Source organism: Flavobacterium adiutor (genome assembly GCF_048282555.1).
Classification (GTDB): domain Bacteria; phylum Bacteroidota; class Bacteroidia; order Flavobacteriales; family Flavobacteriaceae; genus Flavobacterium.
Genome location: NZ_CP182487.1, coordinates 2364529 through 2422199, shown reverse-complemented (window position 1 = coordinate 2422199; position 57671 = coordinate 2364529). Strand labels below are relative to the sequence as shown.

The window sequence follows — 57671 nt, the reverse complement described above, 5'->3', positions numbered from 1 at the left end:
CAAAACCTTGTCATATGTCTAGGAGTAAATACTATTCCTAAGGCATTATTGTCGTAGCCATATCTTAAAAAGGCTTCGTAAAAAAGCCCAAGGAAATCAGTGTCAGTTTGTAAAACAGACCTAATATTTAGTCGTTTTAAAATTGAAATAATTCGCTGAATTTTAGAACTCAACCTAGAAAAATCCCCACCACTTAATTTTAAAGCTTCTTCAAGTTTTATTTTGGTATCAGGTCTTAAATCAACACTTTCTTCAATAGCATCTTTAATTAATTTATTTAATGAATCTAATTCTTTCCCAGTTGTAGTGTCAATTTCTCCTTGATACATTCCAAGTGCAATTGCTCCAATAACTTTTGGTCTCAAAGGAGCTTCTATTTTTGCATATCTTAAAATTTTTGATAATTCAATTGCAGCATCAATAAATTCTGCACTACTAGGAACAGAAACGTTTGTAGTTCCATCATTAGCTGAAATTGCAAGTTCAATTTCTTTTTTAGATGGAATTGTGGAAATCTCATAACCATTGGATTTTAATTCTTTCCATGTATTTCCTTGTAAATATTTTACTTTAACAAAGAAGCCATTGTCTTCTTCACCAGCAACACCTACAGCTATTTTAATATTAAATTTTCTTGTTGCATTTATTGTCTCGCAATATCCAATTGCTTGATTTATAGCTTCATCAATTTTTTTTGCTTCATTTTTTGCTTCAATAACCATTACTGGTTCACCTTTAAAACAAACTAAAAAATCGGGCTTTTCTAAGCCTAATCCTATACTTGGGAACGAATTGATAATTTCTTGTTCTTCAACAAAATCACCACCTTTAGAAATATGTGATACATTCCATCTTCTTTTTTCACTTTGTGTTCTGATAAAGTATCTTGTTCTACTTTCGGCTCTCTTTTTAGACATTCCTTTGTTTAATTGTTTTTATTTTGTCAAAAATACATTTTTCAATTGTATAAGAAAAAAACGTTTTGATTTAATTTTACGATTGCTTTTTACGTTCCGTTGTACAATGACGCACAATCGAGTCACGCAATGGAATTTCACCCTTACGTTCTCACGGAACCGTGCTTGAAAGTCTCCCTTCACACGGCTCTTCATAGTATTAAATCACACAAATGTACTTACATTTATGGATGTACCAATAACCAATGTACGAATAAATCAGGTTTTTCTTTGTACTTTGTTTTGAGGTATCTAACCGCTGCCTTTTTATACAATCCTTTTTCCCATTTTACCCATTTTAGTAGTCGCTCATTGAGTTGTCTCCATAGATTTTGAAGGTCGTTTTTCCTAAATTTGTGATAATAATTGATAATTCCTCTCAAGATTGGATTCATCATTTTGGCTATCTCCTCTAGGGTTGTTCGCCTTTTGTGGATTTTCAGTGTTCTGAATTTTTCCATCAAACTGTTCTTCGACTTTTGACTTACGTAAATGCTCGGAATGATTATTATCTTATCCTTACTTTTGACCGCACTCGGACGAATGGTAAAGCCTAAAAAGTCAAATCCTTTGGGGTATTTCTTTATAGAGATTCCCCTTAAATTTACTATTTTGCTTTTCTCTGGATGCAAAGTCAGCTTGCAACTCTGCATTCTTTTGGTGATTAAATGAAGCAGATACAAGGCTTGTTTCTCAGTCTTGGAATGTACTATAATGTCATCAGCATAGCGTTCAAATGGCTTTTCGGGATGGTATTTTTCCATCCATTTATCAAACACAACGTGTAGAAATAAATTTGCCAATAATGGACTAATTACTCCTCCTTGTGGTGTTCCTGATACTGTGGCTGAAAAACGTCCATCTTGTTGTACCACGCCTGCTTTGAGCCATCTTTGGATGTACATTACAACCCATTTGTCTTGGCAATAGTGTTGTACTGTTTTGATCAGTAGTTCGTGATCGATATGGTCAAAGAAGCCTTTAATGTCAAGGTCTATGGCAAAGTCATGGTTAAATGAATTTTCATTAGCTTGCTTGATGGCTTGATGTGCATTTCGATTTGGACGGTATCCGAACGAACTTTTGTGAAAAAGCGGTTCGACTATTCGCTCTAAATGGCGTTTGACTACTTGTTGTGCAATACGGTCTAAAAGTGTTGGAATGCCTAATTTTCGTATTCCTCCATCTTTCTTGGGTATGCTTACTTGTTTGACAGCATTAGGGTAATAACTACCAGAGGTGAGCCTGTTCCATAGTTTGTAGAGTTCAGTTTTCTTGTTCTCTTCCAAGTATTCCCAACTCATTTTGTCTATGCCACCGCTACCTTTGTTGGCTCTTACTTCTTTGTATGCTTGCCAAACCATTACTTTGGTTATTGGCTGTGATTTTGTTTCATAATAATCTATCATCCCTTTTAGTTGGTTGTAAATTGTTAGTAAAACTTACTATGCTTAGTCCTTTGCTCCATTTCCATTACAGAAACTTCATCACTACTACAACTAAGTCTGCCCCCTATATCTCAACCACACCCTTTGTTGTCTGTTTCCTCTTTCGATTTGGCAGAGCGATATAGAGTTCACTTGTTCCTTAAAACAGCCTATTTATGCGTCTTGCCAACTTAACCCCGGATGCCATGTGCTCAGTAATCAGGTTTCCAACACACTTGGTCATAGGTACAAACGTAACTACCTATTTTTGACATCGTCTTTTGCGCTAACGAGGCTTCATCATTGGTTCACTTGCGTTCAACTCACATAAACTTACCTTCGGCATTCTTTGATGTCGTTTTTCTTTGTCGCTCACCACATTACAGTTTCCTAATAATGCAGCACAAAGTGGTTTAGTAACTACTCCTGAAAGTCGTCACTGATAGACCTACTATCATCTGTTTTAAAGCATCAACAACTACGTTGTTGTTCAAGTCACACACGTTCTGGCACTACAGCGGGTTTGGGGTTAAATTAAGCCCTATTTTCGGATTTGCCAAATCTTCCAAATACAAGACCATTTTTCCATTAAGCCAATTGCCCAAATCCGTTGTAGTGGCTGTTATGCCTTCGGTTCTTTATGCGCAATATTTCGGTTTAGTTTCTGCACCGTTTTAAAGTTAGAAACACAATTTAAAATAAATTATTATGATTGAATTAACTCCAAAAATTAAAGAAGAAACAATTTCAATCGTTTCACTTTATGAGAATTTTGATTTTGAAAATGAACTTACGGCATTTTTAAAATCAAAAGATTATGATGTAACTTTAGATAGTTCAGAAATTGAAGCTCCTGAAAATCAAACACCAAGATTGATTATTTTAGTTAGGAAGCATATTTAAGCATTGCGTCTAAAAAGCCTTTTGAACCTGAAAAACAAAAACCATCATAATGACCTCTAACAGCTAAAGAAAAAGATTCAGGCAAATCTAATTCGGTTTTCTTTTTGAGTAATTCATTTCTTAATTCTGATTTTTCAGTTTTATCATTAGAATCGTAATACTTTTTAATTAAATCTTTCAGTTCCATAGTTTTTTATTCTTTAGTAGTCTGTATTGTTATCAAAAATAAAAACATCTTTATTTGTTAAATTTGTTACGGTTAATTTGCCATCATCCGCAAAGCCAAAAGTGAAGTATTCATCATAATTGTCTCCTTCTATTCTCTCATACTTAAAAAGTTCAACACCATTTTCTTTACCCAAGTATGTGTGCATTAGATATGGACTTCTACGATTTTCATTTTTAGATGTTGTAAATGCTAATATTAATGTGTTTCGATTTTCTCCTTGAAAACTTACGGTTGCAATAGTATTTATCCATTTTCCTTTCATCCCTTTGGGTTTTATGAATAATTTATCGTAATGAAATATTTCATCTTTTTTGTCAGTATGATACATTCCGTCTGTGGTTTGTTCATTTGTAGTTGTTTCGAACTCTTCTATTACTTGATTTCTGTTCGACATTACTGTGTCAGAAGCTTTTGAATATTGTTCCGAATTTGGGTCGTACTCGTATTTTGGTTCTGTTGTTGCGGTACTTGCTTCTTGTTTACCACAAGAATAAAAACATAAGAGTAACATTAATGATGCTGTTGCCTTTTTAATCATCTTTTAAATTTAAGTATTATGAAAAACGTTCTTTTTTTCTGCATAAGTTCTGTTGAACTGAGGCATAATCGAGTCACGCAATGGAATTTCACACTTACGTTCTCACGGAACCGTGCTTGAAAGTCTCCCTTCACACGGCTCTTCATAGTATTAAATCACACAAATGTACTTACATTTATGGATGTACCAATAACCAATGTACGAATAAATCGGGTTTTTCTTTGTACTTTGTTTTGAGGTATCTAACCGCTGCCTTTTTATACAATCCTTTTTCCCATTTTACCCATTTTAGTAGTCGCTCATTGAGTTGTCTCCATAGATTTTGAAGGTCGTTTTTCCTAAATTTGTGATAATAATTGATAATTCCTCTCAAGATTGGATTCATCATTTTGGCTATCTCATCTATGTTGTTCGCCTTTTGTGGATTTTCAGTGTTCTGAATTTTTCCATCAAACTGTTCTTCGACTTTTGACTCACGTAAATGCTCGGAATAATTATTATCTTATCCTTACTTTTGACCGCACTCGGACGAATGGTAAAGCCTAAAAAATCAAATTCTAATCTGGCTCGTTTGCAACCAGTACCTCTTTACTTATGGAAACTAAATAAAGCGTTTACAACGCGGTTGTTTAGATGAATCACCTACAAATTTACAATACACTTTTGTTATTAATAGCCGCGTTACAAACGCTACAATTTATCTTTTTAATTTATGTAGATACTCGTTGAAAACGAGCACTAGAGGGTTTTTGACCAGCGTGGTCCACCTGCTTGGTATCTTGGCGGTAGCCAAAACCCAATTCCCCGTGAAAGTTAATTTTACGGGTAAGGGAATTTATGCCCTAAGGTGAAGGAAAACACGACAAAACCATCTTTGAAACCACTTCAAAAAAAAAGGATACTAAATCCTCTTGAAATTCTCTATCAAAACTTTACGATAACTCCATAGGGATGGATGTTGAGCGGTTCCGTTCAACACGGGCTTCATTGTTCGTGCTACGCACGCAACGAATCCCTTGCTGTTAGTGGCTGTCGTTGTTAAATGCTTTTGTAAAAATATGTTTTTGACTCTTCAAAAGTTCGATGTTCTTTTTCGTAGATTAAAGTTAATTTTGTTTCGAATGCAGGAATTGCAATTTCCATTTCCCAATTTTTATTAATGCTTGGAAATTTTTCTTTTAGATGAATCATTAACTGAAACCAACCAAGAGTTTCTTCAGATATTCTGAAGCTTTTATCAATTTTGTAAAAGATGTCAACACAAATGCTGTCATTTGTATATAAGTCTATTTTGTAACCAAAAACAGCCTGTATATTCTCCCATTCGATGAATGTTTGTTTATCATCTAAATTTATTTTAAATCCAGTTTCTTCAAATTCAAAAATTCCATTATCGTTGTATATTTCATCAAAAGGTCTATTTTGTATTTTGTTTGGTTTTGTTTCTAAATTTTTCAAATATTTAGAATTAGGGAAAATGAGCTTTAAAAGATATAATATTGTTGCAAATCCAAAAAGCAATATACCTAACCATCCTTCGTTTTTATTGGCTCTAACAACTACAAAAACGGATAATCCAGTCATTAAAATTCCAAGTAATAAATATTTTAGAGTATATTTCACTTTCAGTTGATTCTTGATTCTGCGGTACGATTGCCACTAACTAATTTATATACGCATAAATTCAACTCATTTAATTCCAAATGGGTATGTTATGCGAATGTTTTGGTTCGTATTATTTTTCCAAATATATTTATTTTTTCTTACAACTCTATGAGATATAGAATTTTATAAGTCATGAAAATTCTCTTATGAAAAACTAAACCCTAGCCCAGATGGAAGCGGCATCCTTTTGTGTCTCGTTTCTTTAACGAGACACAAAAGATATAGCGGACAGCTGGAAATAGCTTCTGATTAAAAAAATCAACATTAACATTTCATTTAATTAGGGTTCAAAGATTTAATTACTATTTTTGGGACTCTTTCAAAAATATGAATCACGCTATGCGAAAAACACAGTTATTTTTACTTTTTTTTATCAGTATTCAAATTTCTTTTGCCCAGCAGCCTCAAAAACCTAATGCTGTCGAAATTTATAATCAAATTCAAAAATTAAACTTTCTGGGCTCTGTTTTATACATTGCAGCGCATCCGGATGACGAAAACACAAGGCTTATTTCGTATTTATCAAATGAAGTCAATGCGAGAACGGGGTATTTATCACTGACGCGCGGCGATGGAGGCCAGAATTTAATTGGTCCGCAGCTGCGTGAATTATTAGGCGTGATCAGAACCCAGGAACTGATTGAAGCCCGAAAAATAGACGGTGGGGAACAGTTTTTTTCGCGTGCAAATGATTTTGGGTTTTCAAAAAACCCTGATGAGACTTTAAAAATCTGGGATAAGGATAAAGTCCTTGCCGATGTTGTCTGGACAATCCGAAAATTTCAACCGGACGTGATTATCAATCGTTTTGATCACCGCTCACCCGGAACGACGCACGGCCATCACACCTCGTCTGCCATGCTGAGTGTTGAGAGCTTTAATTTGACGAACGATGCCAAAAAATATCCTGACCAATTAAAATTTGTAAGCCCGTGGCAGGTTAAACGCTTATTTTTTAATCCGTCATGGTGGTTTTTTGGAAGTCAGGAAAAATTTGATGCAGCTGATAAATCGAAATATACTTCTTTGCAGACAGGCGTTTATTATGCCGGAATTGGAAAATCGAATCAGGAAATTGCTGCTTTAAGCCGCAGCCGTCATCAGTCACAGGGATTTGGAAGCACCGGAGCAAGAGGGGAAGAAACTGAATATCTGGAACTTATAAAGGGCGAAAAAGCAAAAAACCTCAATGACTTATTCGACGGAATTGATACGTCATGGAATCGTGTAAAAAATGGAAAACCAATTGGCGATCTCATTACCCAGATTATTAAAAATTATAATTTCAGCAATCCATCTGCCAGTATTCCCGATTTGGTCAAGGCATATTCGATGATTCAGGAACTAGAAGATACCCATTGGAAAGATTTAAAATCAGATGCCATAAAAAATATCATTGCCTCTAGTGCCGGATTATATCTGGAAGCTGTTGCCGATGAGCAGGAAGCCACACCGGGAAGCACTGTCAAACTAAACATTGAAGCGATCAACAGATCTTCAGTTGAAATGCAATTGACAGGTTTAACTTCGTTACCGGACAACAAAACCACTGTTAAATTCAAGTTTTTCTTAAAAAACAATAACGACCAGAGATTTAAACTTGAAATTCAGCTTCCTGAAACTATCGAATACACACAGCCGTACTGGCTGAAAGAAAAAGCAAGTGTTGGGATGTACACGGTTTCGAATCAGGAAATCATCGGGATTCCGGATATCATCAGAGATGTAAAAGTTATTTTTAATATCAGAATTAACGGTATTGATATTCCGTTTGAACGAACTGTTGTTTATAAATATAATGACGGCGTAAAAGGCGAAATGTATAATTTTCTGGATATCGTACCGGAAGTTACGACTTCGATTCTGGAAAAAGTGCTGATATTTAAAGACACGAAAAGCAAAATGATTCCAGTAAAAGTCCGTGCGGGCAAAAACGGAATCAAGGGAGATTTACAACTGGAATTACCTAAAAGCTGGGTAGTTATTCCCAACAAAATTCCGTTTACACTGGAGAAAAAAGGAATGGAACAAACGTTTTATTTTGAAGTTATCCCTCCCTCCAACCCTGAAGAAGCTGTTGCAAAGAGCGTAGTTCTAATGGAAAACAAAAGTTTTGACAAAGACCAGACTATTCTTGATTTCAACCACATTACCAAGCAATTGGTGTTAAAATCAGCCGAATCAAAATGTATTCGAATTGATTTAAAAACAACCGGTGATGCAATTGGTTATATTATGGGTGCAGGTGATGAAGTTCCGGAAAGTCTGACTCAGATGGGTTATAAAGTAACTATTTTAAAACCAGAAGAAATTACACCTGAGAGACTGGAATCTTTTAATGTGATTATGACAGGAATACGTGCATATAATACCGTAAACGCTTTGGCAAACAAACAGCCCATCCTTTTTGATTTCGTAAAAAGCGGCAAAACGATGATTGTACAATACAATACAAATGGCAAATTAGTTACGGATAAAATAGCCCCTTACCCGCTTAAACTTTCTAATGACCGTGTGACGGAGGAGAATGCGAAAGTTACTTTTCTTGCTCCGGATCATCCTGTTTTAAACACACCCAACAAAATCACAACTAAAGATTTTGAGGAATGGACACAAGAACAGGGATTATATTACCCTAATCAGTTTGATGATGCTTTCACTCCGATTATCTCATCTCATGACAAAGGCGAGTCAGACAAAAAAGGAGCTTTGTTAGTCGCTCCCTATGGAAAAGGATATTATATTTACACCGGTCTGAGCTTTTTTAGAGAACTCCCGGAAGGTGTTTCGGGTGCTTACCGATTACTTTCGAATATTATTTCGCTAAAACAGCCTATCGAAGCTCCAAAACAGGAATTAAAAAACTAAATTAAAATGGAAGCGAAAAAAGAAAAAAAATGGAAAAAAAGCTATACCTATGTGTTAGTAGCTAATGCTGTTTACATTATTATTTTCTTCTTAATCATGCAATTATACTCATAACTTATGCAGCTATTTGACTGGATTGTACTTATTGTTACCCTTTTGTTTATTGTAGTATACGGATCATGGAAAACCAGGGGAAGCAAAAATGTCGAAGACTTTATTTTAGGGAATAATGAAACTCCATGGTACACCGTTGGGCTTTCTGTAATGGCAACGCAGGCCAGTGCCATAACCTTTTTATCTACACCAGGACAAGCGTATCACGATGGAATGGGGTTTGTACAGTTTTATTTTGGACTCCCAATTGCCATGATTGTGATATGTGTGACCTTTATTCCTTTATACCATAAAAACAAAGTATTTACAGCTTATGAATTTCTGGAAAAACGATTTGATGTAAAAACACGCTCACTGGCGGCTATTTTATTCCTTGTACAGAGAGGATTAGGAACCGGTCTGACTATTTATGCCCCGGCAATTATATTATCCACTCTGTTAGGCTGGAATTTAACTTTGATGAACATCTTTATTGGTGTTCTGGTTATATTCTATACATTCTCTGGAGGAACAAAAGCAGTTAACGTAACGCAGAAGCAGCAAATGTTCGTGATTATGTCCGGGATGTTTATCACATTCTTTCTGATTCTGCATTATTTGCCACAGGATATGACCTTTTCAAGTGCCATGCATATAGCCGGTGCTAATGATAAAATGAATATTGTGGATTTTTCTTTTGATCCGGAAGAAAGATATACTTTCTGGAGCGGAATCACAGGTGGTTTTTTCCTTATGCTTGCCTACTTCGGAACAGATCAGTCACAAGTAGGACGTTATCTGTCGGGTAAATCCGTTAAGGAAAGTCAGATGGGATTAATTATGAACGGACTATTAAAAGTTCCAATGCAGTTTTTTATATTGCTCACAGGAGTTATGGTTTTTGTATTTTTCCAGTTCAATCCTGTTCCTTTAAATTTTAATCCAAATAATAAAATTATTATTGAAAAATCTGCTTTTAAAGAGGAATACCATGCTCTGGAAGTTAAGTTAAACAAGCTTTCTGAAGATAAAAAAGTAATCAACCTTTTGTATATCGAACAATTGAATCAGGATTATGACAATCCTATTCTTCGAAAAGAATTAGTCACATTGTCTAATAAAGAAAAAGATTTGCGTGACCGCGCGAAAGAAATCATTTCTAAAGCCGACAGCAATAGTGAAACAAATGATAAAGATTATGTGTTTTTCCATTTCATTTTACATTATTTGCCAAAAGGACTTATTGGATTATTACTGGCAGTAATCATTTCGGCTGCTATGTCATCAACTGCTTCCGGATTAAACGCATTAGCATCAACAACTGCGATTGATATTTATAAGCGAAATCTGAAAGAAGAGAAATCTGAAAAACATTACCTCAATGCTACCAAATTCTTCACCCTTTTTTGGGGAATTGTTGCCATACTTTTTGCCTGTGTAGGAACATTGTTTGAAAATTTAATTCAGTTGGTAAATATCATTGGATCCATTTTTTACGGAACTGTCCTGGGTATCTTTCTTGTTGGTTTTTATATGCGCCGTGTTCAGGCAAAGTCGATGTTCAGCAGTGCAATTATCAGCCAGTTAACAATTTTCATCATTTATTATTTTATGATTTATATTTACCCGAGTGGTCAGGAAAAATTAGGCTATTTATGGCTAAATTTTATTGGTGCAATCCTGACTATCTTATTATCACTGTTCATACAAATTGTTTTCTACAGAAATAATAATACGGAATTAAATGAATCTTAATTCGAAATTAAAACTTCGTATACCCTTTTTTTATGCTAAACTTCAACTTCACCCCTTTTCCGGTCATAGAAACCGAGCGTTTAATTTTAAAACGAATTACAGATGATGACGTAAATGAAGTTTTTGAATTGCGATCAAATCCGGAAACCATGAAATATATTCCAAGACCTTTAGTTAAATCGACAGAAGATGCTCTCGGACATATCGCAATGATTGAAGAAAAAATCGTGGCAAATGAAGGGATCAATTGGGGAATTACTTTAAAAAACAACCCTAAAACTTTAGGAATTATAGGATTCTACAGATTGCAGCCTGAAAATTACCGAGCAGAAATTGGCTATATGTTACTTCCTGAATTTCATGGAAAAGGAATTATTACTGAGGCAGTAAAACGATTAATTTCTTATGGCTTTGATGATTTAAAACTCCACTCAATTGAAGCCGTAATTGATCCTGAAAATTTTGCTTCTGAAAAAGTTTTACAAAAATGCAATTTTGTCAAAGAAGCCCATTTAAAAGAAGCCCAGTTTTATGAAGGTAAGTTTTTAGATAAAGTGATTTACTCGTTATTAAACAGCTAATTTTCTACATGAAAATTTTATAAGTTATTATTTTAAGTACATGACAAAAAGCAAAACATATTGTTTTCCAAAGATTTAAATCCTGTCAAAAGAAATTTTGACAAATAATCTAATCCATACTTGAAAATACTTACTGCTCTTCTGCCATGTTTTTTTATTATTATTTTCTGGATGCATTCATCCAAATAGTCGCCAATTTTATAACACCATACAAAAGCAATCATTGTTAGAGAAAATAGTTTTTCTAATCTTTTTAAATCCGTCACATGTGTGTCTTCTATGTTAAAACCACTACTTTTTAAACCTCTAAAAAGAGTTTCAATTTGCCATCTTCGTTTATAATAAACCATTGCTTGTTCTGGTTTATCGAATGATACAATAATTAAAAATTCTATTTTTCCATCCCTAGCAATGGTCTTGCTCCCAGAAAGATAGCATTTTTGACCATGTAACTCCACAATTCTCGGATAGTGGTAAAACTCGCCTATTTTTAAATTATTGAATAACCAAAAAGCCTTAATCTCTTCCTGTTTTTGATAAGAATAAATTTTGAAATTATTTCTGATTCTAATATAATACCTAATATTGTTTTGGTTTAGAAACTCTAACCATTTATCCCCAACAAACTCTCTATCAGCTAAGAGACAATCTATACTTTGCCTCCCGAACCATTCTATGTAGGTTTTGATTAAATCAATCCTCTCTTGTATATCTGAATTTCCTCGTTTATCCAACATTTTGAACATCAATGGAAATGCAACATTTTTATAACTGACTCCTAACATTAGAATGTTGATATTTTTAGTTCCGAACTTCCAATTGGTTCTATCTAAGACCAATACCAAATCGCATCTTACCGGTAATATATTGAATATCAAAGAAGAAACTATTTTCATAGGAAAGTCAAATTCCTTCATGAATCTTTGAACCCTCCTATAAGAGCTATTTTTATTGGCGGTTGTATCAAATCCCGATGCTAACCTATCATAATTAACTGTTTTTATTTTGCATAAAGCCGTTATAAATAAACAAATGAGCTTGACCCTTGCTAAATTGAGTTTCCCTTTGAAATGACCTTGTAAAACTGAAATAAGCTCTGTATCTTTACCCTCAAGACTGGTATTCTTCATTATAAAAATTATGTCGTAATAATTCTATAATGTACGAAATATCAGTCTTTTTTGCAAATTAATTAACCTGTATATTATTGATTTTTAGCAAAATATAATTTTGTCATGTACTAAAGTTATTATTTGTAAATACGTTATTTGGGAGTCATTTGATAACAAAAAGCCTATGAAATTTATGAGTTACACTCCGGAAATACGTTATCTTTTTAAAGAAAAATACAATGTTTTTTATGCGGAAAGGTACATAAGTTTTGATCGTTATGAACTCCAAAAATAGGGATATTAGGATAGTAACATGTGCGAAAAAGGGGTAGAATATAGAAATTAGGAGCCCCCTATTGGATATGGCAAAAAACGCAGTGAAAAAATTTTATTGGATATTTTTTTAAGGGGTGACTGGCATCAGGAATTTTACAAAGGCCGCTGTAATGATGACACAACAGAAGCTACGAAAATATAAAAAACTGAAATAAAAGTGGCGAATGGATTCCTTATTGAGGTGGTCTTATGATTTTTTACCAACTAAATTAATTTTCAGGAAATTTAGAAAGTGACTTAATATATAAATTTTCTACTTTTTTTCTCGCCCAATCTGTTTTTCTTAAAAATGTCAGACTGGATTTTACACTAGGATTTTCATTAAAACATTTGATCGGAATTAATTCGCCTAAAGTATCAAAACCGTAATAATTTACAAGCGTTTCAACAATTTTCTGAAGTGTTATTCCGTGAAGCGGGTCTTTAGATTTGATTTCCATGTTTATATTTTTAAATAAATAACAAAAGACCGCGCTTAAAAAGTACGGCCTTTGTGCAAAATTAACGAATTGATTCAAAACAATTCATTTAATTCTTAGAATAAGAACTTAAATCCAAAAGAAAGTGGTGATGTCAGGTTTGGATTACTTCCTGCCAGAGCCGTGTTGTAAAACGGATCAACATTTGCAACGTGCGCTAGTCCAAAATTAGTAACTGTGGTTTTGTCTCCATTTTTAGGCTCAAGAGTTGTGGTTGTAAAATTGGCTAAGTCATAAGAAAATTCAACTGAGAAGTTTTTAGTTATAAAATAATCAAAACCTCCTGATACAGATAACCCAAACTGATTTACTTTTAACTCACTTTCCTTTTCTTTTCCGGTAATTACCGGCAAAGCAGCCTGTCCAAAGAAATACAGTGAACCGGCTACATTCCAATATTTTCTTACCAAAGGCTGAACAACAATTAGATCCGTTTTGGCAGCTGTACCTGCATCTGATTCGGATTTAATATTGATGTATCCAACTCCTGCTCCCACAGCCACAGATGGAGTTACAAATGTACCAACAATTGGCAATACAGATAAACTTGTGTTTTTTTCATCAGCCATTTTGGTCTGCTGATAGCCAAACTGTGAAGTTGCGAACCATGTTCCTTTTAGTCCCTGATTTCCCTCCTGAGCTTTAGCGGTTAAACCAATTAACACTATACTCACTAATGTTACAATTTTTTTCATGTTATTATGTTTATTAATTACATGACAAACTTATGGGGAACCTTTTGGGACAGGAATGATTAAAATCATAGATTAAAAAAAACTTTAATTATATTTAAGCGCGTCAAAGTTTACAATTTTACTTATTTTTGCATCATGTTAAAATCAGTCAATATACTTAATAAAAGAGCCAGGTTTGATTATGAAATAATCGATACCTACACTGCCGGAATCGTTTTAGCAGGAACTGAAATCAAATCAATCCGATTAGGAAAGGCTAATATTACCGAAAGCTTCTGTGAGTTCAGTAATAATGAACTTTTCGCTATTAACACATACATTGAAGAATATTCATTTGGAAATCAGTTTAACCATAAATCAAGAAGCGAAAGAAAACTGCTTCTGAATCGGAAAGAATTAAAAAACCTTCAGAAAAGTGTGCAGGCAAAAGGATTAACTATTGTGCCTCTTAAACTGTTCACGAATGAAAAAGGACTTGCAAAACTTCAAATTGGGCTTTGTAAGGGAAAGAAAAATTATGACAAACGTGAATCCTTAAAAGAACAGGATACAAAACGTGACTTAGACCGCATAAAGAAAGCGTTTAATTAATACCCTTTTTGTAAATTATCGTTTCTTAATACAAACCATTCTAAGAAAGTAATATTCATTTATTGCTTTTTTTATTTTAAATTTCATGACAAATTACGTCAGGAAAATTCTTTTTGAAATGAAATCGCTTCTTAAAAATGCGCGCGAACAAAAGGGACTAAAAACCCGTGAAGTTGCACAAATAGTAAGCATTGATCAGGCTTTAATCAGTAAATTTGAAAGCGGTCTTCGAAAACCAACAAAAGACCAGATTATAAAATTATCGACACTTTTAGAAATTGATCATGAAACTTTGATGATTGCATAGTTAAAAGAAAAAAAATTATACGAAATTGGAGATGATGAGTCTGCTTTAAGAGCACTTGCTGCAGCCGAACAAGAGCTTCATCTATCAAAAATCGGTATCAAAAATAAAAGTATCAGGTGCTTTAGAAAAAATGCTGCAGGAAATTGAATTTCTGAAAGCAAAACTAGATTCGTCTGCCCAAGGCAATTTTGATGAAATTTTACAAAAATCCGAATTAGAATATACCTTTTGAAAGCAACCGAATAGATGGGAATACCATGACCCTTAAAGAAAAAGAAATGGTGATTAACGAAGTTTTGACAATTTGGGGTAAAAGTACGAGGGAACACCTGTAAATTGTAAATTACACAAATCCTAAAAGAAGTATTAGAAAATATCTAAAAAATGAATAAACGAGATTAATTTTCAAGGTTCAAAAATGCTTTTCCAAGATTTTCAATGATATCCGATGCTATAAAAGACTGATAACCAGTTTGAGGCAAAGCCATATCAGCTGTTAATCCATGAAGAAACACTGCTAATTGTGCTGCCTGAACAGGTACATAATCTTGTGCCAGTAAACTGGTTATGATTCCGGTAAGCACATCACCGCTTCCAGCAGTTGCCAATGCTGCATTTCCGGTTGTGTTTTGATAAACTTTCGTCTGGCTGATAATGTAAGTTGGAGCTCCTTTCATTACAATGATCACTTTATAATGCTCTGAAAAAGTGATTGCTTTTCGAAACTTTTCAGATTCAGAATTCCATTTGCCAATCAAACGTTCGAGTTCTTTTGGGTGTGGAGTCAAAATGGTGTTTTCAGGGATTAATTCGAGCCATGCCTCGTTTTCTGCAAGTATATTTAAAGCGTCTGCATCCAGCACTAAAGAAGTTTTATTCGTTCGTAAAAATTCAAATAAAGCTTTTTGTGTTGCTAACTCCTTCCCTATTCCCGGACCGATACCAATTGCTTTTGGAAGCAAAGGCAACTGAATATTAGTTATAAAGTTTACATTTTCATCCGTGACAACCATGACCTCAGGAATTGAAATCTGAAGAATCTGATAACCGCATTTGGGAGTAAAAGTCGTTACAAGACCACAACCCGATTTGATACAGGCTTTTGAAGCCAGAACTGCGGCTCCTACTTTGCCATAACTTCCGGCAATGATTACCGCATGTCCCTGCAATCCTTTGTGTGTGAATGGATTTGAAGGCTTGTAAAATTCTAAAACTTTCTCTTTTGTCATTAAATATGGAGACTTCATGGTAATTCTGTTATATATTAAAATTACATTAAAAAAATCGAATCACGGATATTCTTTGTACCAATTTGCCCTAGCCCTGGTAGCAGCGACATCCTTTTTAAAAAATAAAAAGATATAGCGAATAACAGGAAACAGCTCCAAATTATTGCGAAATTTACAATTTAAGCCATTCATATTCGACATTTTTTGAATAGATTTGCAAAACAATTTTTATATCTCTATACAATGAAAAATACTGCGCTTACGCACATACATGAAGGTTTAGGAGCAAAAATGCTTCCTTTTGCAGGTTACAATATGCCAATTACTTACGAAGGTGTAAATGCTGAACACGAAACAGTTCGTAACGGTGTGGGGGTTTTTGACGTTTCACATATGGGAGAATTTTTATTGACAGGACCTAATGCTTTAGCTTTGATTCAGAAAGTGACTTCAAATGACGCATCAACTTTGACCATTGGAAGAGCGCAATATTCTTGCCTTCCAAATAATGAAGGCGGAATTGTGGATGATCTGATTGTATATAAGATGAAGGAAGAACAATATTTGTTAGTCGTTAATGCTTCGAATATTGAAAAAGACTGGAACTGGATTTCGTCTCACAACGACTTGGGGGTTGATATGAAAAATCTCTCAGATGATTATTCATTATTAGCCATTCAGGGGCCAAAAGCAGTTGAAGCAATGCAGTCCCTGACTTCTGTTGATTTATCTGCGATTACCTATTACCATTTTGAAGTAGGCGATTTTGCAGGAATTGAAAATGTAATCATTTCTGCTACAGGATACACCGGTTCTGGCGGATTTGAAATTTACTGCAAAAACAGCGAAGTAGAACAAATCTGGAATAAAGTTTTTGAAGCCGGGGCTCCATACGGAATTAAACCAATTGGTTTGGCAGCTCGTGATACTTTGCGTCTGGAAATGGGATTCTGCTTATATGGAAATGATATCAATGACACTACTTCTCCACTGGAAGCTGGTTTAGGATGGATTACTAAATTTTCTAAAGATTTTACAAATTCTGAAGCCCTTAAAAAACAAAAAGAAGCGGGAGTTACCAAAAAATTAGTCGCATTTGAAATGCAGGAACGAGCGGTACCAAGACACGATTATGAGATTGTAGATGGTTCCGGATCTGTAATCGGAGTTGTGACTTCGGGAACTATGTCTCCTTCTATGGGTAAAGGTATTGGTCTGGGATATGTTACAGTTGCCAACAGCGCAGTCGATAGCGATATTTTTATCAGAATCAGAAAAAATGATGTTGCAGCCAAGGTGGTAAAATTACCTTTTTACAAAAAATAAAAATTTCAGTTAAATACTGTCAAAAAATGCATTGCTTAATTGTGATGCATTTTTTTTTGAATAACCGTTTTGATATAAGAATATTTGGGAAAAGTATAACAATTAATGAGAAATTAAGTGTAAATTTAATTTTGGAATTATTCAAAATATGAAAAAGATAATATCGGTATTTCTTCTTATTACAAACACTCTATTTTCTCAAAATAGTGACAAGACATGCGAAATACTTACCAAAATAAATCACCTTATTCAAAACGAACACATTAGACCAAAACCATTGGATGATAGTTTATCAATTTATGTTTTTGATAATTTAATGGATGAACTCGATCCGTCCAGAAATATCTTTTTCAAATCAGAATATGATGAAATGTCTAAACAATATCGACTCAATATAGACGATTTTATATTACAGGGCGATTGCAGTTTCCTGTCTGATATTACGAACAAATACAGAAATGGACTTCTGCGCACTAAAGCTGTTTTAGAAAAAATTCAGACCGGAACAATTGATTACAATAAAAAGGACACTATCCGTTTTTATAAAAAAGCATTTAAATTTTATCTCAAAAAAGAAGATTTAGAGAAAATATGGCTCAAAAAACTCCGTTATCAAATTCTGGATGATATCGTTGAAAAAAGTGATAATCTGGATTCTCTTAAATTAAATTTCAAATCAATTGAATTACAATCGAGAACTAGTATTTTATCAAACGAAATCTGCAGGATAAATACACTGTTAGAAGGAAAAGATACACAAAAGGAAAACCTTTACAACTTTTTTTGTACCTACTTTGATCCACACACAACGTATTTTAGCGATGATTCTAAGTCCAGTTTTGTAGCATCTTTATCGAAAGAACATTTTTCATTAGGAATGAGTTTAAAGTTAAATGAGAAAAATGAAATCATTATTGATGAATTAGACCCAAATGGTCCTGCATTTCAAACGGGACAGATAAAAAAAGGAGACCAGATTGTTTCAGTTTCAAATCAAAAAGAGACTTTACAAGTTTCATGTGCATCATTAGAATCTGTTTCAAGTATGATATTATCTGAGTCTAATAGGAAGATTACACTTACTTTAAAACGAAACTCCGGTAAAGATTTTGAAGTTTATATCGAAAAGCAAATAATGAAAGATGAAGAAAACTCTGTTTATAGTTTCATCATTGGCAAAGAAAGCAAAATTGGATATATCAAGATTCCCAGCTTCTATGCTGATCTGGATCAAAATAACCGTAAAGGCTGTGCTGATGATGTAGCGCGGGAGATTATCAAACTTGAGAGAGACAACATAAAAGGTCTTGTAATTGACCTCATTAATAATGGCGGTGGTTCTATGGAGGAAGCCGTTAGGCTATCCGGCATGTTTATCGATTACGGACCACTTTCTGTTGTTATAGATAATAAACAAAACAGAACTGTAATAAACGATCCGTACAAAGGTCTGATCTATAAAGGACCTATAGTAATTTTAATAAACAGTAATACTGCTTCTGCCAGTGAATTTTTTGCTTCCATTTTACAGGACTACAACCGTGCTTTATTGTTAGGCAGTAATACATTAGGAAAAGCTACCATGCAAACAATTATTCCTCTTGATGAAAATACCACCACCGATTTTTTAAAAATAAGTATTAATAAATTTTACAGGATAACGGGTAAAAGTCATCAAAATACAGGAGTTAAACCAGATGTTATTCTTCCCGAATTTTATGAAAATGTCTTTCAAAAAGAAAGCAATTTTCCAACTGCCCTTCAAAACGACAGTATTGCCATTTCATTAAAATACAAGCCTTATGTAAAAAGAAATCTAATTGATAAAATTGCCAAAAACAGTTTGGCAAGATTAGCTGACAATTTCTATTTCAAACAAATCAGAGAAATAAATTCCAAAATTGACGAAATGATAAATACACCAAAGACTGAAGTACCAATGACACTGAGTTCAATTTTTGAGCAAAAAATTATTAGAGAAAAATTATGGAAGGAAATTAATGCATTTAGTGACACAGATAATCCGTTAGATGTATATAATTCAACTATAAATCAATTCTTGCTTGGTGTGTATCCCGCTGAAAAAACAATAAATCAGTATAAAATTGATAATCTTAAAACCAATCCTTACCTAAACGAAGCCGTAAATATTATTAATGAATTTAATACTTCGAAATAAATTTCAGATTCTCTAAATTACAAATTGCTATTATTTGAAGCTTATTTAAAAACAAAAACATTGAGAAGCAATACATATGTCTATTGATTCATATTTCAGTTTTAATCATACAATAAGATTCAGTTGCTTAACATAGATTTTTTTATTTTAAAAAACTATAAAGTATAATTTTAAAATAAAGTATAATTTTAAAAAGAATATAATTTGATTTTGGAAAAATAAGTAATAACCGTATTTTTGCATCACAAAACTAAAAATTAGAAATGGGAAGAGCGTTTGAATTTAGAAAAGGAAGAAAAATGAAACGTTGGTCAGCGATGGCCAAAACATTTACCAGAATTGGTAAAGATATCGTTATGGCTGTTAAAGAAGGCGGACCAAACCCAGACGCCAATTCTAGATTAAGAGCAGTTATACAAAATGCTAAAGCTGCCAACATGCCTAAGGAAAATGTGGAGCGTGCTATCAAAAATGCAAGTAATAAAGATACTGCCAACTACAAAGAAATTTTGTTCGAAGGATATGCTCCTCACGGAATAGCCATTTTGATTGAGACAGCTTCTGACAACAATAACAGAACAGTAGCCAATATACGCAGTTATTTCAATAAATGCAACGGTACTATGGGTACTCAGGGTTCTGTTGAGTTCATGTTTGACCACACTTGTAATTTCAGAATTGCTAATAACGGTCTTGATGCCGAAGAATTAGAATTAGAACTAATTGATTTTGGTGCCGAAGAAGTTTTTGAAGACGAAGACGGAATTCTAATATATGCTCCTTTTGGAAGTTTCGGAGCTCTGCAAAAAGAATTAGAAAACAGAGGGCTGGAAATCTTATCTTCAGGTTTTGAACGTATTCCTCAAATCACAAAAGAATTAACAGAAGCACAAATAGCTGACGTTGAGAAACTGATTGAAAAAATAGAAGAAGATGATGATGTAATGAACGTCTATCACACCATGAAGGAACAGTAATTCTTCAAAACTAAAAGCTCTGGTTTTCCAGGGCTTTTAGTTTATAATGATTTTAAACAAATTAGGAATTTAATAAAATAGCCAGTCATCCCTTATATTTGCAGTTCCAAATTTAAAATAACCTTATGAAAAATTCCAAGTACACTAAAATTGCCGTGATAATTATGGTAATATTGTTTGTAATTGTAAGTATGTTAGGATGTACCGTGCAACATAATCATTCACACCACAATTCGAAAAAAATGCCTCCTGGTCAGGCCAAAAAAATATCAGGAGAAAAAAGTGCTAAATCACATGCACATGGTCATCGTTAAAAAATATTTTTCATTCAAAGCCTTTTATAATTCAAAAGGCTTTTTGCATTTTTAGTTTCTAAAGATTTTAAATTTAATCGTTATTTACATTAGGATAATTTTAATCAAAAATTAAGACGAATGCTCAAAATAATTACAAATCTTCATCTGTAAATCGCAAATCCTGACTACCTTTGCACTGTCAAAAAATAACAGATATGAACTTACAGCATATTCAACAAATTAAGCATACTGACAGTGGTAATTTCTTTTTATTGGCGGGACCCTGCGCAATTGAAGGAGAGGAAATGGCACTTAGAATTGCTGAAAAATTAGTTGGTATTACCGAAAAACTTGAGATCCCTTATGTATTTAAAGGATCATTTAAAAAAGCCAACCGTTCCAGAATTGATAGTTTTTCCGGAATTGGTGATGAAAAAGCACTAAAAATTTTACGAAAAGTTTCTGAAACTTTCCATGTTCCAACAGTAACAGATATTCATACGAATGAAGATGCTGATATAGCAGCACAATATGTAGATATCTTACAAATTCCTGCTTTCTTAGTACGTCAGACTGATTTAGTTGTAGCCGCTGCCAACACAGGAAAAACAGTAAACCTGAAAAAAGGACAATTTATGAGTCCGGAAAGCATGAAACATGCAGTTCAAAAAGTGTTAGATTGCAATAACGAAAATGTTATGGTGACTGACCGCGGTACAATGTTTGGTTATCAGGACATGATTGTTGATTATCGTGGAATCCCAACGATGCAGCAATATGCCACAACAGTTTTGGATGTAACACACTCATTGCAACAACCTAACCAGACTGCCGGTGTTACAGGCGGAAGACCTGATATGATTGAAACCGTTGCCAAAGCAGGTATTGCTGTAGGCGTTGACGGAATTTTTATCGAGACACATTTTGATCCCGCAAATGCTAAAAGTGATGGTGCTAATATGCTTCACTTAGATTATTTTGAAGGGCTAATGACCAAATTGGTAGCTATCAGAAAAACAGTTAATTCATTTTAATACTTCTATAATTCATTGAAAAATAAGTTTTTATTCTTGCCTTTTTTCTTAATGTGTTTCGCTGTTAATACATTTGCCCAGGAAGAAATTGCAATACAAGACAAATACACAGCACACAATAAAGGAAAGTTTTTTATTTCATGGGGAGGTAACCGAGAAAGCTACTCAAAATCTGATGTAACCTTCAGAGGAAAAGATTACGAGTTCACTGTCCACGATATGGAAGCGCATGACAAACCTAAAGGATGGCATATTGATTATATTAATCCGGCAAATATGACAATTCCGCAGACGAATTTTAGGCTTGGTTATTTCATAAACGATCATTATAGTATTGCAATTGGCGTTGACCACATGAAATATGTTATGACGCAAAACCAGATTGCGAATGTTACTGGTAATATAGGACTACCTTTAACAGATCAAGGTTCCGTTCATAACGGAAATTACAACAATGACCCTGTCGATTTTACAGATCAAACGTTTTTAACTTACGAACATACTGATGGTTTAAATTATGTAAACACAGAAGTTTCAAGACATGATGATATTTCAAAATGGTTTAGACTTCCAAATATTGATAAGGTTCAGATTAATTTAACTGAAGGTTTGGGAGGTGGAGTTTTGTATCCTAAAACAAACACCAAACTTTTAGGAAAAGAACGTCACGATGATTTTCACATTTCGGGTTATGGAGTTTCTGCAAAAGCAGGAATTAATATTACCTTTTATAAACACTTCTATATTCAGGGAGAACTAAAAGGGGGTTACATCAATATGCAGGATATCAAAACAACTGCAAGTAATGATGACAGTGCTTTTCAGGACTTTTTCTTCTTTCAGCGAATTATTGCTTTTGGGGGAATTTTTAGAATTTAAAATTACAATACAACATAATCAAAGCAGGTTTCATATTTAATTTGAAACCTGCTTTTTGTTTTACTCTGAATAAATATTAAGCAGATTCGTTACAGTATTCCAGTTTCTAATTGTTGCCGTGACATTAAGTTTTTTCTCAATATATTTTTGATCAAATCTGGTTTTTCCGGCACCAATAGCATATTTTATAAAAATTCTGTTACCGTCAATACTTGCTTCGTCTGGTTTAAATTGGCTTATCTTTAAATCATTTATGTTTTCTTTTTTCAAAACAATTGAAACAAAAGCAACGTAAAGTTTTTTACTGTCAACTTCTTTTTCTTTTAGAAAAGGATTGTTTTTAAAACACAATTCCAAATCTTCTTTTGCAATTACCACAATAGGAACTTCGTGTCCAAAAACTTTAAAAATTTCCTGCTTAATCATAAATCCTACTTTTGAAGCACTTTCTTCATCGGTATCCACAAAAACATTCCCAGACTGCAGATAGGTTCTTACATTCGTAAAACCAATATTTTCCAGCATCGTTTTTAATGCTTCCATTTTCATCATATTGTGGCCGGAAACATTAATTCCTCGTAAAAGCGCTAAGTGTGTTATCATTTCAAAATATTTTACTCCCCAAAGATATTATTTTCTAAACTTTAATTTTCAAATTATCTCATTTTCAAATTTCCCAATTAAAATCTATCTTCGCTATTCTAAAAGATAAAATTCTAAAATCTAAGAAGTCTAAAAAACTAATGTCAAATAATCTCCTAGAAACTCCTATCGAATACTTAAAAGGCGTTGGTCCGAGTCGTGGTCAATTGCTTCGTAAGGAATTAGGAATTCATAAATACAGAGATTTAGTTAATTTTTTTCCGAACAGGTATATTGACAGAACGCGTTATTATAAAATAAACGAACTTCAAAATACGGGTTCTGAAGTTCAGATTATTGGAAAAATAATTCACATTAAAACCGTTGAATTTGCCAAAAACAAAAAACGTCTTGTGGCTACTTTTGTTGATGATACAGGCCAAATGGACTTAAACTGGTTTCAGGGACATAAATGGATTAGGGAGAGCCTGAAACTTAATGAAGTTTGTGTAATTTTCGGAAAATGTTCCTTGTATGGGAATCAATTCAGTATGGCGCATCCCGAAATTGAGCTTTTAAAAGAACACGAAAAAAGTCTTCGATCAGCCATGCAGCCGGTTTATCCTTCAACAGAAACACTCACAAACAGAGGAATTTCAAACCGGACAATAAATAAATTGATGGAACAGCTTTTCATCGAAACACAAGGTTTGTTTACTGAAACTTTTCCTTCTTACTTAATTGAGGAAATGAAGTTAATTTCAAAAAAAGCAGCTTTATTTAACATCCATTTCCCGAAGAGTGCCGAAGTTTTGGCGAAAGCTCAATTTCGATTAAAATTTGAGGAATTATTTTTTATTCAGCTGCAATTAATTACAAAAAATCTCATTCGAAAACATAAAATAAAAGGACATCCTTTTGCAAAAGTAGGCGAATTCTTCAATGGATTTTATCAAAATCATTTACCTTTTGATTTGACGAATGCTCAAAAAAGAGTAATCAAAGAAATCAGAACCGACATGGGAAGCAATGCTCAAATGAATAGGTTATTGCAGGGAGATGTAGGCTCCGGAAAAACGATTGTAGCATTTATGAGTATGCTTTTAGCAATTGATAATGGATTTCAGGCCTGTTTGATGGCTCCAACCGAGATTTTGGCGAATCAGCATTTTATTGGTTTATCTGAATTAGCAAAAACATTAAACATCAATATTAAAATATTAACTGGTTCTACCAAAACTGCAGCGAGAAAAATTATTCACGAAGAACTGGAAAATGGTTCTTTACATATTTTAATTGGCACACATGCTTTATTAGAAGATAAAGTAAAGTTTAAAAATTTAGGATTAGCTGTGATTGATGAGCAACATCGTTTTGGTGTGGAGCAAAGATCAAAATTATGGAAGAAAAATGATATTCCGCCACATATTTTGGTCATGACTGCTACGCCTATCCCAAGAACACTAGCGATGAGTTTATATGGCGATTTAGATATTTCGGTAATTGATGAATTGCCTCCTGGCAGAAAACCTATCCAGACGGTTCATCGATACGATAGCAACCGCCTCAAAGTCTGGAAGTTTCTGCGTGATGAAATTGCTAAAGGGAGACAGATTTATATCGTTTATCCATTAATTCAGGAATCAGAAAAAATGGACTTCAAGGATTTAATGGATGGCTATGAAAGTATTTCACGTGATTTTCCGCTGCCCCAATATTCTATTTCAATTTTACACGGAAAGATGAAACCTGCGGATAAAGATGCTGAAATGAAGCGGTTTTCAGAAGGAAAAACGAATATTATGGTGGCCACAACGGTTATAGAGGTTGGTGTAAATGTTCCAAATGCCAGCGTCATGATTATCGAAAGTGCGGAACGTTTTGGTCTGTCTCAGCTCCATCAATTACGAGGGCGTGTTGGTCGTGGTGCTGAGCAGAGTTATTGTATTTTAATGACAAGCCATAAACTGAGTTCAGACAGCAAAACCCGAATGGAAACAATGGTTCACACGAATGACGGTTTTGAAATTGCTGAAGTTGATCTAAAACTTCGCGGTCCCGGAGATTTAATGGGAACACAACAAAGCGGTGTGTTAAATCTTCAAATTGCGGATATTGTACGTGACCGTGATATCTTGAGTTTAGCCCGAAACTATGCAATAAAAATTTTAAAGGACGATGGAGCCTTACAAAAACCTGAACATGCAATATTAAAATCCATTTTTATAGAATTAACCAAGAAAAAAAACATCTGGAATTACATTAGTTAATCATTATAAAAATCAAGTCATTTTAAATTAGTTACATTACTGATTTTTATATCCAATTTGTACTTTCTATTCTTACCTTTGCAAAAAAATTATTTATGTCAAATATATATTTAGGATATCATTTTACTGTAGAACCCAAAGAACTGGGATCTGAAATATTAATTGCTGAATTGGGAGAAAAAGCTTTTGAGAGTTTTACCGAAACTGAAAACGGGATTTCGGCTTTCGTAAAAAAAGATTTGTGGGATGAAAATATTTTAGATGACATTTATATTTTACAATCGGAAGAGTTTACCATCGAATATACGATTGAAGAAATTGATCAGGTAAACTGGAATGAAGAATGGGAAAAGAATTTTGAACCCATTGATGTAGATGGTAAATGCCATGTTCGCGCTCCTTTTCACCCAAAAACTGATGCAGAATTTGATATCGTAATCGAACCAAAAATGAGTTTTGGAACAGGTCATCACGAAACAACCCACATGATGATTCAGCATTTATTAGAGATAGATGTTCAGGGTTTAAAAACACTGGATATGGGATGCGGAACGGCTATATTAGCCATTTTAGCTGAAATGAAAGGTGCCCAACCTATAGATGCAATCGATATTGATAACTGGTGCTATTTGAATTCTATTGAAAATGCTGAACGTAATAATTGCAAACATATTACCGTTTATGAAGGAGATGCTGTCTTATTGACTGACAGAAAATATGATTTGATTATTGCAAACATCAATCGTAATATTTTGTTAAATGACATGCAGTCTTATGTAGATTGTCTTAATCCAAAAGGGATTATACTTTTCAGTGGCTTTTACGAAGAAGACATTCCGTTTATTGATGCTTCCTGCACTGAGAAAGGATTAACTTATGTTAAAAAATTTCAAAGAAACAACTGGGTTTCATTAAAATACGTAAATTAGTTAATAATAATTACCACAGTACAAAATTTAAAATTATGAGTACTAAAGAAAAAGTAAGAGAAAAAGTTCACGAAAAAGAAGCAATAGGCTTCAATAATGAAATTGTCGTTTACAACGATGATGTAAACACTTTTGATCATGTAATTGATACGCTAATGCGTGTTTGCAGCCATACAGCAGAACAGGCAGAACAATGTTCCCTAATTGTACATTATAATGGAAAATGCACAGTAAAGACTGGCCCAATAGATAAATTAAAACCACAATGCACTCAACTCCTGGAAGCAGGACTTAGCGCCGAAATTGTTTAAATTCAAATAAGCTCTAAAAACATTCTATTTCATTCTAATTTTTGAATAAAATAGAATGTTTTTTGTTTGTGAAAGTTGAAGGCACAATATTTGTTTATCCTACCAGCATAATCTAAAATCTTTTTACATTTGTATTAACACTAATACCAAAAATCGATGAAAAAAATAACTTTACTTATTATTTTATTAATCACATTAACTTCCTGTGTAAGTACAAAATCAACATTAAAAAATGTAGATGATAATGCTCCTGACTTAGTTTTAAGCAAAAATAATACGTTTGTTATTAAAGAGTTCAGCAAAGACAAAAAGTATGGTTATAATCCAGATTATCCTATCAATATTTTCTTCAGAAATACCAAAGACGAATCACTAAATGAAACCCGTTTTTTAAACGCTTTAGCGGGGCCAAATGGTGAAAAAATTACTTATACAAGATTAGAGACTTGTTGTCCGTTTCCAACTAAACGAAGCGACATGGGTGCAGGATTTTTAAATGTATATGAATTAAAATGGGATGGCCAGAAAAAACCGGTTACACTTTATCTAAATATTTATGAAAAAGGCATTCTGATGGTTCCAATGGGACTAAGCTTAAAGAAAGAAAACAATTAATACAGATTAAAAAAGGAAGGCATTTCAATTTGAAACGCCTTCCTTTTTATACAACTTTTTTTTATAAATAGGTTAAGAAATTCTTTCATTCATAATACCTTCAACAACCTCAGGATTTAACAAAGTTGAAGTATCTCCAAAATTAGAAAAATCCCCTTCAGCTATTTTACGTAAAATTCTACGCATAATTTTACCTGATCGTGTTTTTGGCAATCCTGACACAAACTGAATTTTATCTAATTTAGCAATTGGTCCAATGTGATCAGCAATATACTGATTGATTTCTTTTGCTAAATTTTCTTTATTTCTAACTTCACCAGTTTCTTTTAAAATTACGTAACCATATAAAGCATTCCCTTTTATATCATGCGGGAAGCCTACAATAGCTGATTCAGCAACAGCAGGATGCTCATTAATTGCATCTTCAATAGGAGCAGTTCCTAAATTATGCCCAGAAACAATTACAACATCATCTACCCTTCCTGTAATTCTATAATATCCAACTTCATCTCTTAATGCACCATCCCCTGTAAAATATTTACCTGGAAAAGCAGAGAAATATGTTTTTTTATAACGCTCATGATCTCCCCAGATAGTTCTGGCAATTCCAGGCCATGGAAATTTAATACATAAACTACCCACTACCTGATTACCTTCAATTTCATTACGCTTATCATCCATAAGAACTGGCTGAATACCTGGTAAAGGCAATGTTGCATATGTAGGTTTTGTTGGTGTTACAAAGGCAATTGGAGAAATCATAATGCCGCCTGTTTCAGTTTGCCACCATGTATCTACAACCGGACATCTCTTATCTCCAACGTGATCATTAAACCAGTGCCACGCTTCTTCGTTGATTGGCTCTCCAACAGAACCAATAACCTTAAGTGATTTTAAAGGATACTTTTGAATATAGTCAAGACTTTCTTTGGCTAAAGAACGAATTGCTGTTGGAGCAGTATAAAATTGTGTTATTTTATGTTTTTCAATAATTTCCCAGAAGCGGCTAAAATCAGGATACGATGGAACTCCTTCAAAAATTACAGTTGTTCCACCATTCAGTAATGGTCCGTATAAAATATACGAATGCCCTGTAATCCATCCGATATCTGCTGTACACCAGAAAATATCATTCTCTTCATGACTGAATACATTTTTAAAAGTATAAGCAGTATAAACCATATATCCTGCCGTAGTATGTACCATTCCTTTTGGTTTTCCTGTAGAACCTGAAGTATATAAAATAAATAGAGGATCTTCTGCGTCCATTATTTCAGCTACATTGTAATCAAGAGCTGCATCTAACAAAGGCTGTAACCAAACATCACGACCTTCCTGCATTTTTATTTCAGTCTCTGTTCTTTTTACAACTAAAACTTTAGAAACTGATGGGCAACTTTCCAACGCTTCATCCACTATTCCTTTAAGATCAATCGTTTTATTCCCTCTGTAGCCACCATCAGAAGTAATCACCATTTTGCATTCACTATCATTAATTCTTGCAGAAACTGCCGAAGCTGAAAATCCAGCAAAAATAACCGAGTGTATTGCTCCAATTCTGGCGCATGCTAAAACTGCTACAGCGAGTTCCGGAATCATTGGTAAATAAATGCAAACCCTGTCTCCTTTGGTCACGCCCTGCTCACGCAAAACATTTGCCATTTTTGAAACTCTTTCATATAGTTCATTATAGGTAATGTGTATTGCTTCCTCCGAAGGATTGTTCGGTTCGAATATTATAGCCGTTTTTTCCCCTCTTTTACTCAAATGTCTGTCGATACAATTCTTTGTAATATTAACTTTGGCTTCTGTAAACCATTTTACTTCTGCTTCAGCCATGTTAAAATCAACAACTTTTTCCCATTGCTGGTACCAGGTAAAGTTCTCTTCAGCAATTTTACCCCAAAACTTTCTTGGTTCTCTTATTGACTTATTGTAATGTTTAAAATATTGTTCTAAATTTTCAATTTTATAATAACTCATAGTTGTTGTAATTTTTTTATAAATGTATTAAATAACAATGTATTCTTAAAATTATTTAATTCATAAATTTTATCAAAAAAAAACAAATCATAAAAAAAACACATCGATTAAATGAATTTAATATAAAAACCTGGCTTTTAATCAAAAAAAGATATTACAAAAAAAGGCATAATATTATAAATATCATGCCTTTAATTCTAACAATTTCAATAACAATTAATTTTCTGCTTACCTCTTTCCATGTTTGAAAATAGCAGCAACATTATTAATCATAACAGAAAATTCTACAAGTATATATACTAAAACATACTCAATACTATTAGGGATTACTTCACTTAACCCATTATTAATTAGAGTTAAGTGAATGTAACATGCGCCATATCTGTTATTATCTTAATAAGTGCTTACTAATTCAAAATATTATATAAAACCAAGATACAGTGCAAAATCCCAACACACAAACGTGGTGTGCAATATCTATATTATCCTATTTTTTTCATTGCTGTCATTGACTCTCTTAGCCATGCCCCTACTTCTTCGATAGGGTGTTGGCGAATTTCTTTATTTACAGCAATCAAAACAGCATTATCTACTCCGTTTGAAGTTGAAAATGGTTTTCCAATAATGTTTGTTTCTACTTTTTTCATGAACTCGGTTAATAATGGCTTACAAGCATGATCGAATAAATAACATCCATACTCTGCTGTATCAGAAATAACGCGATTCATTTCGAATAATTTCTTTCTTGCAATTGTATTAGCAATTAATGGCAACTCATGTAATGACTCATAATAAGCAGACTCTTCAATAATACCTGCTTCTGTCATAGTTTCAAAAGCTAATTCAACACCGGCTTTTACCATGGCAATCATTAATACTCCATTATCAAAATACTCCTGCTCAGAGATTGGAGCTTCTTGTGGAGCTGTTTTTTCAAAGTTAGTTTCTCCTGTTGCAGCTCTCCATTTCAATAAATTAACATCGTCATTAGCCCAGTCAATCATCATTGTTCTTGAGAATTCTCCGGAAATAATATCATCCTGATGTTTTTGGAATAACGGACGCATGATATCTTTCAATTCTTCAGCTAATTCATAAGCCTCAATTTTTGAAGGATTATTTAAACGATCCATCATATTTGTAATTCCTCCATGTTTCAATGCCTCAGTGATAGTTTCCCATCCGTATTGGATCAATTTAGAAGCATAAGCAGGATCAATTCCTTTTTCAACCATTTTATCAAAACATAAAATAGATCCAGTCTGCAATAATCCGCAAAGAATTGTTTGCTCTCCCATTAAATCTGATTTTACTTCAGCTACAAAAGATGATCTTAAAACTCCTGCCCTGTGTCCTCCTGTTGCAACAGCATAAGCTTTTGCCTGATCTAAACCTAACCCATTTGGGTCATTTTCAGGGTGAACAGCAATAAGAGTTGGCACACCAAAGCCTCTTTTATATTCTTCACGTACTTCAGAACCTGGACATTTAGGCGCACACATAATTACAGTGATGTCTTTACGAATCTGCATTCCCTCTTCAACGATATTAAATCCATGAGAATATGCTAAAGTAGATCCTTGTTTCATTAATGGCATAATGGCAGTTACCACAGCAGTATGCTGTTTATCCGGAGTTAAGTTACAAACTAAATCAGCAGTTGGAATTAATTCTTCATAAGTACCTACTTTAAATCCATTTTCAGTAGCATTTTTAAAAGAAGCTCTTTTTTCAGCAATTGCATCTGCACGTAAAGCATAAGAAATATCAAGACCTGAATCTCTCATGTTTAAACCTTGATTCAAACCTTGTGCTCCGCAACCTACGATTACGACTTTTTTTCCTGCTAATGCATCTATCCCATTTGCAAATTCAGATTGCTCCATAAATTCGCAAACCCCTAATTGTTCTAATTGTAATCTAAGTGGTAATGTGTTGAAATAATTGGCCATTTTTTTTTAATATTTAATATGTATGATGTTTAAATTTGAATGCTTTTTAACTATTTTAATTCATTTAATAATAATGATGAGATCTCCATTTTTTCTTTTGAAACAGAAATTCTTCCAGAACGAACAAACTGCATAATTCCGTAAGGTTTAAATTTTGCATATAACTCTTCTATTTCAGAACGTCTGCCTGACTTAGAAATCACAAAAAAATCACGCGAAACAGTCACTATTGTAGATTGACTTTCTTTAATAATATTCTGAATTTGTTTCTCATCAAATAATAAACTTGAAGCAATTTTAAATAAAGCATTTTCCAAATAAATTGTTTCTTCATCTGTATGATAGAATGCTTTTATAACTTCAATTTGTTTTTCGATTTGTCCAACAATGTTTTTAACCCATTTCTCTGTAGTTTCAACTACAATAATAAATCTAGAAACATTTTCTATTTCTGATTCTGAAACGTTTAAACTTAATATATTGATGTGTCGTTTTAAGAATATTCCTGATATCCTGTTAAGCAAACCCACATTGTTCTCTGAATATACCGATATGGTAAATGTTTTTTCTTCCATGTTCTTTAACTTAATCTGATCTCTGAAACACAAGCTCCCGTTGGAATCATCGGAAACACATTATTTTCTTTTTCTACCATAACTTCAAGGAAATAGGATTCTTTTGAAGCAAGCATTTCTGCAACAGCTTCATCCAGTTCTTCTCTCTTAGTTACTTTTCTTGATTTAATGTAATACCCTTCTGCAATAGCACAGAAGTTTGGATTAATCATTACTGTAGAAGCATATCTATAGTCAAAAAACAATTCCTGCCACTGACGCACCATACCAAGGAATTCATTATTAAGTACCACAATTTTCACCGGAACTTTTGTCTGGTGAATTGTTCCTAGCTCCTGAATATTCATTTGAAAGCCTCCATCACCAATTACAGCAACAACCTCACGGTCTGGTCTTCCCATTTTAGCACCAATAGCAGCTGGTAAAGCAAATCCCATTGTTCCTAATCCGCCAGAAGTAACATTACTCTTAGTTGTATTGAATTTAGTATAACGGCAGGCAAACATTTGATGTTGGCCAACGTCAGAAACCATTATCGCATCTCCTTTTGAATGTTTATTGATCATTTCAATAGTTTCTCCCATTGAAATTCCTTTTCCGTTCGTTGGAGCCAGCTCTTCATTAATTACTGCTTCACATTCAATTTTATATTTTTCTTTGAATTCATTATGCCATTCTGTATGCGATTTTTTATCAATTAACGGAATTAACGCCGTTAATGCTTCTTTCACATCAGCTAAAACTGCAACTTCGGTTTTTACATTTTTATCTATTTCTGCCGGATCAATTTCAAAGTGAATTACTTTTGCCTGTTTTGCATACGTAGCTAATTTTCCGGTAACACGATCATCAAAACGCATCCCTAATGCAATTAAAACATCACATTCGTTAGTTAAAAGATTTGGGCCGTAATTACCATGCATACCTACCATTCCTACGTTTAAAGGATGATCAGTTGGTAATGCTGAAAGGCCTAAAATAGTCCATGCAGCAGGAATTCCGGATTTCTCAATTAGTCTTTTTAATTGTTCCTCTGCTTCACTTAATATAATACCCTGACCAAAAACAATAAATGGTTTTTTGGCATTATTAATTAAGTCTGCAGCCTCTTGAACTTTTTTAAGATCTAATACAGGTTTTGGATGATAACTTCTAATTCCTGTGCATTTTTCATAACTAAAGTCCATCTCATCAAACTGAGCATTCTTTGTAATATCAATCAAAACCGGACCTGGACGACCCGATCTGGCGATATAAAAAGCTTTTGCTAAAATTTCGGGAATTTCATGAGCTTCGGTAATCTGATAATTCCATTTCGTTACCGGAGTTGAAATTCCAATAATATCTGTTTCCTGAAATGCATCTGACCCAAGTAAATGTTTTCCAACCTGACCTGTAATACAAACCATTGGTGTAGAATCGATTTGGGCATCTGCAATACCAGTAACTAAATTTGTAGCACCAGGACCTGAAGTTGCAATAGCTACACCTACTTTACCAGTAGCTCTTGCGAAACCCTGCGCTGCATGAGCAGCACCTTGCTCGTGACGTACTAAAACATGGTGTAATTGATCCTGAAATTTATATAATTCGTCATAAACCGGCATTATGGCACCTCCCGGATATCCATAAACCAAATCTACTCCTTCTGCTAATAAACATCTAATAACGGCTTCTGCCCCTGATATTTTCATTTTATCTTATATTTTTCGCGAATAAATCTTTTAATTTAAGACTTACAAGCTGGTTGTTTTTATTAAATTATTTGTCGGTAACACATCCCTCAGAGGCACTGGAGACCGAACGCATATATTTAAGTAAAACTCCTTGTACAATTCCGTTTTCTGGTCTCTTCCAATTAGCTTTTCTTTTTGCTAATTCTTCATCAGAAACTTTCATATTGATAGTGTTATTTACAGCATCGATTGTAATAACATCTCCATTTTCAATTAAAGCAATTCCTCCACCCTCATAAGCTTCAGGAGTTACGTGTCCTACTACGAAACCATGTGATCCTCCAGAAAAACGACCATCAGTAATCAGAGCAACCGTACTTCCTAAACCAGCACCCATAATAGCAGATGTTGGTTTTAGCATTTCAGACATTCCAGGGCCTCCTTTTGGACCACAGTAACGAATAATTACCACGTTTCCAGGTTTAACTTCTCCAGCCTGAATTCCTCTGATTACGTCTTTTTCACCCTCAAAAACTACAGCCGTACCTTCAAAAAATTCTCCTTCTTTACCACTGATTTTTGCAACACAACCTTCTGTAGCAATATTTCCGTATAAAATTTGAATGTTACCAGTAGCTTTTAATGCATTTTTAATATCAAAAACCACTTGTTGTCCATCATGTAAATCAGGAACTGAAGCCAGGTTTTCAGCAATAGTTTTTCCGGTTACTGTTAAACAATCACCGTGTAAAAATCCTTCTCTTAACAAATATTTCATTACAGCAGGAACACCACCTACATTATGTAAGTCTTCCATTAAATATTTACCACTTGGTTTCAAGTCAGCTAATAATGGGGTTTTGTCACTGATATCCTGAAAATCCTTTAATGTTAATTCGATACCTACAGAGTGTGCCATTGCAATTAAGTGCATAACTGCATTTGTAGAACCTCCTAAGACAGCCACCATTGTAATTGCATTTTCAAATGCTTTACGAGTCATGATATCTCTAGGCTTAATATCTTTTTCTAGCAAAATCCTGATTGCTTTACCTGCATCAACACATTCTTGTTTTTTTTCCGGGCTTAAAGCGGGATTAGAAGAACTGTAAGGCAAACTCATTCCTAATGCTTCAATTGCTGACGACATCGTGTTGGCAGTGTACATTCCACCGCAGGCACCAGCGCCAGGACAGGCATTTTGAATAACTCCTTTGAAATCTTCAGGAGTAATTGTATTCTTTATTTTTTTACCTAAAGCCTCAAAAGCAGAAACAATATTCAAATCTTCACCTTTCCATTTTCCCGGGTGAATAGATCCTCCATAAACCATAATAGAGGGACGATTTACCCTGCCCATAGCCATTAAAGCACCTGGCATATTTTTGTCACATCCCGGAACAGCAATCATACCATCGTACCATTGCGCACCCATTACAGTTTCAATAGAATCTGCAATAACATCACGTGAAACCAAAGAAAAACGCATACCGTCATTACCATTAGAAATACCATCACTAACACCGATAGTATTAAAAATCAAACCGACCAAATCAGCATCCCAGACCCCTTTCTTAATATCTTTAGCCAGGTCATTTAAGTGCATGTTACACGGATTTCCGTCATAACCCATACTCACAATTCCTACCTGCGCTTTTTTAAGATCCTCTTCTGTCAAACCAATTCCATAGAACATTGCCTGTGAAGCTGGTTGAGTTTCATCTTGCGTGATTGTTTTGCTGTACTTGTTTAATTCCATTATGTATTATTTGTAATTTTCTAAATTCTATTCCTAAAAAAAACCTCCCAACTATGTGGGAGGTTCTAATATATTTTTTTCAATTATATCTATACCTTACCCTATGCAGATGTGCTATACACATTGACAATAATGACAGAAGTAATAATAATTGAGATTTGCATCATTTATATTTTTGATGTTACAAAAGTACTAAAACTGATGCTACCAAAAAAACAAAAACTCAACATTTTAAACCCTTCTTGTTAATTATTGCTCTATTTAACAAAAAAATTTAAACAATCGTAGATTGTCCCAGATGAACGTTGTCATTATTAAAATACAGCAAATCATCTTTACTATAAATAAAGTTAGAAACAAACTCTCCAACCTCATTAGTGCCAAATTTCGAATCAGCCTTTAAATCTATTGTAACCACCTTAAATTCAATTGCTTTTTCTACTGCCTTATAAATAACCTTTGCTTCCTTAGACAACCCAAAATGTTCCAACAACATTGCTGCTGATAAAATTGAAGCTATTGGATTAGCAATATTTTTACCTTTTGCCTGAGGATAAGAACCATGAATTGGTTCAAAAAGTGCATTTTTTTCTCCTAATGATGCAGAGGCCAACAAACCGATTGATCCTGTAATCACACTAGCTTCATCAGATAAAATATCTCCAAATAAATTTTCTGTCAAAATCACATCAAATTGTTTTGGATTCAAGATTAGCTGCATTGCTGCGTTATCTACAAATAAAAAGTCTAATGCTACATCTTTATATTCCTCACTCACCTTCAGAACAACTTTTCTCCACAATCTTGAAGTTTCCAGAACATTTGTCTTATCAACCATTGTTACTTTTCTACGTCTATTTTGAGCCGATTTAAAAGCCAAATGTGCAATTCTTGTTATTTCTTCTTCTGAATACTCACATAAATCTGAAGCATGTGTTCCTTCTTCATTAAGTGTTTTTGAACCAAAATAAGCCCCACCTGTTAATTCTCTGAAAATAGTAAAATCAGCCCCTTCAATGATCTCTCTTTTTAGAGGAGAAGATTCAATCAGGGCTTTATAAGGTTTAATTGGACGTATATTAGCAAATAAGCCTAGTGCTTTACGAAGTTTTAATAATCCTTGCTCAGGACGAACTTTTGCATTTGGATTATTATCATATTTAGGATCTCCAATTGCTCCAAACAGAACAGCATCAGTGTTCAAACAAAGATTTAGTGTTTGTTCTGGGAGTGGATTTCCTGTCTTATCAATAGCAATTGCTCCCATTAGAGCTTCTTCAAAAACAAATTCGTGATTATACACTTCCCCAATTGCATACAATGCTTTTTTGGCTTGCGCAATTACTTCCGGTCCAATTCCGTCACCTGGTAAAACTGCTATTTTCAAATTCATAATGCCTCGTCCTTTATGTATTTAAAATCTGATTTTTTACTATAATTAACTTCTTATTAAATCTCCCTCAATTTTAGATGCTTCGATAATCTGATGAATATCTTCGTCTAAAACTTCTTTTTTAATATCTGCAAATTTCAAAAATTCAATATAAACAGTATCTAATTGCGTTTTTGTCAATTCATAACCAACTTTCTTAGCACGGTATGCCAAAGCTGCCCTGCCGCTTCTTGCTGTTAATATAATTGAAGATTCATTAACACCAACATCAAGCGGATCCATGATTTCATAAGTTGCTCTGTTTTTGATTACACCATCCTGGTGAATACCAGAACTATGCGCAAAAGCATTTGCCCCTACGATAGCTTTATTTGGCTGAACAATCATTCCCATACTTTCGGAAACCAAACGACTCATTTCATTCAATTCCCTTGTATTAATATTTGTATCCAGGTTAAGATAAGGATGTTGTTTAAAAATCATCACCACTTCTTCAAGTGCTGTATTCCCAGCTCTTTCACCAATACCATTAATAGTACATTCAATTTGTCTTGCACCGTTTATAGCTCCTGCAATTGAATTTGCGGTTGCCATACCTAAATCATTATGACAGTGGCATGAAAGAATTACATTTTCGATACCTTTTACGTTTTCTTTTAAGTATTTTATTTTTGCACCATATTCTTCCGGTAAACAATATCCGGTTGTATCCGGAATATTTAATACAGTGGCCCCTGATTTTATGACCTCTTCACAAACTTTTGCAAGAAAAGCATTATCAGTTCTACCGGCATCTTCTGCATAAAACTCTACATCTTCAACATATGATTTTGCATGAGAAACTGCAGCTTTTGCTCTGGCGATAATATCTTCAGGTGTGGTATTTAATTTATGGAGTATATGAGATTCTGAAGTTCCGATTCCAGTATGAATCCTAGGTCTTTTAGCATGCTTTAAGGCAGCAGCGGCAACATCAATATCGTTTTTTACAGCTCTTGTAAGTCCGCAGACCGTTGCATTTTCTACAATTTTACAAATCTCAGAGACCGATAAAAAATCGCCCGGACTTGACACAGGAAAACCTGCTTCGATGATATCAACTCCCATTTTGTCTAGTCGTTCTGCAATAACCAATTTTTGATTGGTATCTAACTTACATCCTGGAACCTGCTCTCCATCACGCAAAGTGGTGTCAAAAATTTGAACTTTCTCTCTATTCATATTCATTTATTTAATGTAATTTCACATCTTGAAACAAATATATATTGTACTTCTTAAGTACGAAATTCATTTTAGTGGAATTATACTGTTTATAAAACATTTTAAAAGTATCTAAAACATTAAAAATCAATAAATTACATTATTATATTTTACAATGGCTAACCATCAAAAAGATTTCTTATTTGTACTGATTAAGTCACTTTCTAAATCTGAAAAAAGACAGTTTAAAATTTTTGCAAGCCGTTTAGAAACTAGCTCGAATACTAAATTCATTGAATTATTTAACATTTTGGATAAGTCTGAAACTTATGATGAAAAGCTTATTTTAAAAAGCGGAATCATCAAAAAAGTACAACTATCTAACTTAAAATCATATCTATACAAACAGATTCTGGTTAGTATCCGCCTAAATATTCCCAGCCAGAATATTCGATATCAACTGCGCGAGCAAATAGATTTTGCGGTTATTTTATACAACAAGGGTTTATACAAACAAAGCTTAAAAATTCTGGATAAAACCAAAATGATAGCCCTTGAAAATGATGAGAAGTACATGGCATATGAAATTGTTGAATTCGAAAAGCTAATCGAATCGCAATATATCACACGGAGTATTCAGGGCCGAGCAGATGAATTGGTTATACAGGCAAAAGAGCTGAATTATAGAAACACAATTTCAAGCAAGTTATCCAATTTGTCATTACAGTTGTACGGAATCATGCTAAAAACCGGTTACGTAAAAAACGATGAGGAATACAAATATATTGATGACTATTTCAACAAACATATTTCAAAATTAGACGAAAGCAAATTTGGCTTCCGCGAAAAATATTGGTTTTATAATGCCAATTTGTGGCGCAGTTTTCTTGTTCAGGATTTTCTTGCGAGCTATAAATATGCCTATAAATGGGTAACATTGTTTTATGACAATCCGAATATGATTTACCAGAATCCTGTTTTTTTTCTAAAAGGAAATCACTATTTTTTAGAATCGCTTTATATGCTGAAATACAAATCGAATTTCAAAAAATACCTAACCCTTTTAGAAGAAACAATTCAGGATTCGAGATTTCCTGTTAATGATAACATTGCATCGCTATCCTTTTTATATATTTATAACAATAAACTTAACTATCATATTTTGGAGGGAACTTTCGCAGAAAGTGAATATTTGATTCCTGAGATTTTAGAAAAAATTAAAATTCACAGTGAACATCTTGATGAGCATCACGAAATGTTGTTTTTTTACAAAATTGCCTCTATCTATTTTGGAAACGAAAAATACAATGAATCCATTTATTATCTGGACAAAATAATCAACAATAAAAATCTCTCGATGCGCGAAGATTTAATGTGCTTTGCCAGGCTCTTGTCATTAATTGCACATTATGAATTAGGAAAAGATTATTATCTGGAAAACCACCTTAAGAGCACCTACAAATTTTTAATAAAGATGAATGATTTACATGAGGTACAGAAGGAAATCATTAAGTTTATGAGAAACTTAAATAATTTTTATCCTGCTGATATTAAAAAGGAATTCATTAAAATGAGGGAGCGCTTTATCGAATTAGAAAAAAACACCTACGAAAAAAGAGCCTTCCTTTATTTAGATATTATTTCGTGGCTTGAAAGTAAAATTGAAAACCGTAAAATTGCTGATATAATTAAGGAAAAAGCTAAGCTAAATAGCCGCTAATTCAATCGATAACAACATATTAAAAATCTTAACTTAAGTCCAACAAAGTAATAACAAAACCTTAACAGCAAAAGAAAGATATATATCGGACATTTGTAATGTAATAAACTGGTTATTTATTATTTTGGTTTTGGTTAGTTAAATGATGCCGGCATCTTCGAGATTGCCGGCATTTTTTATGTAAATTAAAATAAAAAAACACAGATATGATTTTTTTAGCAATAAATTTGGCGTTTTAATTTTAAATATTGATTAATTCTTAAGTCTTTCGTGAAGCACTTTAAAATAGATAAGAGCCTTCAACAATCTGCTCCCATGCCACGAAAACATTTCGCCATCAACAAAAATAGTTTTGGCATGATGGGTGAAACGTCCTATTTCAAAAGCATCTTCTTCTTTAAAAGGATAGGGTTCAGAGGAAAGAAATACAATATCCGGATCACCTTCCAATCGCATTTTTTTAAGTTCTACTTCAGGATATCGTCCTTTATCTTCGTAGATATTCTTAAAATGATTTAACTTTAATAACTCATTAATGTAAGTATCATTTCCTGCCGCCATATATGGATTTTTCCAGATAAAATAGGCTGCCTTTTTAATTTCAATATCCTGAACATATTTTTTAAAATCGCTTAAAGCGAAAGTTAACTTATCATTCCATTTCTGAGCTTCAGTGCGGCAATTAAAAAGCTGTCCAAAATCTGAAATCATTTGAAAATTATCCTCAACAGAAACAATATTCGTTACCCAAACCGGACAGATTTCACTCAACTGTTCGACAATTTCAGTAGTATTTTCTTCTTTATTACAGATAATAATATCAGGCTGCAGTAATTTTATCTTTTCAAAATGAATCTTTTTGGTTCCGCCTACAACTTTCTTTATAGATTTTAAATGATACGGATGCACGCAAAACTTCGTAATTCCGATGATTTTATCTTCCAAACCTAAATCATATAACAATTCGGTTTGGGAAGGCACTAATGAGATAATACGCCTTGGAGCTATTTCAAAAGAGTGCAAAGTACCTATTTGATCTATTAATCGTTTCATGTTGTTTTGGTTCTGTTTTTAACCGTAAAGTTCGCAAAGATTTACGCTATGTACGCAAGGCTTATTTACTTTGCGGTCTTTGCGAAAAAATCTTTGCGAACTTTGCGTTTATTTATCGTAGCTTAAAACTTTAAACTAAGAATTTCTTCCATTTCCTGCTGTACTTTCAAAGCCTCTTCCCTCGCCTTTTCAGCAAAATCAGTTCCGTTTGATGCATAAATAATTGCTCTGGCAGAATTTACAAGCAAGCCCACTTTATCATTCATTCCGTATTTACACACTTCAGACAAACTTCCGCCCTGAGCTCCAATTCCGGGAACCAGTAAAAAACTATCCGGAACTATTTTCCTAATTTCAGTAAAATACTCCGCTTTAGTAGCACCTACAACATACATTAAATTATGACTATTTTTCCATTTCTTAGAGGTTTCTAAAACTTGTTTGTATAATTGTTTCCCGTTTGTGTTTAAAGTCTGAAAATCAAATGCTCCTTCGTTTGATGTCAAAGCTAGCATTATAGTATGTTTATTTTCAAAAGCCAGAAAAGGTTCAATAGAGTCTTTTCCCATATAAGGAGCTACCGTTACACTGTCAAAATTCAAATCTTCAAAAAAAGCTTTTGCATACATGCTTGAAGTATTTCCGATATCACCACGTTTAGCATCAGCAATCGTAAAAATTTCCGGAAATTTTTCATTTATATAATTAATTGTTTTCTGTAGGGAAATCCAGCCTTTTATCCCATACGCTTCGAAAAAAGCAGTATTAGGTTTATACCCCACTGTCAAATCATGGGTAGCATCAATTATGGCCTTATTGAACTCAAAAATAGGGTCTTCGGTTTCTAATAAATGTTGAGGAATTTTGTTTAAATCAGGATCCAGCCCAACGCATAAAAATGATTTTTTTTGAAGTATTTGTTGGTGCAGTTGTTGTGTAGTCATTCGTAATTTTTTTAGTTTTTTCAATTCAAAAAACGATCTTTTAGAAAGTATGCAAAAATAAAAAAAGCCACTCAATTAAGAATGGCTTTTTTTATTTATATCAATCAGAATTAGAAATTACCTAAATAAACGATTTCTGTTCTTCTGTTTGCTGATCTTCCGGCAGCCGTTTTATTAGATTTAACTGGTTTTGAAGCTCCAAAACCTTGTGAAGATAAATTAGCAGGATTTACTCCTTTTTCAATTAAAGCATCCATAATAACTTTTGCTCTTTCTTCAGATAATTTTTGATTTGCCTTAGCATTGCCTACATTATCAGTATGACCATAAATGGCAAATTTTGCATTTGGATAGTTTTTCAAAATTTCTTTAATTGCATCAAGTCTTCCTGAAGTTTCTACTTTCTTAGCATCACTTAAGGTAGCTTTGCCTGATGTAAAGAAGATCGATTTTGCCTCAACCTGTAATTGAGCCAAAGTAGCTTTACTAACTTCAGGACACCCTTTATTTTCTGCTGGACCTGCTACTAGTGGACAATCATCAACGTTATCAGCAACTCCATCTTTATCAGTATCTAAAACCGGACATCCTTTGTTTTCTACTAAACCTGCAACATTAGGACAGGCGTCATCTTTATCCAAAACTCCATCTCCGTCTGTATCAGGCCATGGGCAACCTTTATTTTCAACTGGGCCTGCAACTGTTGGGCATCCATCAACATTATCTAATAATGTATCTCCGTCGCTATCTTTCCATGGGCAGCCTTTGTTTTCAACAGGACCGGCAACATCCGGACAAGCATCATCTTTATCCAAAACTTTGTCACCATCAGTGTCTGGCCAAGGACAACCATTATTTTCAATTGACCCCGCTACTTTTTTACAAGAATCTTGTTTATCAATTACCCCATCCTGATCTCGGTCTTTAAATTTCTTTTGGTAAACAGGAATTTTAAGTCCAACGTAAAAATCAGCAGCTTTTGATTCTTTAGAAACTAAATTAGAAATAATTGATCCTGAGCCAACAAAGAAAGTACCTACACGTAATCCTGTACCCACTTGAGTTCCGCTATATTCCATCCAGCTTACAGGAACGTAAAAACTAAACCATCTGCTTTCGTAACGAGGCGTTAAACTTACTCTGTCAGCAATATTAGTCGCATTTAACTTAGTACTTGAAACCATACTAATATCTCCGTTAAGGTTCAAATAGAATTTATTATGTATATTCCAGTCAACATCTGCGTGAAGTGCTGTAGGCAAGTTTGTTTTTACTCCTTTTGAAGTTGCTGTTTTTGTATAGCGATCATTTAATAAATCGTATAAATTATCAGTCTCATCAATCATTTCCTGAGTAAGAGTACCTGTTATATCGTAAATATCCTGTTTTGATTTTTTATAATTTATTGAACCAATATCGGTAACAGATAATCCAAAACGTAACTTATACTTATTCAGATCCCTGAAATTATTATCAGCCGGTTTAGCCTTGCTGAGATCATATTTAGCATAATCCGGTCTCCACTCGTAAACCAAACCAAAATCAAAACCTACTCCGCTTGAATTAATGTCAAACTCATAATCTTCATTAGCCTCCCAATCCTGGCTTCCACCTATAGTTAATTGACCATTTGTAGCTAATGTACTATTTAAGGGATTAATTGGATTTTCAATTAGTCTTGCGTTAGCATTTTTTCCTTGTATGTAAGCATTTCCAACACCTTGCAGGTATTTAGCCGTCAAACCTCCTTTTAAGAAATGTTGCGCATTCTGATATAAAACTGCCGCATAAGAAAGTCCCAGCTCTCCCCATGCATGTACGGCTCCGTTTGGACTACCGGCATTAAGGTTAAAGTTGCTTGCCTGATCCAATCCATCCTTTACCTGGTCAACAAGACTACCATTAACATCTCTAAGATTTGTAATTGATCTTGCCCTGGTAAAAAGAGCTAATGTATGCTTAGGCGCAATATTAAACATAAAAGATGGCCCCATAATATCCAGATTAACAATGGCATTATTTGCATTTGAAGGCGTCATTTTTGACTGACTATCGAAGTCATAACCATCTTTAAAAACATCAAAAAGCTTCACACCATATAAATCATTACTAACAGCACTACTGACAGAAAACAAGTTTACATCAGTTTTAAAACGAGAATCTGCTATTGATGCAGGATTAAAAAGTACGCTTTGCACTCCCGCATAATTATCATTAAAATAACCTAAGTATGACTGTGCTGTAGCAACAGCTGATGTCAAGAAAATAAATAAAATTAGTAATTGTTTTTTCATTAAATCGGGGTTTTAAGTTTAATTGCCGGCAAAACTACAATAATAGATTTAAAAACAGGTTACCAAATCATTGAATCATGTAACACCCTGTATTAATTATGTAGAAAATATCTGATATTCCAATAATAAATGTGAATTATAGAAGAGTTTAAGAAATTTCTGTAACAAAACGAGAAGAAAAGTTTTTCAATTTTACATTATATAAATATTAAATAATAAAAGCCATGAATAGTACAGAAATAAAAGGAAACTGGAACGAGTTAAAAGGAAAATTAAAACAAAAATATGCTGATTTGACTGATGACGATTTACTATATGAAGAAGGAAAGGAAGATGAATTATATGGAAGAATCCAGCAAAAACTAGGTAAAACGAAACAGGAATGGGATGATATTGTATCAAATTTGTAAATCTCTTTCCACTATAATGAATGCCGCTTAACTAAAATTAGGCGGTATTTTTTTGATTTTCAAAGCATAAAACTTTAAATTTCTGAATTAACATGAATTACATAAAAACAAAATAAAATAGTTATCTTTAACCATATTTTTACAAAATGAAATTATTTATAAAATTTGATATTAATACAATTTGCACACTTTACCTAAAAGAAAAACTGGAGGAACAGAACTTAAATTTTTCTACTTTAGGATTTGGAGAAATTGAATTAGAGGATAATCTTAGTACTGAAGCATTAGATGAGCTAAAAAATAATTTAGAGCCATTTGGTTTTGAAGTAGTAGAGAATCAAAAAAGCGTTTTGGTCCAAAAAATAAAAGATGCTATAATCGAATTGGTCTATACTGATGACAATAATAATTATAAAAGTTCAGCTTATCTTGCGGATAAATTAAACCACAGTTATGGTTATCTGTCAAATGTATTTTCTGAAGTAACGTATTCTTCTATTGAGAATTTTATAATCATTCAAAAGATCGAAAGAGCAAAACAGTTAATGATTGTAAACGAAATGAGTTTAACCGAAATTGCTTTTTTACTTAATTATTCAAGTGTTGCACACTTAAGTACTCAGTTTAAAAATACAACAGGAATAACTCCTTCAGCGTTTTTGAGAATTATTAAAAAGCGTAGAGAAAATTTAAAATAAAACCCAAATACCTTAATCAATGCAGAAAAACGCATTACACATTTTACTCGCCGACGACGACGAAGACGACAGACTTTTCTTTAAGGATGCTTTCGAAGAAGTAAAAGTACAAACCAAGGTCGAATTTGTTTTCGATGGTTTACAGTTAATGGAACATCTTATGAATCCGGATACTAAATTACCTGATATTTTATTTCTGGATTTGAACATGCCAAAAAAAACAGGTAAGGAATGTTTGATTGAAATAAAAAAAACAGAGCACCTGAAGAATCTCATAATCGCCATTTATTCAACATCTTCTTCAGATGAAGACATTGAAGACACGTTTATTGAAGGCGCTAATATTTATATCAAAAAACCAAGTGATTTTAATGCACTTAAAAAAATTATTAATGAAGTTATAACGCTAAATTGGCATTATCATACATCAGGATTAAATCGTGATAATTTCTTATTAAGCCTTAAGTAATTAGAATAATAATGAAATGGATTCCTAAGTTTAATTCCTCAAATTATTTGAGAGTTATTTTTATAATAGCTATTTTCATTTTAATTTTTCTTTCGTCAATAGCTTACAAACATAACAGGGATCTTAATGAATCTACTAAGCTGCTCATGCATACCTATGAAATTAACATAGAGCTTGAGCGGCTTATGTCTGCTATAAAAGATGCAGAAACAGGTCAGCGTGGCTTTATGATTACCCGAAACCATCGATTCCTTGCTCCTTATCTTTTTTCGCGTGACAAAGTAAACACTTCCTTCATTGCCTTAAAAAAACTTACTGCCAACAATCCGGAACAGAAACAAAATCTGGAGAAAATATACAAACTAATCATTAAACGCTATGTTTCTTTTGAAAACTGTTTGAAATATAGCAATCCCGAAACGTATGATAAAAGAAAATTAGACAATCATATGTTTGGTGGCCGTATATTAATGGACAACATTCGTTTTAAGGTAGATGAAATGAATGATATCGAAAAAAACTTTTTGAAAAAAAGTTTAAAAAAATATGATGAGGAAATTTCACTTGGGCCAATTTTTTCGATCCTATTATTTCTAGTCGCTCTTCTCTTTATTTTACTCGCTTACAGACAAATAAGCAAAGACCTTGAACGCTTAAAAATTTACAACAAAAAACTCTTGATTTCTTCAGGATTAATGGCCGAATCTGAAGTAATTGGTAAATTTAGTACCTGGCAATGGGATCTCGAAACAAATAAAATTGATTATTCTGATAATCAATTTAGACTTTTAGGGGTTGAGCCAAATACTTTTGTACCCAAAAAAGATAGTTTTTTAGACTTTGTACATCCAGAAGACAAAGAAGCGATTAAAACCTCAATGGACGGAATAATCAATAATCAAGTACTTCCCTTTATATATTATAAAATAATTCAGCCTAATGGCGAAATCAGACATTTAAAATCTACAGGTAAATTATTGATTGACCAGAATGGAAGTAAAATTCTGCTCGGTATCAATTTTGACATTACAGATGAACACTTACTAAACATTGAACTTCAGGAACGAAATAACCAGCTTGAAAAAAGCAATAAAGAATTAGCTTCTTTTAATCATGTTGCTAGCCATGATTTACAAGAACCATTGCGTAAAATACAAACTTTTATTTCAAGAATTTCTGAAGAAGACAAGGCAGCTCTCTCTGATAGCGGAAGAGAATACATTATAAAAGTAGAAACATCAGCCAAAAGAATGCGTATTTTGATTGATGATTTATTATTATTCTCCAGAACCAATACGACCAAAAAAGAATTCATTAAATCAGATCTCAATGAACTGCTGGAAAATGCAAAATCAGAACTTGCTGTAATAACTGATGAGAAGAACGCAATCATTAACGTTACTAAATTACCTAAATTAGAGGTTATCCCTTATCAAATAGAACAGCTTTTCATTAATTTGATTGGTAATTCACTAAAATATAGCCTGCCGGGAATACCTCCTGAAATTACTATTGATTGTGAAAAAATATTATCTAATGAATATCCGGAATTGATTGATCATCCTTTCAGAAAATTTTACAAAATTACCTTTACCGATAATGGAATGGGATTTGATCCGCAATTCAAAGAGAATATTTTTGTGTTGTTTAAACGACTACATTCCAAAAACGATTATCCGGGTACAGGAATCGGATTAGCAATTTGTAAAAAAATTGTTGAAAACCACAAAGGTTACATAACAGCTGACAGCAAACCAGGCGAAGGATCCGTATTTACTGTATTTCTTCCTCAATAAATCTCTCATAAAACCTTATTAAAAACGTTATATTTTTCCAGAATGGGAATTATATAACGTTTCTTTTTTATGCTGTAAAGCAAACCTTACTATTCGTTAGCATCTTTGTAATGTAATAATGAAGTAACTATTTAGACAGATGTTTTCATCAAAAAGATCATTCTTCAAAACAGCTTTTATAGTCATTGTAACAATAACTATTTTATCATGTAATGAAAATGAAAAAACGGAAAACAAATACGTTCTTATAAAAAATACGGAACAAACTGAAGCTTATTTTTTTGTTGCAACTGCAGGAGTAACAAAAACAATTATTTCTAAAGCGCAGCTGGCACAACGTAAAAGTTTACAAAACTCAATAAAAATGGTCAGTAGCAAAATAGAAAATAATCAAAAATTATTATTGCAGGAAATCAATAAAATAGCTGTTCAAAAACTCATTGTAATCAGTGAAATAAATACATCAGTTACGAATAAGGATTTGTATGAGCTTGCTAACAAAAAGGATGTAGATTTTGATGATGCCTATTTAAATTCTATAACACAGTCATTAACTGAAATGATAGAATTATTTGAATCCATAACAAAAGAAACAAATGATATGGCAATACTGAAATTAGTTGCTCATTATTTACCAAAACAATACGAATTTTTAAGAGAAACAGAAAAAATTAAAAAAACAAATCAATTAAAATCAAATTAGAATTATTAACAAAATTTTTAAATTATGAAAATGCAATCAAATTTTTTATACGCCTTATCTCTTTTTATGATGACTTCATTTGGAGTAGTATCTGCCCAAAGCAGTACAGTTGTAGGACCTGAATTCGGTATCAAAGGAGGGGTTAATATGTCAAACTTATATTCAGATTCTGATGATATCGATGATGAAAATGCACTATGGGGGTTCAATGCAGGTATTTTTGCAGCCTTTCCCATCGCTGATAAAGTATTTATTCAACCAGAGATATTATACACTACAAAAGGTGCTGAATTAGATTATAACGTTTCTGGTGTTGCAGGTACTAATAAATTTAAACTTAATTATATTGAAGTTCCATTATTAGTAAGATTTAATCTAACTGAAAACTTTAATGTTCACGTAGGTGGTTATGCGTCATATTTAGTAAATGCTAAATTAACCGGAGAAGGAGATATTGAATTTGATAACGAATTAGATGCAGATGACTTCGAAAGATTTGATGCAGGTTTATCTGCTGGTGTTGGTTTAGATTTCAATCCAGTTAGTATAGGATTACGTTATAACTACGGATTAACAACTATCGGTAAAGAAAGAGAAGCTTTAGGAAATACTTACACATTTCCAGATGCTAAAAATAGCAACTTAAGCTTATACTTAGCTTATAAATTAAACTAGAAAACATAAATTATTAACCCTAAACATTAAAACCATGTCAAATTTATTATATACAATCGCGGTTATTCTTGTCGTTCTCTGGGCTCTCGGGTTCTTTGTATACAGCGCAGGAAGTATTATTCACATACTATTGGTAATTGCCATTATAGCAATACTATTCAGACTTATAAAAGGTCGCGAAATTTAAAAATCAAGCATTATTAAACATTTTATATCAATTTTTTAAATCAAATATTATGAAAACTAGTAGCACAATTTTAGGAATTTTAGGAGCCGCAGCGGCAGGAGCTTTTTTAGGAGTATTATTTGCACCGGATAAAGGTTCAGAAACAAGAAAAAAAATTAAAAACAAATCGAAAGATTACGGAGATAACCTTAAAGGAAAATTCGATGATATCGTAAGCACAATCAGTACAAATGGTAAAGATATCATTGAAGAAGGTAAAGCAAAATTCAATCAGGTAAAAGAAGACTTCAACGCTATCAAAGAGGAAGCAAAAACTGTAAAAACAAACTACTAAGATTGATTTTTTTCTTCAACCATAAAAAACACCAATATCATGGAAACTAATGCAACAACAAACGAAAACCTAAATATGTATGAAAAAGCAGAAAACTATACCAAAACAAGTTTAGAATTAATTAAACTTAAAACGGTATCAGCGACTGCAGACGTTTTATCAACATTAACTTCTCGAATTGCGGTTGGCGTTGTTGTTGCATTTTTTACTTTGTTTCTTAATATCGGACTTAGTATATGGATTGGAAAAGAACTTGGTGAATATTATTATGGTTTCTTTGTGATAGCAGGTTTTTATTTAATCATTGCTATCATATTACACAAAACACAGCATAAGCTGATCAAAACGCCTATTGGAAATATAATTATCTCCAGTATTCTGAAAGACACTAAAAACTGATTTAATAATTAATACTATAAAAAAGACTATTTATGGAAACTATTTACACTATTGATTCATTAAATCAAAAAATTAAACTTTTAGAAGAACAGCAAGACAGGGAATGGTGTGATATCAAAGATGAAATCGATGAAATTAAGGAAAATTTAAAACCTCTTAATCTGATTCGGAACACAATCCAGGAAGTCAATGAAGCCGTGGGCTTCAAGAGTGATCTTGCCCAATCGGCAATAAGCATTGGAATAGGTTACCTGGCTAAAAAACTGGTAGTAGGAAAAACCGATTCTACGTTTAAAAACATCCTTGGGTCAATTTTACAGCTTGCCATAACCACTTTGGTCACCAAGCCTGCAGACCATCATCATCCTTCTGAAAAGGACTTATACAAGGAAGAATCATTTGAAGGGTAATTGTATAACTTAAATACAACTATTATGGAAAAGATAAACGAAATAATAATCAAAAATGGTGTTTACATTTACTCTAACTTCTATAAGTGTTTTGAATACACCAGAGTATTTCTAGGTATCTAACTGGTTTATACGTTTCTAGCTATAACAAACGGTTAAACAGTTAATACTTCACTATAAATATCTGTTTTCTTAAACAGAGCCTTACAAGAAAAAGCAAAGTTTGCACTAGTGAACTTTGCTTTTTTGATTTCAGGTAACTAAGCAGTTAAGTTTCTACATTTCTTTTATACAGCAAAAAGCCGAACTTAACTATTTAAGTCCGGCTCTGTCTATTTGTCCTTCATTCTTAACTCTATATTCTAATCAAAAGTCTCGAGAAGTTAAAATTTTAAAAAACTTCAGAAGCTTCTTTTAGTTTCTCCATATTATTTACCAACTGAAGCTCAGAAACGATTTTCTGAATATCACCATTCATAATATTACCTAAATCATACAAGGTCAAACCAATACGATGATCCGTTACACGTCCCTGTGCATAATTGTAAGTTCTGATTTTAGCCGAACGGTCTCCTGAACTCACCTGAGAACTACGCTTTTTAGCATCTTCCTCCTGCTTTTTGGCCAGTTCCATTTCGTATAAACGCGAACGCAATACCATCAAGGCTTTATCTTTATTCTTGTGCTGTGATTTCTCGTCCTGACATTGAGCTACTAATCCGGTTGGAATATGCGTTAAACGTACAGCAGATTTCGTAGTATTTACAGATTGTCCTCCAGGTCCTGATGAACAAAAGAAATCAACACGAACATCATTCATATCCACCTGAACATCAAATTCCTCTGCCTCCGGCAATACCATAACTGTTGCCGCTGATGTATGTACACGCCCCTGCGTTTCAGTCTGCGGAACACGCTGTACACGGTGAACACCCGCTTCAAACTTCAAAGTTCCGTAAACATCCTCTCCGGTAACTTCAAAAATAATCTCTTTAAAACCACCCGAAGTTCCTTCGTTCATATCAACCACAGAACTTCTCCACCCCATGCTTTCGCAATATTTAGTGTACATTCTGAACAAATCTCCTGCAAAAATACTCGCTTCGTCCCCACCCGTTCCGGCACGAATCTCCACCATAACGTTTTTCGCATCTTCAGGATCCTTCGGAATCAGCATAAACTTGATTTCCTCCTCCAGTTGCGGCAAACGCTCTTTTGCTTCATCCAATTGCATTTTGGCCATTTCAACCATATCCGCATCGCTTCCGTCAGCAATAATTTCGTTGGCTTCGTCAATATTGGCCAAAACAAGAATATATTCTTCTCTCTTTTCAACCAAAGCTTTGATACTTTTATATTCCTGATTAAGCTGTACATAACGTTTTTGATCCGCAATAACATCCGGCTGAATAATCAAATCCGAAATCTCATCAAAACGCTGCTTTACATATTGAAGTCTGTCTAACATTTTCTAGTTCCTTTTATTGGACTGCAAAATTACGAAAAATAGTTGATAGTTAAAAGTTGTTCGTTAATGGTTTTTTTAGGAGCTATTTCCTGCTATACGCTATATCTTTTTAGGCAGAATATTTACGGTTTACTTAGCTATTTTCGTTTGCCTAAAAAGGATGCCGCTGCTATCAGGGCTAGGCTTTTGTAATTTAACAAATGGCCCCTGATTCGGAATATCCTCCAGTAAGAGGTAATGATAATTTATAAAAGTTTTTCCTATATTAGCAAAATTAATTATTAACCAGTTATGGCATAAAGCGAACAAAAAAAGAGCATATTGAAGCCATTTTATAGCTGATATAAGTAAGTTAGCGGTCAGGCTGAAAAAACGACACGAATCAACTGAAAAATGAAAAGAATATTTATAGCGATTTTGACAATTATACTCTTGACGAACTGCAATAATTCTAAAAACAAAACTGTTGAAAAATCTGATCGAATAGAATTAGTTCCAGAAGCCGACAAAGAAATAAGAGAAGAATACGAAAAACAGAAGGGAAAACAATTGTCTTGCGTTTTTTCTGAGCCAGATACTTCTGTTGTTGGAATTAAAATCAGAAATGCCGAAAGCACATTAAATATTTTAGGAAAAAAAACAAAATTGGAGGGTGATTCAACACACGTTTTCTATTCGAATGATAAAAAACAAAAACTTGGACTAACAGTGCATCCTGGAGATTCTTATAGTGAAGTGAGTATTTTCAATATTTCTTATGCGGACAAATCGAAACTAAACTTGAGACAAATAAATTCAGAAGAATTTAAAACTGAGAAAGGAATTAAACTCGGAATAAGCAAAAGACAAATCATTGAAAAACTTGGTACTTGTTATGTAGTAAAAGATATTTCAAAAAATAGCATCGAATTAAACTACAGGCTTGAACTTCCTAATGACAGTAAGACAAAAATTTTAAAAACCAACAATATGCCAATTTATTATGCGTCATATAAACTGACAAATGACAAACTTGAAAATATTGAATTTGGTTTTGAATATCCATAAACAACAAAAATCACGAACCTCTAACAGCAAGGGATTCGTTGCGTGCGAAGCACGAACACCAGAGCCTTGGCGAACGGACGAAGTAATGAAGCCCGTGTTGAACGAAACCGCTGAGATTCCGCTACTATGGGTTTTTCGATAAAGGAGTCAGAAGAATTTCAAGAGGATTTAGTGTCCTCTTTTTTTTTGAAGTGGTTTCAAAGATGCTTTTGTCGTGTTTTCCTTCACCTTAGGGCATAAAATCCCTTACCCGTAAAATTAACTTTCACGGGGAATTAGGTTTTGGCTACCGCCAAGATACCAAGCAGGTGGACCACGCTGGTCAAAAACTGCTATTGGGTGTAAATTGCCCGTTTTGCAGCAGGGACATTTGGGCAAAAAAGGCTTCTTTTCTGCTTTTTCCAAGACCTTTACTTGGAGTTTTGCTTGCAAAAGCTCCTACATAAATTAAAAGATAAGTTGTAGCATTTGTAATGCGGTTATTAAAACAAAAGTTCATTATAAATTTGTAGGGAATTCATGTAAACAGCCTCGTTACATACGCTTTATTTAGTTTCTATAAGTAAACAGATACTCGTTGCAAACGAGCACCAGATTGAGACAACTCAATGAGCGACTACTAAAATGGGTGAAATGGGAAAAAGGATTGTACAAAAAGGCAGCGGTTAGATACCTCAAAACAAAGTACAAAGAAAAACCCGATTTATTCGTACATTGGTTATTGGTACATCCATAAATGTAAGTACATTTGTGTGATTTAATACGATAAGAGCCGTGTGAAGGGAGACTTTCAAGCACGGTTCCGTGAGAACGTAATGGTGAAATTCCATTGCGTGACTCGATTAGCCACAACTCTACTTAACAGACAGAAAAAAACAGATTACAGATGAAAATATTAAACTTGTCCTTTTTTTATTTAGCAATTAACTTACTTATTAGCTGTGCCGAAAAGAACGAAAAAACAGCACTTGTTAAAGAAAGAATAACTGTTGATCATAAAAACATTGACAGTATTGAATTAACTGAACTTGTAAAAGAGGTTTATGAATGGCACAATTCAAAAAGATTAGACGACTTTCCATACAAGTATGACGAAAAAAAAGACAGTATTTTTATTGGAATTGATTGGGATAAATACAAAAACAATATTCAACTTTTCAAACAAACTAATTTCTTTAGTACCGATTTTATAAAAAACCATAAAAGCATAGCACAGACATTAGACTCTTCTATCAGAAAAGCGGACATAACGTGGAGAAATATCAATGATGGAATACCTCTTTGGGAAACAAATGCAGACAATTGGTGCGGTTGTCAGGATTACCCCGAAGAATATTGGAAAAGACTAACTATCGACAGCTTAACCCTAAATCAAGGTTACGCAAACTTTATTTGGACTTGGGACAAGGATTTTCCTCACAGTTATAAAGTAACGGCGAAAAAAGAAGATGGAAAATGGAAAATCAATTCATTAGATGGATTCAAATACTTTTATACGGTTGAAGAATATGACAAAATGATGAAAGAAAAAGAATAAGAAAGAGCTGTGGCTAGTCGAGTAGGTAAAGGGGAATCTCACCCCTAAACCTCTCACAGAACCGTACGTGAACCTCTCGATTCATACGGCTCTTATTATGCAGTCGATTTACCCTTCTTTATTAGACTAATTTGTAGCCTAGTTCCCAATGGTAAATATAAGTTTGGATAGGATTTTACAATTTCTTTAAGCCATTTTACTGCTTTGATTTTGGTCCCTTTAAACCTTTTGTATTTATTGGTTATCCATTTTATCATTCTTTGATGTAGATAATAAAATACAGGATATAAACTCCTCTTACTTATTTTTGCATAATAATTTATCCATCTTCGTAACTTGGTATTCAATAATTTAGCTAAATCCTGTATTGTTCGTTGGGTTTTATTATGAAAATTTAATTTTCGGAGTTCTCCTGTTATGCGCACTTTAGACTTTCGACTCATTTTGCAATCAAACTGTAGAAAATTCCCCCCAGCTCTTAACTTTTTCATTATGGGTTGAAAACTAAAGCCCAAGAAATCAAACTGTACAGGATAGCCTTCGAGATTTCTACCATCTTTCTTACAATACACGATTTTGGTCTTTTCAGGATGCGCTTTTAAACCACAGCTTTCAAGACGGTCTTTCAGGTCTGCAAGTGTTTTAAATGCTTCCTGATAGCTACTACAATGGAGGATAAGGTCATCAGCATACCGAACCATGATCACTGATGGATGAGATTTCTCCAGCCACTTATCAACACAGTAATGCAGATAGAGATTGGCTAGAAGCGGGCTGATTACACCTCCTTGAGGAGTTCTTCCAGTCGTGCCAAATGCAGTAACGTAGTCGGTTTCTAAGCCAGCCATCTAAATCACGTAGTTTGCCCATGATATTCGTTCCACGAAAATAGTATAACCATCCTCGCTGGACTTCTTTTCACACAGCCGTTAACCGCTATTCCTGGATTTTCGTGGTTTGACGTCTGTTTTTTACGTAAAACTATTATCTTAGCAGACAGTAAGCTATTCGCTGGCTTTGCAACAGTCGGTTAACAGCGAAACGTCCGGCTGTGAAAAAATTAAAATCAACGTCTTGAGAATCTCATATTTGAAATTTTTCTCCGGTAGTTCTCCGGATACTCTCTAAATTTGAAGAGTTTTTTTCACAGTCTGACGTTGTGTACCGTTTAAAGAAGCGAACAAAAATATCGTAAAATGATTTATTGACATTATTTTTTGAATTACTTTACCACTTATGTTTAAGATAATAATGATGCGTACGATTCAACTATTTACAATAGGAATAATTGCTCTACAAGGTTTTTCTGTACATGCTCAAAATTATTCTCTTTATCATTATGAAACCGTAAAACCGAGAATTCGCGTAATTATTGACAATGATTTTGGAGGAGACCCAGATGGATTATTTCAATTGGTTCATCATATACTATCACCTTCAGTTGAAATTAAAGGAATAATTGGATCTCAGCATTATAGTAGTGGATTTTATGGTTCACCTGGTTCAGCAGCTTTTGCATGTACTCAAGTTGATGAACTATTAAACACAATGCAATTATCAGGAAAAATACCTATCTATGAGGGCGGTGAATCGGGATTAACAGATATTGAAACACCAATTGTATCCCAAGGCGCTAACGCTATCGTCAAAGAAGCAATGCGTGAGGATACAAAACTGCCATTGTACGTTGTCTGTGGTGCTGGTTTAACGAATATTGCAAGTGCTTATTTGATGGAACCCAAAATAGCTAAACGAATTATTTTAATTTGGATTGGAGGCCCAGAATACCAAGGCTTGGGCATTCCGCCGCCAACTGGAAAGAAACTTGAGTATAATTTAGGTATTGATATAAAGGCATGTCAGGTAATTTTTAATCTTTCTGATATTTACATTTGGCAAGTTCCAAGAGATACATATCGACAAGCATTGTATTCTTATGCTGAGTTGGTATATAGAATTAAATCAAATGGCATCATCGGTAAGTATCTAATAGATAAACTTGAGGATTTAATGAAAAGGGCAAAACGATCTCTAGGAGAAGCATATGTTTTAGGTGATAATCCGTTGGTTTTATTGACGGCATTGCAATCTTCATGGGAAGTTGACTCATCATCATCTAGATACGTGATAAAACAGTCTCCATATATCAACGAATCAGGATTATATGAAGAAGCACCAGAAGGTCGTAAAATAAGAGTTTATACCAATTTAGATACTCGTTTAATGTTAGATGATTTGGTCGCAAAATTGGCATTGCCGAAAATGAAATAATAAAAAAAGCCACCTAATCGAGTACACGGATCCGCCCCAAACGGAACGGAGTGCGCCTCTCAATTTAGCGAAGCGGTATCACGAAAACAAAAAAACAATAGTACATTGAGTACACCACCGAGCGTCATCCCGATAAAAATCGGAACAAGCTGTATATGGCGGTTCGCAAAATGATGGGTTTAATTCGATGTAAACATCTGTTAAGGATTGATAGCCTCGCTGTTTTAATCGTTTCAAGGTAATTGTCGTACTTAAACTCTGAGCATTCCCCTAAGATCTGCTAAGTTTATATGGTTGTAACCGGATACTTTTAGTGTCACGTCAAACAAATTATTGCTATCATTCTGGAGTTTTAGCTTTTTAAACTTTTTTGCAGCGTACATTGATTGAAGAAATTCTGCTACTTGTTCTGATGTTTTATATCCATTTAAGTTGGATTTCTTTGATTTATAAGCTTTATAAAGTTATTGATAAAATGGAAATAAAAAATAGTAAAGTCGTCTCTCATTACCAGACGATAGCTGTAGCTAATACTACATGAAAATTCAGGCACTAAATCTAATGCTAGAAAAATAAGCTTACTAAAAAATCCTCCTGAAATAAAGACGATAGATTTTCTAATGCATTTCTACTGTTTTGTACCTAAATACAGATGTTTCAAGACATTTTTTCAAAGTTGAGTTTCATAATTACTTAGTTTCATCTCTTGAAAGAGATTATCATAAAAATTAACTAAAGAAAGCCACTTATGAAAACTACCGGAAAACTATTACTTTTAATTACACTAATTTTATGGTGTGCCTGTAAAAAGGATGCAAAAGAAGAAAAAGCTGCTTACACAACTGTAAAAAATAGTATCAATACTTCAGAGTGTTTAGCTCCTGCTAACTGGTTTACAATCGTTAACAACACCCGCCAGACTCCTCCGCCAAATGAAGGACCAACAAGCGTATTTGCCAACAATGCAACAGTGACTAACTGTGACTTTCATCAGTGGTCCTGGCAAAAATTTCTTTGGCTTACTAATGAGGTAAATGGGGTTCCATTCTTTATGACTAATATGATTCAGGTTAATCCGGCTGGTCAGAAATTAGATCCAAGTAATGGAATCGTTTTAACAGATACTGCCCAGGCAAGTGCAACGACTGATATTTTAAAAACTCCTGCTGTTCCAAGATCAGCTACGGTTTATTATTCTATCTTTATGGATGATCTTCTTTACTCAACCATGCTGAAATATGGTCCTATAGCAAAAAACGATCCTTCAAAAATAAAAGAAATGACGTTTCCTGTAGGTTCGTTAGAACTTAAGACCTCCTGGATTGATGCCAGTATTCTCAAAGATCCTTCTTCTTATTTTGTTACTCAGGGAGTAATTAATGGCGTAAAAACAAAAGTAGCCCTTTTAGGGATGCATGTAGTTGGAGTGGTAGAAAACCATCCAGAATTTGTATGGGCTACATTCGAACATGAAAATCTTGCTCCAGCTTACGACTGGTCAAAAGCTACACCAACAACCGATGCGCCAGTTACAAGTACAGTTGACTATCCATTTT

56 protein-coding genes and 1 pseudogene (2 of these 57 only partly in view) are annotated in these 57671 nt (G+C 33.6%); 32 read left to right on the top strand and 25 right to left on the bottom strand.

Going from position 1 to position 57671, the window contains the following annotated elements; genetic code table 11:
* A protein-coding gene (locus tag ACNC7R_RS10430) for an N-6 DNA methylase (protein ID WP_417941027.1) crosses the window boundary here: on the bottom strand, positions 1-917 show its 5' end (the start). The gene continues 1381 nt to the left of window position 1, outside the view; 917 of the gene's 2298 nt are visible here — the first part of the coding sequence; its start codon is at positions 915-917; the stop codon falls past the left edge of the window.
* 224 nt (positions 918-1141) lie between these two features.
* A complete protein-coding gene (gene ltrA, locus ACNC7R_RS10425; protein ID WP_417943164.1) occupies positions 1142-2320 on the bottom strand; it encodes a group II intron reverse transcriptase/maturase in 1179 nt (392 codons plus the stop codon).
* A 771-nt stretch (positions 2321-3091) separates the two neighbouring features.
* Here ltrA and ACNC7R_RS10420 point away from each other — a divergent pair.
* Positions 3092-3286 carry a hypothetical protein gene (locus ACNC7R_RS10420; protein ID WP_417941026.1) on the top strand — a complete coding sequence of 65 codons (195 nt, stop codon included), beginning with the start codon at positions 3092-3094 and terminating at the stop codon, positions 3284-3286.
* Here the strand turns inward: ACNC7R_RS10420 and ACNC7R_RS10415 are convergent.
* The 4 genes from ACNC7R_RS10415 to ACNC7R_RS10400 all read right to left on the bottom strand — a co-directional run bounded on the left by ACNC7R_RS10415 (position 3270) and on the right by ACNC7R_RS10400 (position 5676).
* Positions 3270-3473, bottom strand: coding sequence for a hypothetical protein (locus ACNC7R_RS10415; protein WP_417941025.1), 204 nt, complete (start codon positions 3471-3473; stop codon positions 3270-3272). The two genes, ACNC7R_RS10420 and ACNC7R_RS10415, sit on opposite strands and share 17 nt — an antisense overlap.
* Positions 3474-3486: 13 nt before the next feature.
* Positions 3487-4053, bottom strand: coding sequence for a hypothetical protein (locus ACNC7R_RS10410; protein ID WP_417941024.1), 567 nt, complete (start codon positions 4051-4053; stop codon positions 3487-3489).
* A 175-nt stretch (positions 4054-4228) separates the two neighbouring features.
* Positions 4229-4495, bottom strand: coding sequence for a group II intron maturase-specific domain-containing protein (locus ACNC7R_RS10405; RefSeq protein ID WP_417943163.1), 267 nt, complete (start codon positions 4493-4495; stop codon positions 4229-4231).
* A gap of 596 nt (positions 4496-5091) precedes the next feature.
* Complete coding sequence (locus ACNC7R_RS10400) at positions 5092-5676, bottom strand: hypothetical protein (RefSeq protein WP_417941023.1); 585 nt, start codon at positions 5674-5676, stop codon at positions 5092-5094.
* Between the two features lie 381 nt (positions 5677-6057).
* Here ACNC7R_RS10400 and ACNC7R_RS10395 point away from each other — a divergent pair, with 381 nt between their 5' ends.
* The 3 genes from ACNC7R_RS10395 to ACNC7R_RS10385 all read left to right on the top strand — a co-directional run bounded on the left by ACNC7R_RS10395 (position 6058) and on the right by ACNC7R_RS10385 (position 11015).
* Complete coding sequence (locus ACNC7R_RS10395) at positions 6058-8586, top strand: PIG-L family deacetylase (RefSeq protein WP_417941022.1); 2529 nt, start codon at positions 6058-6060, stop codon at positions 8584-8586.
* Between the two features lie 117 nt (positions 8587-8703).
* Positions 8704-10434: a sodium:solute symporter family transporter gene (locus tag ACNC7R_RS10390; protein ID WP_417941021.1), complete on the top strand. Its 1731-nt coding sequence runs from the start codon at positions 8704-8706 to the stop codon at positions 10432-10434.
* 32 nt (positions 10435-10466) lie between these two features.
* Entirely contained in the window at positions 10467-11015 is a 549-nt protein-coding gene (locus ACNC7R_RS10385) for a GNAT family N-acetyltransferase (protein ID WP_417941020.1), read from the top strand.
* A gap of 32 nt (positions 11016-11047) precedes the next feature.
* On the opposite strand, the gene ACNC7R_RS10380 is transcribed toward ACNC7R_RS10385, so the two are convergent.
* On the bottom strand, positions 11048-12145 hold the full coding sequence (locus tag ACNC7R_RS10380) for an IS4 family transposase (protein WP_417941019.1): 1098 nt from the start codon (positions 12143-12145) through the stop codon (positions 11048-11050).
* Positions 12146-12311: 166 nt separating this feature from the next.
* Between ACNC7R_RS10380 and ACNC7R_RS10375 the strand changes: the two genes are divergently transcribed.
* A complete protein-coding gene (locus tag ACNC7R_RS10375; RefSeq protein ID WP_417941018.1) occupies positions 12312-12422 on the top strand; it encodes a hypothetical protein in 111 nt (36 codons plus the stop codon).
* A gap of 250 nt (positions 12423-12672) precedes the next feature.
* On the opposite strand, the gene ACNC7R_RS10370 is transcribed toward ACNC7R_RS10375, so the two are convergent.
* Both ACNC7R_RS10370 and ACNC7R_RS10365 read right to left on the bottom strand, forming a co-directional pair.
* Complete coding sequence (locus ACNC7R_RS10370; RefSeq protein ID WP_417941017.1) at positions 12673-12903, bottom strand: VF530 family DNA-binding protein; 231 nt, start codon at positions 12901-12903, stop codon at positions 12673-12675.
* Between the two features lie 95 nt (positions 12904-12998).
* Complete coding sequence (locus tag ACNC7R_RS10365) at positions 12999-13637, bottom strand: outer membrane beta-barrel protein (protein ID WP_417941016.1); 639 nt, start codon at positions 13635-13637, stop codon at positions 12999-13001.
* 135 nt (positions 13638-13772) lie between these two features.
* Here ACNC7R_RS10365 and smpB point away from each other — a divergent pair, with 135 nt between their 5' ends.
* Together smpB and ACNC7R_RS10355 are read left to right on the top strand one after the other, a co-directional pair.
* On the top strand, positions 13773-14228 hold the full coding sequence (smpB, locus tag ACNC7R_RS10360) for an SsrA-binding protein SmpB (protein ID WP_025571512.1): 456 nt from the start codon (positions 13773-13775) through the stop codon (positions 14226-14228).
* Positions 14229-14313: 85 nt separating this feature from the next.
* Positions 14314-14535: a helix-turn-helix domain-containing protein gene (locus tag ACNC7R_RS10355; protein ID WP_417941015.1), complete on the top strand. Its 222-nt coding sequence runs from the start codon at positions 14314-14316 to the stop codon at positions 14533-14535.
* A 398-nt stretch (positions 14536-14933) separates the two neighbouring features.
* Here ACNC7R_RS10355 and ACNC7R_RS10350 read toward each other — a convergent pair whose 3' ends face one another.
* On the bottom strand, positions 14934-15782 hold the full coding sequence (locus tag ACNC7R_RS10350; protein ID WP_417941014.1) for an NAD(P)H-hydrate dehydratase: 849 nt from the start codon (positions 15780-15782) through the stop codon (positions 14934-14936).
* Between the two features lie 225 nt (positions 15783-16007).
* Between ACNC7R_RS10350 and gcvT the strand changes: the two genes are divergently transcribed.
* The 6 genes from gcvT (at position 16008) to ACNC7R_RS10320 (ending at position 22455) form a co-directional block, all read left to right on the top strand.
* The gene (gene gcvT / locus ACNC7R_RS10345) at positions 16008-17090 is read left to right on the top strand and encodes a glycine cleavage system aminomethyltransferase GcvT (RefSeq protein ID WP_417941013.1); all 1083 of its coding nucleotides are present in this window, start codon (positions 16008-16010) and stop codon (positions 17088-17090) included.
* Positions 17091-17238: 148 nt separating this feature from the next.
* On the top strand, positions 17239-19269 hold the full coding sequence (locus tag ACNC7R_RS10340) for a carboxy terminal-processing peptidase (RefSeq protein ID WP_417941012.1): 2031 nt from the start codon (positions 17239-17241) through the stop codon (positions 19267-19269).
* Between the two features lie 263 nt (positions 19270-19532).
* Positions 19533-20246, top strand: a complete 714-nt coding sequence (locus tag ACNC7R_RS10335; protein ID WP_417941011.1) for a YebC/PmpR family DNA-binding transcriptional regulator — start codon at positions 19533-19535, stop codon at positions 20244-20246.
* Positions 20247-20371: 125 nt separating this feature from the next.
* On the top strand, positions 20372-20560 hold the full coding sequence (locus ACNC7R_RS10330) for a hypothetical protein (protein WP_417941010.1): 189 nt from the start codon (positions 20372-20374) through the stop codon (positions 20558-20560).
* Positions 20561-20757: 197 nt separating this feature from the next.
* Positions 20758-21576, top strand: coding sequence for a 3-deoxy-8-phosphooctulonate synthase (gene kdsA / locus ACNC7R_RS10325; protein ID WP_417941009.1), 819 nt, complete (start codon positions 20758-20760; stop codon positions 21574-21576).
* Positions 21577-21591: 15 nt separating this feature from the next.
* A complete protein-coding gene (locus ACNC7R_RS10320; RefSeq protein ID WP_417941008.1) occupies positions 21592-22455 on the top strand; it encodes a hypothetical protein in 864 nt (287 codons plus the stop codon).
* 60 nt (positions 22456-22515) lie between these two features.
* Here ACNC7R_RS10320 and ACNC7R_RS10315 read toward each other — a convergent pair whose 3' ends face one another.
* Positions 22516-23058: a DUF1697 domain-containing protein gene (locus ACNC7R_RS10315; RefSeq protein WP_417941007.1), complete on the bottom strand. Its 543-nt coding sequence runs from the start codon at positions 23056-23058 to the stop codon at positions 22516-22518.
* 110 nt (positions 23059-23168) lie between these two features.
* Here ACNC7R_RS10315 and recG point away from each other — a divergent pair, with 110 nt between their 5' ends.
* From recG to ACNC7R_RS10295, 4 genes are all read left to right on the top strand, one after another.
* Complete coding sequence (gene recG / locus ACNC7R_RS10310) at positions 23169-25307, top strand: ATP-dependent DNA helicase RecG (RefSeq protein WP_417943162.1); 2139 nt, start codon at positions 23169-23171, stop codon at positions 25305-25307.
* A gap of 95 nt (positions 25308-25402) precedes the next feature.
* Positions 25403-26236 carry a 50S ribosomal protein L11 methyltransferase gene (gene prmA, locus ACNC7R_RS10305; protein WP_417941006.1) on the top strand — a complete coding sequence of 278 codons (834 nt, stop codon included), beginning with the start codon at positions 25403-25405 and terminating at the stop codon, positions 26234-26236.
* 35 nt (positions 26237-26271) lie between these two features.
* Positions 26272-26547 (top strand): ATP-dependent Clp protease adaptor ClpS, encoded by a 276-nt coding sequence (locus ACNC7R_RS10300; RefSeq protein ID WP_417941005.1) that lies wholly within the window; start codon positions 26272-26274, stop codon positions 26545-26547.
* A 156-nt stretch (positions 26548-26703) separates the two neighbouring features.
* The gene (locus tag ACNC7R_RS10295; protein WP_417941004.1) at positions 26704-27162 is read left to right on the top strand and encodes a 2-dehydro-3-deoxyphosphooctonate aldolase; all 459 of its coding nucleotides are present in this window, start codon (positions 26704-26706) and stop codon (positions 27160-27162) included.
* Positions 27163-27234: 72 nt separating this feature from the next.
* Here the strand turns inward: ACNC7R_RS10295 and acs are convergent, their stop codons facing one another.
* The 7 genes from acs to ACNC7R_RS10260 all read right to left on the bottom strand — a co-directional run bounded on the left by acs (position 27235) and on the right by ACNC7R_RS10260 (position 37721).
* Positions 27235-29145, bottom strand: coding sequence for an acetate--CoA ligase (gene acs, locus ACNC7R_RS10290; RefSeq protein ID WP_278010092.1), 1911 nt, complete (start codon positions 29143-29145; stop codon positions 27235-27237).
* Between the two features lie 482 nt (positions 29146-29627).
* Positions 29628-31097, bottom strand: a complete 1470-nt coding sequence (gene ilvC, locus ACNC7R_RS10285) for a ketol-acid reductoisomerase (protein ID WP_417941003.1) — start codon at positions 31095-31097, stop codon at positions 29628-29630.
* Positions 31098-31147: 50 nt separating this feature from the next.
* Positions 31148-31672, bottom strand: a complete 525-nt coding sequence (gene ilvN / locus ACNC7R_RS10280; RefSeq protein WP_223678617.1) for an acetolactate synthase small subunit — start codon at positions 31670-31672, stop codon at positions 31148-31150.
* A gap of 5 nt (positions 31673-31677) precedes the next feature.
* Complete coding sequence (gene ilvB, locus ACNC7R_RS10275) at positions 31678-33366, bottom strand: biosynthetic-type acetolactate synthase large subunit (RefSeq protein ID WP_417941002.1); 1689 nt, start codon at positions 33364-33366, stop codon at positions 31678-31680.
* A gap of 67 nt (positions 33367-33433) precedes the next feature.
* Complete coding sequence (ilvD, locus tag ACNC7R_RS10270) at positions 33434-35107, bottom strand: dihydroxy-acid dehydratase (RefSeq protein WP_417941001.1); 1674 nt, start codon at positions 35105-35107, stop codon at positions 33434-33436.
* A gap of 274 nt (positions 35108-35381) precedes the next feature.
* Entirely contained in the window at positions 35382-36500 is a 1119-nt protein-coding gene (leuB, locus tag ACNC7R_RS10265) for a 3-isopropylmalate dehydrogenase (protein ID WP_417941000.1), read from the bottom strand.
* Between the two features lie 45 nt (positions 36501-36545).
* The gene (locus ACNC7R_RS10260) at positions 36546-37721 is read right to left on the bottom strand and encodes a 2-isopropylmalate synthase (RefSeq protein WP_417940999.1); all 1176 of its coding nucleotides are present in this window, start codon (positions 37719-37721) and stop codon (positions 36546-36548) included.
* Between the two features lie 154 nt (positions 37722-37875).
* Here ACNC7R_RS10260 and ACNC7R_RS10255 point away from each other — a divergent pair, with 154 nt between their 5' ends.
* Positions 37876-39420, top strand: a complete 1545-nt coding sequence (locus tag ACNC7R_RS10255) for a hypothetical protein (RefSeq protein ID WP_417940998.1) — start codon at positions 37876-37878, stop codon at positions 39418-39420.
* A gap of 252 nt (positions 39421-39672) precedes the next feature.
* Here the strand turns inward: ACNC7R_RS10255 and ACNC7R_RS10250 are convergent, their stop codons facing one another.
* From ACNC7R_RS10250 to ACNC7R_RS10240, 3 genes are all read right to left on the bottom strand, one after another.
* A complete protein-coding gene (locus ACNC7R_RS10250) occupies positions 39673-40473 on the bottom strand; it encodes an ABC transporter substrate-binding protein (RefSeq protein ID WP_417940997.1) in 801 nt (266 codons plus the stop codon).
* A gap of 122 nt (positions 40474-40595) precedes the next feature.
* A complete protein-coding gene (pyrF, locus tag ACNC7R_RS10245; protein WP_417940996.1) occupies positions 40596-41417 on the bottom strand; it encodes an orotidine-5'-phosphate decarboxylase in 822 nt (273 codons plus the stop codon).
* A 110-nt stretch (positions 41418-41527) separates the two neighbouring features.
* Complete coding sequence (locus tag ACNC7R_RS10240) at positions 41528-43711, bottom strand: DUF5723 family protein (RefSeq protein ID WP_417940995.1); 2184 nt, start codon at positions 43709-43711, stop codon at positions 41528-41530.
* A 224-nt stretch (positions 43712-43935) separates the two neighbouring features.
* Between ACNC7R_RS10240 and ACNC7R_RS10235 the strand changes: the two genes are divergently transcribed.
* The 10 genes from ACNC7R_RS10235 (at position 43936) to ACNC7R_RS10190 (ending at position 49792) form a co-directional block, all read left to right on the top strand.
* Complete coding sequence (locus ACNC7R_RS10235; protein ID WP_417940994.1) at positions 43936-44121, top strand: CsbD family protein; 186 nt, start codon at positions 43936-43938, stop codon at positions 44119-44121.
* 146 nt (positions 44122-44267) lie between these two features.
* Positions 44268-44819: a helix-turn-helix domain-containing protein gene (locus ACNC7R_RS10230; RefSeq protein WP_223678627.1), complete on the top strand. Its 552-nt coding sequence runs from the start codon at positions 44268-44270 to the stop codon at positions 44817-44819.
* A 19-nt stretch (positions 44820-44838) separates the two neighbouring features.
* On the top strand, positions 44839-45288 hold the full coding sequence (locus ACNC7R_RS10225; RefSeq protein ID WP_110345566.1) for a response regulator: 450 nt from the start codon (positions 44839-44841) through the stop codon (positions 45286-45288).
* Positions 45289-45299: 11 nt separating this feature from the next.
* The gene (locus ACNC7R_RS10220) at positions 45300-47084 is read left to right on the top strand and encodes a CHASE3 domain-containing protein (protein WP_417940993.1); all 1785 of its coding nucleotides are present in this window, start codon (positions 45300-45302) and stop codon (positions 47082-47084) included.
* Positions 47085-47223: 139 nt separating this feature from the next.
* Positions 47224-47787: a DUF4142 domain-containing protein gene (locus ACNC7R_RS10215; protein WP_417940992.1), complete on the top strand. Its 564-nt coding sequence runs from the start codon at positions 47224-47226 to the stop codon at positions 47785-47787.
* A 24-nt stretch (positions 47788-47811) separates the two neighbouring features.
* On the top strand, positions 47812-48462 hold the full coding sequence (locus tag ACNC7R_RS10210; RefSeq protein WP_417940991.1) for a porin family protein: 651 nt from the start codon (positions 47812-47814) through the stop codon (positions 48460-48462).
* Between the two features lie 34 nt (positions 48463-48496).
* The gene (locus ACNC7R_RS10205; RefSeq protein ID WP_417940990.1) at positions 48497-48649 is read left to right on the top strand and encodes a lmo0937 family membrane protein; all 153 of its coding nucleotides are present in this window, start codon (positions 48497-48499) and stop codon (positions 48647-48649) included.
* 49 nt (positions 48650-48698) lie between these two features.
* The gene (locus tag ACNC7R_RS10200; protein ID WP_417940989.1) at positions 48699-48983 is read left to right on the top strand and encodes a YtxH domain-containing protein; all 285 of its coding nucleotides are present in this window, start codon (positions 48699-48701) and stop codon (positions 48981-48983) included.
* 39 nt (positions 48984-49022) lie between these two features.
* On the top strand, positions 49023-49382 hold the full coding sequence (locus ACNC7R_RS10195; RefSeq protein ID WP_417940988.1) for a hypothetical protein: 360 nt from the start codon (positions 49023-49025) through the stop codon (positions 49380-49382).
* Between the two features lie 32 nt (positions 49383-49414).
* Positions 49415-49792, top strand: a complete 378-nt coding sequence (locus ACNC7R_RS10190; RefSeq protein ID WP_417940987.1) for a hypothetical protein — start codon at positions 49415-49417, stop codon at positions 49790-49792.
* Positions 49793-50183: 391 nt separating this feature from the next.
* Here the strand turns inward: ACNC7R_RS10190 and prfA are convergent, their stop codons facing one another.
* Positions 50184-51260, bottom strand: coding sequence for a peptide chain release factor 1 (gene prfA / locus ACNC7R_RS10185; RefSeq protein WP_417940986.1), 1077 nt, complete (start codon positions 51258-51260; stop codon positions 50184-50186).
* 393 nt (positions 51261-51653) lie between these two features.
* On the opposite strand from prfA, the gene ACNC7R_RS10180 reads away from it, so the two are divergent.
* Entirely contained in the window at positions 51654-52307 is a 654-nt protein-coding gene (locus ACNC7R_RS10180) for a hypothetical protein (protein WP_417940985.1), read from the top strand.
* Positions 52308-52629: 322 nt separating this feature from the next.
* Here ACNC7R_RS10180 and ACNC7R_RS10175 read toward each other — a convergent pair whose 3' ends face one another.
* Complete coding sequence (locus ACNC7R_RS10175; RefSeq protein ID WP_417940984.1) at positions 52630-52806, bottom strand: hypothetical protein; 177 nt, start codon at positions 52804-52806, stop codon at positions 52630-52632.
* A gap of 387 nt (positions 52807-53193) precedes the next feature.
* On the opposite strand from ACNC7R_RS10175, the gene ACNC7R_RS10170 reads away from it, so the two are divergent.
* Positions 53194-53844 (top strand): hypothetical protein, encoded by a 651-nt coding sequence (locus ACNC7R_RS10170; RefSeq protein WP_417940983.1) that lies wholly within the window; start codon positions 53194-53196, stop codon positions 53842-53844.
* A gap of 95 nt (positions 53845-53939) precedes the next feature.
* On the opposite strand, the gene ACNC7R_RS10165 is transcribed toward ACNC7R_RS10170, so the two are convergent.
* Positions 53940-54692, bottom strand: a complete 753-nt coding sequence (locus ACNC7R_RS10165) for a reverse transcriptase domain-containing protein (protein ID WP_417940982.1) — start codon at positions 54690-54692, stop codon at positions 53940-53942.
* Positions 54628-54762: pseudogene (locus tag ACNC7R_RS10160) on the bottom strand (group II intron maturase-specific domain-containing protein); the annotation flags it as partial. The pseudogene ACNC7R_RS10160 and the gene ACNC7R_RS10165, both read right to left, overlap by 65 nt.
* A gap of 318 nt (positions 54763-55080) precedes the next feature.
* Here ACNC7R_RS10160 and ACNC7R_RS10155 point away from each other — a divergent pair.
* Entirely contained in the window at positions 55081-56115 is a 1035-nt protein-coding gene (locus ACNC7R_RS10155; protein ID WP_417940981.1) for a nucleoside hydrolase, read from the top strand.
* A gap of 748 nt (positions 56116-56863) precedes the next feature.
* Positions 56864-57671, top strand: the 5' portion of a protein-coding gene (locus ACNC7R_RS10150; RefSeq protein ID WP_417940980.1) for a hypothetical protein. It continues 629 nt past the right edge of the window; only the first 808 of its 1437 coding nucleotides appear in the window; the start codon lies at positions 56864-56866; the stop codon falls past the right edge of the window.

What these genes read in the sequence shown, in the direction of transcription:
- kdsA (WP_417941009.1), top strand. Translation starts at nt 20,758, where the DNA reads ATGAACTTACAGCATATTCAACAAATTAAGCATACTGACAGTGGTAAT.
- prfA (WP_417940986.1), bottom strand. Translation starts at nt 51,260, where the DNA reads ATGTTAGACAGACTTCAATATGTAAAGCAGCGTTTTGATGAGATTTCG.
- ACNC7R_RS10415 (WP_417941025.1), bottom strand. Translation starts at nt 3,473, where the DNA reads ATGGAACTGAAAGATTTAATTAAAAAGTATTACGATTCTAATGATAAA.
- gcvT (WP_417941013.1), top strand. Translation starts at nt 16,008, where the DNA reads ATGAAAAATACTGCGCTTACGCACATACATGAAGGTTTAGGAGCAAAA.
- ACNC7R_RS10255 (WP_417940998.1), top strand. Translation starts at nt 37,876, where the DNA reads ATGGCTAACCATCAAAAAGATTTCTTATTTGTACTGATTAAGTCACTT.
- ACNC7R_RS10370 (WP_417941017.1), bottom strand. Translation starts at nt 12,903, where the DNA reads ATGGAAATCAAATCTAAAGACCCGCTTCACGGAATAACACTTCAGAAA.
- ACNC7R_RS10375 (WP_417941018.1), top strand. Translation starts at nt 12,312, where the DNA reads ATGAAATTTATGAGTTACACTCCGGAAATACGTTATCTTTTTAAAGAA.
- acs (WP_278010092.1), bottom strand. Translation starts at nt 29,145, where the DNA reads ATGAGTTATTATAAAATTGAAAATTTAGAACAATATTTTAAACATTAC.
- ACNC7R_RS10315 (WP_417941007.1), bottom strand. Translation starts at nt 23,058, where the DNA reads ATGATAACACACTTAGCGCTTTTACGAGGAATTAATGTTTCCGGCCAC.
- ACNC7R_RS10420 (WP_417941026.1), top strand. Translation starts at nt 3,092, where the DNA reads ATGATTGAATTAACTCCAAAAATTAAAGAAGAAACAATTTCAATCGTT.
- prmA (WP_417941006.1), top strand. Translation starts at nt 25,403, where the DNA reads ATGTCAAATATATATTTAGGATATCATTTTACTGTAGAACCCAAAGAA.
- ACNC7R_RS10195 (WP_417940988.1), top strand. Translation starts at nt 49,023, where the DNA reads ATGGAAACTAATGCAACAACAAACGAAAACCTAAATATGTATGAAAAA.
- ACNC7R_RS10155 (WP_417940981.1), top strand. Translation starts at nt 55,081, where the DNA reads ATGTTTAAGATAATAATGATGCGTACGATTCAACTATTTACAATAGGA.
- ACNC7R_RS10300 (WP_417941005.1), top strand. Translation starts at nt 26,272, where the DNA reads ATGAGTACTAAAGAAAAAGTAAGAGAAAAAGTTCACGAAAAAGAAGCA.
- ilvB (WP_417941002.1), bottom strand. Translation starts at nt 33,366, where the DNA reads ATGAAAATATCAGGGGCAGAAGCCGTTATTAGATGTTTATTAGCAGAA.
- ACNC7R_RS10330 (WP_417941010.1), top strand. Translation starts at nt 20,372, where the DNA reads ATGAAAAATTCCAAGTACACTAAAATTGCCGTGATAATTATGGTAATA.
- leuB (WP_417941000.1), bottom strand. Translation starts at nt 36,500, where the DNA reads ATGAATTTGAAAATAGCAGTTTTACCAGGTGACGGAATTGGACCGGAA.
- ACNC7R_RS10190 (WP_417940987.1), top strand. Translation starts at nt 49,415, where the DNA reads ATGGAAACTATTTACACTATTGATTCATTAAATCAAAAAATTAAACTT.
- ACNC7R_RS10200 (WP_417940989.1), top strand. Translation starts at nt 48,699, where the DNA reads ATGAAAACTAGTAGCACAATTTTAGGAATTTTAGGAGCCGCAGCGGCA.
- ACNC7R_RS10385 (WP_417941020.1), top strand. Translation starts at nt 10,467, where the DNA reads ATGCTAAACTTCAACTTCACCCCTTTTCCGGTCATAGAAACCGAGCGT.
- ACNC7R_RS10205 (WP_417940990.1), top strand. Translation starts at nt 48,497, where the DNA reads ATGTCAAATTTATTATATACAATCGCGGTTATTCTTGTCGTTCTCTGG.
- ACNC7R_RS10230 (WP_223678627.1), top strand. Translation starts at nt 44,268, where the DNA reads ATGAAATTATTTATAAAATTTGATATTAATACAATTTGCACACTTTAC.
- pyrF (WP_417940996.1), bottom strand. Translation starts at nt 41,417, where the DNA reads ATGACTACACAACAACTGCACCAACAAATACTTCAAAAAAAATCATTT.
- ACNC7R_RS10225 (WP_110345566.1), top strand. Translation starts at nt 44,839, where the DNA reads ATGCAGAAAAACGCATTACACATTTTACTCGCCGACGACGACGAAGAC.
- ACNC7R_RS10220 (WP_417940993.1), top strand. Translation starts at nt 45,300, where the DNA reads ATGAAATGGATTCCTAAGTTTAATTCCTCAAATTATTTGAGAGTTATT.
- ACNC7R_RS10340 (WP_417941012.1), top strand. Translation starts at nt 17,239, where the DNA reads ATGAAAAAGATAATATCGGTATTTCTTCTTATTACAAACACTCTATTT.
- ACNC7R_RS10295 (WP_417941004.1), top strand. Translation starts at nt 26,704, where the DNA reads ATGAAAAAAATAACTTTACTTATTATTTTATTAATCACATTAACTTCC.
- ACNC7R_RS10410 (WP_417941024.1), bottom strand. Translation starts at nt 4,053, where the DNA reads ATGATTAAAAAGGCAACAGCATCATTAATGTTACTCTTATGTTTTTAT.
- ACNC7R_RS10350 (WP_417941014.1), bottom strand. Translation starts at nt 15,782, where the DNA reads ATGAAGTCTCCATATTTAATGACAAAAGAGAAAGTTTTAGAATTTTAC.
- ACNC7R_RS10395 (WP_417941022.1), top strand. Translation starts at nt 6,058, where the DNA reads ATGCGAAAAACACAGTTATTTTTACTTTTTTTTATCAGTATTCAAATT.
- ACNC7R_RS10170 (WP_417940983.1), top strand. Translation starts at nt 53,194, where the DNA reads ATGAAAATATTAAACTTGTCCTTTTTTTATTTAGCAATTAACTTACTT.
- ltrA (WP_417943164.1), bottom strand. Translation starts at nt 2,320, where the DNA reads ATGGTTTGGCAAGCATACAAAGAAGTAAGAGCCAACAAAGGTAGCGGT.
- ACNC7R_RS10215 (WP_417940992.1), top strand. Translation starts at nt 47,224, where the DNA reads ATGTTTTCATCAAAAAGATCATTCTTCAAAACAGCTTTTATAGTCATT.
- smpB (WP_025571512.1), top strand. Translation starts at nt 13,773, where the DNA reads ATGTTAAAATCAGTCAATATACTTAATAAAAGAGCCAGGTTTGATTAT.
- ilvC (WP_417941003.1), bottom strand. Translation starts at nt 31,097, where the DNA reads ATGGCCAATTATTTCAACACATTACCACTTAGATTACAATTAGAACAA.
- ilvD (WP_417941001.1), bottom strand. Translation starts at nt 35,107, where the DNA reads ATGGAATTAAACAAGTACAGCAAAACAATCACGCAAGATGAAACTCAA.
- ACNC7R_RS10235 (WP_417940994.1), top strand. Translation starts at nt 43,936, where the DNA reads ATGAATAGTACAGAAATAAAAGGAAACTGGAACGAGTTAAAAGGAAAA.
- ilvN (WP_223678617.1), bottom strand. Translation starts at nt 31,672, where the DNA reads ATGGAAGAAAAAACATTTACCATATCGGTATATTCAGAGAACAATGTG.
- ACNC7R_RS10175 (WP_417940984.1), bottom strand. Translation starts at nt 52,806, where the DNA reads ATGAACTTTTGTTTTAATAACCGCATTACAAATGCTACAACTTATCTT.
- ACNC7R_RS10355 (WP_417941015.1), top strand. Translation starts at nt 14,314, where the DNA reads ATGACAAATTACGTCAGGAAAATTCTTTTTGAAATGAAATCGCTTCTT.
- ACNC7R_RS10180 (WP_417940985.1), top strand. Translation starts at nt 51,654, where the DNA reads ATGAAAAGAATATTTATAGCGATTTTGACAATTATACTCTTGACGAAC.
- ACNC7R_RS10260 (WP_417940999.1), bottom strand. Translation starts at nt 37,721, where the DNA reads ATGAATAGAGAGAAAGTTCAAATTTTTGACACCACTTTGCGTGATGGA.
- ACNC7R_RS10335 (WP_417941011.1), top strand. Translation starts at nt 19,533, where the DNA reads ATGGGAAGAGCGTTTGAATTTAGAAAAGGAAGAAAAATGAAACGTTGG.
- ACNC7R_RS10380 (WP_417941019.1), bottom strand. Translation starts at nt 12,145, where the DNA reads ATGAAGAATACCAGTCTTGAGGGTAAAGATACAGAGCTTATTTCAGTT.
- ACNC7R_RS10240 (WP_417940995.1), bottom strand. Translation starts at nt 43,711, where the DNA reads ATGAAAAAACAATTACTAATTTTATTTATTTTCTTGACATCAGCTGTT.
- ACNC7R_RS10165 (WP_417940982.1), bottom strand. Translation starts at nt 54,692, where the DNA reads ATGGCTGGCTTAGAAACCGACTACGTTACTGCATTTGGCACGACTGGA.
- ACNC7R_RS10210 (WP_417940991.1), top strand. Translation starts at nt 47,812, where the DNA reads ATGAAAATGCAATCAAATTTTTTATACGCCTTATCTCTTTTTATGATG.
- ACNC7R_RS10250 (WP_417940997.1), bottom strand. Translation starts at nt 40,473, where the DNA reads ATGAAACGATTAATAGATCAAATAGGTACTTTGCACTCTTTTGAAATA.
- ACNC7R_RS10365 (WP_417941016.1), bottom strand. Translation starts at nt 13,637, where the DNA reads ATGAAAAAAATTGTAACATTAGTGAGTATAGTGTTAATTGGTTTAACC.
- ACNC7R_RS10390 (WP_417941021.1), top strand. Translation starts at nt 8,704, where the DNA reads ATGCAGCTATTTGACTGGATTGTACTTATTGTTACCCTTTTGTTTATT.